The organism is Micromonospora sp. NPDC047644 (assembly GCF_040704315.1).
GTDB lineage: Bacteria > Actinomycetota > Actinomycetes > Mycobacteriales > Micromonosporaceae > Micromonospora.
In genome coordinates, this window is the sequence record NZ_JBEYSY010000021.1 from 56,802 (window position 1) to 100,998 (window position 44,197).

The window sequence follows — 44,197 nt, forward strand, 5'->3', positions numbered from 1 at the left end:
CGCCCGCGCCGTTCCTCACCGACGCCCAGCGCGCCCAGATTCACGACAGCGCCAAGGCGATCTGTCGCGAAGCCGGCTACCACGGCGCCGGCACCGTGGAATACCTGGTCGGCGTCGACGGCACCATCTCCTTCCTGGAGGTCAACACCCGACTCCAGGTCGAGCACCCGGTCACCGAGGAGACCGCCGGCATCGACCTGGTCCGCGAACAGTTCCGGATCGCCGACGGCGAGAAGCTGCGGATCACCGAGGACCCGACGCCGCGCGGGCACGCCATCGAGTTCCGGATCAACGGCGAGGACCCGGGCCGTAACTTCCTCCCCGCGCCCGGCACGGTCACCGCGCTGCGCCTGCCCAGCGGGCCAGGTGTGCGGGTCGACACCGGCATCTCGGCCGGCGACGTGATCGGCGGCAACTTCGACTCATTGCTCGCCAAGGTGATCATCGTCGGTGAGACGCGGACCGAGGCGCTGGAGCGCGCCCGCCGCGCGCTGGACGAGATGGTCCTCGACGGGATGGCCACCGCGCTGCCGTTCCACCGGCTCGTCGTGCGGGACGAGGCGTTCACCGCCGAGCCCTTCACCGTGCACACCCGGTGGATCGAGACCGAGTTCCACAACACGGTCCCGCCGTTCACCGCCGCCGCCGGCAGCGCCGAGGCGCCGGCCGAGCGCGACACCGTCGTGGTCGAGGTGGGCGGCAAGCGCATCGAGGTCAGCCTCCCCGCCGGCTTCGGCGGGAGTACGACCACCGCGGCACCCGCCGCTCGTAAGCCGACCCGGCGCGGTGGCGGTGCCAAGGCCGGCGCCCCGGCCGGCGGCGACTCGCTCACCTCGCCGATGCAGGGCACCATCGTCAAGATCGCGGTGGCGGACGGCGACACGGTGGCCGAGGGTGACCTGGTCGTGGTGCTGGAGGCGATGAAGATGGAGCAGCCGCTGCACGCGCACAAGGCGGGTACGGTCAGCGGCCTCAACGCCGAGGTCGGGGCCGTGATCACCGCCGGCGCGCCCATCTGCACCATCGCCTGAGCCGTCCGGCGGACGATCAGCGCAGGGTTTCGGCGGCGACCTCGCGGACGGCGAGGGTCAGGGCGTTCAGCACGTCCGACTCCAGCCGCCAGTGCTGCCAGTACAGCGGAACGTCGAGGTGTCGGCCCGGCGCGAGGTCGACACAGCGACCCGCGGTCAGGTCGGCCTGGGCGATCTGTTCCGGCACCAGACCCCATCCCAACCCGAGCCGGATCGCCTCGCTGAACGCCGGCACCGACGGTACGTAGTTCACCGGCGGGTCGAGCGGTCGACCGACCACCGCCCGGATGAACCGATGTTGCACCCGGTCCTTCCGGTCGAAGACCAACAACGGGGTGCTCGCCAGCGCGGCGGCGGCGAGTCCTTCGGGGAAGTGGGACGCCGCGAATTCCGCTGTGGCCAACGCGCGGTAGCGCACGGCCCCGAGTCGCAGCACGCGGCAACCCTGCACGGCCTCCCGCTGGGCGGTGACCGCTGCCGTCACCGAGCCGTCGCGCAGCAGCTCGGCAGTGTGGTCCTGATCGTCCTGCCGCAGGTCGAACGAGAGCCCGGCCCGCTGCGGCAACCGGGCCAACGCGGCGGGGAACCAGGTGGCCAGGGAGTCCGCGTTGACCACCACGGCGACCCGGATCCGGCCACCGCCGGCCAACGGGCCGCGGGCATCGGCCAGCGCCTCCCGTTCGAGCAGCGCGAGCTGGCCGGCCAGGCGCAGCAGCGGGCGGCCGGCGTCGGTTGCCACGCACGGACGGGCACGGCGGACCAGCACCTGACCGACTGTCTCCTCCAGCGCCTTGATCCGTTGGCTCACCGCCGACGGCGTGACGTGCAGCAGCCGGGCCGCCGCGTCGAAGCTGCCCTCCGCCACCACCGCCGCGAGTGTCCGCAGCTGCGCCGAGTCGAGACCATCCATTAGCCGAGCTTAAGATGCCTGAGAATCTTTAGTTGGACTGGTGGCTGTCGACGGTCCTAGCGTCGACTCCGTGCTCACCTCCGCCCTCGCCGGCTTCTCGGTCTCCATCGCTCTCATCGTCGCCATCGGCGCCCAGAACGCCTTCGTCCTGCGTCAGGGCCTGCGACGCGAGCACGTCGTACCCGTGGTGCTGACCTGCGCCGCTTCGGACGCGCTGCTGATCATGGCGGGAGTGGCCGGGGTCGGCTCGCTGGTGACCGGTCGACCGGGCCTGCTGACGGCGATCCGGTGGGGCGGAGCAGCCTTCCTGCTCTGCTACGCGGGGCTCGCCGCCCGCCGCGCCCTGCGTCCCGGCGCCCTGCTGCCCACCGAACGGCCGCCGGCCACGTTGGGGGCGACCCTGCTGGCCTGTGCCGCCTTCACCTACCTGAACCCGCACGTCTACCTGGACACCGTGCTGCTCCTTGGCAGCGTGGCCCAGCAACATCCGCACCGGTGGGTCTTCGGCACCGGCGCCGTTCTGGCCAGCGTGGTCTGGTTCACCGCGCTCGGCGTCGGTGCGCAGCGCCTCGCGCCGCTGCTCGCCCGCGCCGTCGCCTGGCGGGTGCTGGACGCGCTCATCGCCGTCGTCATGGCCGGGCTCGCCGTGACACTCCTGCTGGGCTGACCGGTTTCTACCCGGACTCGCCGTGCACCTCGGCTCCTCCGGCGAGCAGTGGCGCGGCACCGGGACCGACGGCGATGCGAGTGTTTTCCGCGACCACCGGCGGTGGAACGGGCCACCAGCGGGAATGATTGTCGGGTGCGGTTCCTTCACGGCGCGGCTCCCGCGCACGACCTGACCTATACCGACGTCTTCATGGCGCCGGCCCGCTCCGACCTGGGCTCCCGACTCGACGTCGACCTCTCCACCGGCGACGGCACCGGCACCACGATTCCCTTGGTGGTGTCGAACATGACGGCGGTCGCCGGACGGCGGATGGCCGAGACGGTCGCCCGCCGGGGTGCCATCACGGTGATCCCGCAGGACATTCCGATCGAGGTGGTGGCGAACGTCGTCGCCTGGGTCAAGCAGCGCCACCTGGTCTACGACACCCCCATCACGCTGGGCCCGACCGAGACCGTGGGCGACGCCATCCACCTGCTGCCCAAGCGCTCGCACGGAGCGGTGATCGTCGTCGACGACGCCGGCCGGCCGATGGGCGTGGTCACCGAGGCGGACACCACTGGCGTGGACCGCTTCGCGCAACTGCGTCACGTGATGTCCACCGAGCTGCACACCGTCCCGGCGGACGCGGATCCTCGTACCGGTTTCGATCTGCTCTCCGCGGGCCGTCGCCGACTCGCCCCGGTGGTGGACGCCGAAGGTCGACTGGTCGGGGTGCTGACCCGACAGGGCGCGTTGCGCGCCACGCTCTACACACCGGCGGTGGACGACCGGGGCCGGCTACGGATCGCGGCGGCCGTCGGGATCAACGGGGACGTGACCGGCAAGGCGGCGGCGCTACTGGAGGCGGGGGTGGACACGTTGGTCGTGGACACCGCGCACGGCCACCAGGCACGGATGATCTCGGCACTTCAGGCGGTCCGGAAGCTGGACCCGGGGGTGCCGGTGGCGGCCGGCAACGTGGTCACCGCCGAGGGCGTCCGCGACCTGGTGGAGGCGGGGGCGGACATCATCAAGGTCGGCGTCGGCCCGGGGGCGATGTGCACCACCCGGATGATGACCGGCGTGGGTCGACCGCAGTTCTCCGCCGTGCTCGACTGCGCGGCCGCCGCCCGCCAACTGGGCCGGCACGTGTGGGCCGACGGCGGGGTGCGGCACCCCCGGGACGTGGCGCTGGCGCTCGCCGCCGGCGCGTCGAACGTGATGATCGGCTCCTGGTTCGCCGGCACCTACGAGTCCCCCGGTGACCTCTACACCGAGCCGGACGGCCGGCGGTACAAGGAGAGCTTCGGAATGGCCTCGGCTCGGGCGGTCAGCGCCCGGACCGCCGACGACAGCCCGTACGACCGGGCCCGCAAGGCGGTGTTCGAGGAGGGCATCTCCTCGGCCCGGATGCACCTGGACCCGGCCCGCCCCGGTGTCGAGGACCTGATCGACGAGATCATCGCCGGGGTACGCAGCGCGTTCACGTACGCCGGCGCGCGGGACCTGACCCAGTTCCACGAGCGGGCCATCGTCGGCGTGCAGAGTGCCGCCGGCTTCACCGAAGGAATGCCCCTCCCCACGAGTTGGTAGGACACCCTCCAGCGCGTCGATCATGGAGTTGTGGTGCCCCGCAGAAGGGGCAGTGAGGGGCGAATTGCCCACCACAACTCCATGATCGACGCGTTTCTGCCCTCCCGCCGCGATCAGCTCGCGTCGACGGGCCGGGTTGGGCCACCGCTGCGGCAAATTCGTTTGGCCCCTGACTATCAGGGGGCTAATCTGCTAGCCGTGGAACTCGTGACCCTCCAGGACGTGCCGCTCGGCCGGCTGCTGGTGGTGGCCGGGCACCTGGTGGGGCAGCGGTGGAACCGCTACCTCGCCGAGGAGCACGGCCTCACCCAGGCCGGCATGATCACCCTGATGACGCTCGCCCGGCACGGCGAGTTGCCGCACCGGACGGTCGCCGAGAAGGGGTTCGTCCGCCCGGCGACCCTCACCGGAATCGTCGACACGCTGGAGCGCGACGGTCTGGTCGAGCGGCAGCGCGACGACAACGACCGGCGCAGCATCCGACTCGCCATCACCCCGGCCGGGCGGGAGCGGGTGGCCGCGCTCGACGCGCTCATGCACTCCGGACGGCCCCTCACCTCGGTCGACGCCGACCCGGCGAAGGCCCAGGTGATCCGGGAGTTCCTGCTTGAGGTCATCGGCAGCGGAGACGACCCGCGGATGACCGGACGCCCTACCGAAACGAAGGACCCGGCGTGCTGATCCGACTCCTGCGCGGCCAACTGCGCACCTATCAGAGACCGTTGCTGGCGGTCGTGCTGCTCCAGTTCGTGGGCACCATGGCCTCGCTCTACCTGCCCAGCCTCAACGCGGACATCATCGACCAGGGTGTGGCCCGGGGCGACACCGACTACATCGTGCGCACCGGCGGCTGGATGCTGCTGGTCAGCCTGATCCAGATCGTCTGCTCCATCGCGGCTGTCTACCTGGGCGCCCGGGTCGCGATGGGCTTCGGCCGGGACGTACGCGCCGAACTGTTCGGGCACGTCAACCGCTTCTCCGCCCGCGAGGTGGCCCGGTTCGGGGCGCCGTCGCTGATCACCCGCAACACCAACGACGTGCAGCAGGTGCAGATGCTCGTGCTGATGAGCTGCACGATGCTCGTCGCCGCACCGATCATGAGCGTCGGCGGTGTGTTCATGGCGTTGCGTGAGGACGTCGGGCTCTCCTGGCTGCTGCTGGTCAGCGTGCCGGTGCTGGCCATCGCCCTCGGCGCGATCATCCGTCGGATGGTGCCGGGCTTCCGGCTGATGCAGACCCGCATCGACACGGTCAACCGGGTGCTGCGCGAGCAGATCACCGGCATCCGGGTGGTCCGTGCGTTCGTCCGAGAGCCGTACGAGACGGAACGCTTCGGCGTCGCCAACGCCGACCTGACCGCGACCGCGCTGCGTACCGGTCGATTGCTGGCGTTGATCTTTCCGGTGGTCATGCTGGTGCTGAACGTCTCCAGCGTGGCCGTGCTCTGGTTCGGCGCGCAGCGGGTGGACGCCGGCGCGATCCAGGTCGGCGCGCTCACCGCGTTCCTCCAGTACCTGATGCAGATCCTGATGGCGGTCATGATGGCCACCTTCATGCTGATGATGGTGCCGAGGGCGGCGGTCTGCGCCGAGCGGATCGTCGAGGTGCTGGACACCGACTCCTCGGTGGTCCCGGCCACCGTGCCGGTCACCGAGCTGCCCAGCCGGGCCGAGTTGGAGCTGCGCGGGGTGCGCTTCCAGTACCCGGGTGCGGTGGAGCCGGTGCTGCGCGACATCTCCTTCCGGGCGACCCCGGGCACCACCACGGCGATCATCGGCAGCACCGGCGCGGGCAAGACGACGCTGCTGTCCCTGATCCCCCGCCTGGTCGACGTCACCGACGGCGCGGTGCTGGTCGACGGGGTGGACGTGCGGGAGTTGGCGCCGGACGAGCTGTGGCGCCGCATCGGCCTGGTGCCGCAGCGGCCGTACCTGTTCACCGGTTCGGTCGCCAGCAACCTGCGCTACGGCAACCCGGACGCCACCGACGAGGAGCTGTGGTCGGCGCTGGAGATCGCCCAGGCCCGGGACTTCGTGGCCCAGATGCCCGGCGGGTTGGACGCCCCGATCGCGCAGGGCGGCACCACCGTCTCCGGTGGGCAACGGCAGCGCCTGGCCATCGCCCGCGCCCTGGTCCGGCAACCGGAGATCTACCTCTTCGACGACTCGTTCTCCGCGCTCGACCTGGGCACCGACGCGCGGCTGCGAGCGGCCCTGCGGCCGGTCACCGCGCACGCGGCGGTGGTGATCGTCGCCCAGCGGGTCTCCACGATCATCGACGCCGATCAGATCATCGTTCTCGAGAACGGAGGGGTCGTCGGAGTGGGACGACACGCGGAGTTGTTGGACACCTGCCCGACGTACGCCGAGATCGTGGCCTCGCAGCAGACCACGGAGGTGGCGGCATGAGCGAGCGCGACGAGCCGCGCACCGCGGCCGTACCCAGTCAGAAGCCGGCCGGCGACCCGCCAACGCCGGGAGGCGACGGGCAGCAGGCCGGCGGCGACGCGCGGACACCCAAGCGGCTGCCACCGGGCCGTCCGGGCGGCGGCCCGGGATGGATGAGCGCCGGAATGCCCGCCGAGAAGTCGATGAACTTCGGCCCGTCGGCCCGACGGTTGCTCGGCCGGCTGCGCTCGCACCGACTGCACCTGGCCGCGATCATCACCCTCGCCGTGGTGAGCGTCGGGTTCAGCGTGGCCGGGCCGAAGATCCTCGGCCACGCCACCGACCTGATCTTCACTGGGGTGATCGGCCGGCAACTGCCCGCCGGCACCACCGCCGACCAGGCAGTCGCGGCGGCCCGGGCCAGCGGCAACGACAGCTTCGCCGACATGCTGGCCAGGATGGACGTGGTGCCCGGGGTGGGCATCGACTTCCACGCACTGAGTCGGGTGCTGCTGCTGGCGCTCGGGCTCTACCTGGCGGCGAGCCTGCTGTCCTGGTGGCAGGGTTGGCTGCTCAACGGGGTGGTCCAGCGCACCGTGCTGCGTTTGCGCGCCGAGGTGGAAGAGAAGCTCAACCGGCTGCCGCTGCCCTACTTCGACAGGCAGCCGCGCGGCGAGCTGCTCAGCCGGGTCACCAACGACATCGACAACATCTCCACCAGCCTCCAGCAGACCCTCAGCCAGCTGCTCACCTCGCTGCTGACCGTCGTCGGCGTGCTGGCCGTGATGTTCTGGATCTCGCCGGTGCTGGCCCTGGTGGCCCTGGTCGCGGTGCCGCTGTCGGTGCTGGTGACCCAGCGCATCGCCAAGCGCTCGCAGAAGCAGTTCATCGCCCAGTGGACGCACACCGGCGAGTTGAACGGTCAGATCGAGGAGGCGTACACCGGCCATGAGCTGGTGAAGGTCTTCGGCCGGCAGCGTGAGGTCGAGGCCGCGTTCCACGCGAAGAACGAGGAGTTGTTCCGGGCCAGCTTCGGGGCGCAGTTCATCTCCGGGATCATCATGCCGTCGATGATGTTCATCGGAAACCTGAGCTACGTGGCGATCGCCGTCGTCGGTGGGCTGCGGGTCGCCTCCGGCACGATGAGCCTCGGGGACGTGCAGGCGTTCATCCAGTACTCCCGCCAGTTCACCCAGCCGCTCACCCAACTCGCCTCGATGGCCAACCTGCTCCAGTCCGGCGTGGCGTCGGCCGAGCGGGTCTTCGCGGTGCTCGACGCGGACGAGCAGACCCCCGACCCGGTCGCGCCGGCCCGGGTCACCGACCCGCACGGCCGGGTCGAGTTCGAGCACGTCTCGTTCCGCTACGAGCCGGACAAGCCGCTGATCGACGACCTTTCGCTGGTCGCCGAGCCCGGCCACACAGTGGCCATCGTCGGCCCGACCGGCGCCGGCAAGACCACCCTGGTCAACCTGGTGATGCGGTTCTACGAGCTGGACGCGGGCCGGATCACGCTCGACGGGGTGGACATCACCACGATGCGCCGCGACGACCTGCGCGGCCGGATCGGCATGGTGCTCCAGGACACCTGGCTGTTCGGCGGCACCATCCGGGACAACATCGCCTACGGGCGGCCGGACGCCACCGATGAGGAGATCCTCGCCGCCGCCCGGGCCACCTTCGTGGACCGGTTCGTGCGCAGCCTTCCCGACGGTTACGACACCGTCATCGACGAGGAGGGCAGCAACGTCAGCGCCGGCGAGAAGCAGCTCATCACCATCGCGCGGGCGTTCCTCGCCGAGCCGTCGCTGCTGATCCTCGACGAGGCCACCAGCTCGGTGGACACCCGTACCGAGGTGCTGCTGCAACGGGCGATGGCCGCGCTGCGCTCGGACCGGACCAGCTTCGTCATCGCGCACCGGCTGTCCACCATCCGCGACGCCGACCTGATCCTGATGATGGAGGACGGCCGGATCGTCGAGCAGGGCACCCACGAGCAGTTGCTGGCCGTCCAGGGCGCGTACCACCGGCTCTACCGCTCACAGTTCACCGGCGCTGTGGTCGACGAGGAACCGGCCGCCCAACCGGCATCGGTCTGAGGTCGGGCGGCCGTGCGCGCGAGACGATCGGTGAGCGGGTCAGTCCGAGGGCAGCAGGTCGCTGGCGCGGGCGTCGACCTGCCCACGGATCAGGGCGAGAGCCGCGTCGGCGGGCATCGGAGCCAGGGCGCGGCCGCCGCGCAGACGCAACGCGAGGTGCCCGTCGGCCACCTCCCGGGCCCCCAGCACCCCGAGGTACGGGACGCGGCGGCGGGCCGCGTCCCGTACCCGGGCGCCCAGCGAGCCGGCGGCGTCGACCTCGACCCGCAGGCCGGCGTCGCGAGCCCGTCGGGCCAGGTCGGCCGCCGCGCCGGCCTGGCCGTCGTCGACGGGCAGCAGCACCACCTGGACGGGCGCGTACCAGGCGGGAAAGGCACCCTCGTGCACCTCGATGAGGTACGCGAACAGCCGCTCCATGCTGCCGACCAGACTGCGGTGCACCATCACCGGGCGACGCCGGCTGCCGTCCGAGTCGGTGTACGACAGGTCGAACCGTTCCGGCTTGTCGAAGTCCAGTTGAACGGTGGAGATGGTCGACTCCCGGCCGGCGGCGTCGACGATCTGGATGTCGATCTTCGGACCGTAGAAGGCAGCCTCCCCCGGCGCCTCGACGTACTCCATCCCGGCCAGCGCCTCCCGGAGCAAGTCCTCGGCGCGGGCCCACTGGGCGTCGTCGCCGACGTACCTCCCGCCCGGCCCGCGCAGCGACAGCCGGAACCCGGCCGGCCGGACACCGAGCGCGGCGTGCGCGGCACGGATCAGTCCGAGGATCTCGACGACCTCCGCGCCGACCTGCTCGGGTGCGCAGAAGGTGTGCGCGTCGTTGAGCGAGATGGCACGTACCCGGGACAGTCCGCCGAGCACACCGGATCGCTCCGCGCGGTACATCCCGCCCAGTTCCGCGATCCGCAACGGCAACTCCCGGTAGGAACGGCCCCGCGCCCGGAAGACCAGCGCGTGGTGCGGGCAGAGCGCCGGCCGGAGCACGAACTCGTCGTCGGCGCTCAGCCGCATCGGCGGGAACATGTCGTCGGCGAAGTAGCCGAGATGGCCGGAGAGTTCGAAGAGTTCCCGCTTGCCCAGCGGCGGCGAGTAGACGTGCTGGTGGCCGGAGCGGCGCTCCAACTCCCGGACGTACTCCTCGACGGCGTGCCGGGCGGCGGCACCGGCCGGCAACCAGATCGGCAGGCCGGCGCCGGCCAGCGGGTCGGAGACGAAGAGGTCCAGCTCACGGCCGAGCCTACGGTGGTCGATCATGTCGGGCTCCTGGATCGGGTACGACCCGGAGGCGACCTGAGCTCCGTTCGGCGCGCTGCCCCCGGGGCGGATCGCCCCGGGGCCTGGTCGACTGTGGTTACGTCAGAGCGGCGCGCCGGGGACACCCGGCGTCGTGATCATCACTACCGCGCTGCGCATGGGGCGACCGTACCCGCGCGGCGATCGGGGGCGCACCCGGATTTCGCGGCGGAGGGGTGGGCCGCCGGCGCGGGACCCGCCGGCGGCCCTGGCGGCCGAATCGTCAGGAACGGGGGACCCGACGGGCGTGGCCGCGCCGACAACGGTACGCCGACGAACGGCGTTCCGCCGCCCGCCTCAAATGGGTGCAACGCCCTTCTAAAGCGTCACCCGGCACCGATCGGGCTCGTTGTAGCTGGGTGGCTCAGTCGTGTCGACGGTCACGACGGGCCGGGGCCGTCCACGGTGACGCCGGACACGGCGTCAGGCTCAAGACACCCAATCGGCCGCATTCGGCGAGGTGGCAGGCGTGCCCGAACTTCTGACTGACGTCGCGTCGCCGACGTGGGCTTACCTGGTGCTGCTCGCGCTGCTGATCGCGGACGCCTTCGTGCCGGTGATCCCCACCCAGATCGTCATGATCACCAGTGGTGCGCTCACCGTCTACGGCGGGCTCAGCCTGCCGGTCACCATCGCCGTCGGCGCGCTCGGCGTGTTCGCCGGCGACCTGGCCTGCTACCTGCTGGGCCGCAGCGCACCGGATCGGCGGCCACCCCGGCACGCCGAGCTGAGCCGCGCCCGCCGGGTGGCCAGCCGAGTCACCCAGGGGCTGCGACAACCTGGGCCGCTGGTCATCCTGCTCTGCCGGTTCGTGCCCGGCGGGCGGATGGCGGCCTGCTTCTCGGCCGGGCGCAGCCGCTACCCGTACCGCCTGTTCGTCATCTACGAGGCCGTCGCGGCGTTGGGCTGGGCCACCTACGGAGCGCTCGTCGGGCACCTGGGCGGCACCGCGCTGACCGAGTCGGCCTGGCGGCTGGCCATCATCGCCACCGCCGCAGCCGCCGGCTTCGCCGCCGCGGGATGGGCGATGACAGTGGTCAGCGCCCGCCACGCCCGCGCCGCCGCCGCAGTAGCCGCGGTCAAGGTCCCCATCGACTGAAAGTTTCGACCCCAGCCTACGCGATCTTGCAGTTACTGTCCGGGCAAACAGGCCCTAACACGCATACGGACAACCGAAAACGCAAGATCGCCGCAGGGCTGCCGGAAGGCCTCTAGGGGTGGTCCCGGGGGGCTATTTCGGTGGCTGTCCCGGATTCGGCTGGGGTGGGTACGGCGACAGGCTGAGAGACATGCCTGTTACCCGGAGTACCGGCCTGCTGGCCCTGGGCGGGATCGCCCTGGCGGCGCTGCTGGCAGTGATCGGCCACCTCGAAGTCAACGACGACCTCAACCCGTGGGCGTTGACCATCAGCGACTTCGCGGTCTCCGACCGCGGCGGTGTCATCGACGTCGCCATGGTGGTGCTCGCGCTCGCCACAGTGGCGTTGCTGTACGGACTGCGCCATGCCAGCCCATCCCGACCGCGCTCCGGTCGAACGGCAGAGCTGCTGCTCGGCGCGTGGGTGGGTGGGCTGCTGCTGGCCGCCGCCGTGCCGACGAACGAGCCGGGCACCGCCATGACCACCGCCGCCTACCTGCACCGGTACGCGTCGGTGATCGCCTTCCTGGCGCTGCCGGTGGCCGGTTGGTTGCTCGCCCGCCGACCCGACCTGACGCCCGCCGCCCGGACGCTACGCGCCCTGGTCCTGTTGAGCCTGGCCCTGGCGGCGGCGATGATCTGGTCCGCCTACCCCGGCGACCGGATGCTCATCGGCCTGGCCGAACGCCTCCTGATCCTCGCCGAGGTGGCGGTCCTGGTGACGGTGGCGACTAGCCTGACCCGGCCCGCACGCGGTCGGGTCACTCCAACTCGTGCAGCATGAGCTGACGGGCCGCCTCGGTGATGGAGCCGGACAGGCTCGGGTAGATGGTGATGGTCTGGGCCAGCTCGTTGACAGTGAGGTTGTTCTCGACCGCCATCGTGATGGGCAGGATCAGCTCGCTGGCCTTCGGCGCGACCACCACACCGCCGATCACCTGACCGCTGGCGGGACGGCAGAACAGCTTCACGAAACCGTCGGAGAGGTCGTCCATCTTGGCCCGGGCATTGCCGGACAACGGCAGCATCACCTGCCGGGCCGGCACCTTGCCCGCGTCGACCTCGTCCTGCGAGACACCCACGGTGGCCAGCTCGGGATCGGTGAAGACGTTCGCCGCGACGGTACGCAACCGCAGCGGGCGGACCGCCTCACCGAGCGCGTGCCACATGGCGATCCGGCCCTGCATGGCGGCGACACTGGCCAGCAACAACACGCCAGTGCAGTCGCCGGCGGCGTAGATCCCGGGCACGTTGGTCCGGGAAGCCCGGTCGACGGTCAGGTAACCGCCCCGGCCCAGCTCCACCCCGTACTCGGTCAGCCCCAGGTTCGCGGTGTTCGGGATCGAACCGACGGTGATCAGCGCGTGTGAGCCGGTCACCTTGCGGCCGTCGGAGAGCTCCACCTCGACGCCGTCGGCGGTGCGCCGCACCGCGTCGGCCCGGGAGTTGTTGAGGATCTCCATGCCCCGGTTGCGGAACACCCGCTCGATGGCGGACGCGGCGTCGGCGTCCTCGTGCGGCATCACCCGGTCCCGGCTGGAGACCAGGGTCACCTCGACCCCCATCGCCAGGTACGCGCTGGCGAACTCCGCGCCGGTCACGCCGGAACCGACCACGATCAGGTGCTCGGGCAGCTCCGGCAGGTCGTACACCTGTCGCCAGGTCAGGATGCGCTCACCGTCCGGTACGGCGGTGGGCAGCTGACGGGGCGTCGAGCCGGTGGCCACCAACACGGTGGACGCGTCGATCGAGTATTCCTCCGCGCCGTCGGCGGGGGTGACGACGACCCGGTGGGTGTGCCCGAGGGAGTCCTCGCCGAGCCGGGCGGTGCCGGCCACGAAGGTGACCCCCGCCTTCAGCAGCTTGGCGTGGATGTCCGCGGACTGCGCCAGGGCCAGCCGCTTGACCCGCTCGTGCACCGCGCGCGCGTCGACGGTGACCGCCTCCAGGCCGTCCGAGTGCACCCCGAACTCCTCGGTGTCGCGGTAGCCGGTGACCACCCCCGAGCTGGCGATGAAGGTCTTCGACGGTACGCAGTCGGAGAGCACGCAGGCACCGCCCGCACCGTCGGCCTCCACCACTGTGACATCGGCGTCCAGCTGGGCGGCGACCAGTGCCGCCTCGTACCCGGCCGGCCCTCCGCCGATGATCACGATCCGGCTCACAGCGTTCGCCCTTCGTTGATGCTCACAGTGACTTTCTTCTCCCGAGCGCATTCGACACGCACTGTCGTATTCTCCCCCACCCGTCGGCCGGGCTATCGTCATCGCCGTGCGTCATCACGCCGCCTACGGCTCAAATCTCGATCCCGCCCGGATGCGCGCCTACTGTCCGCATTCGCCGATGGTCGGCACCGGCTGGTTGGAGGGCTGGCGGCTGACCTTCGCCGGGGCGGACGTGATCGGCTGGGAGGGTGCGGTGAGCACCCTCGTCGAGTCTCCCGGCGACCGGGTCTTCGTGGCGCTCTACGACATCCACCCCTACGACGCGGGCCAGCTCGACGAGATCGAGGGGGTGACCGCCGGGACGTACCGCAAGCTGCACGTCCGGGTCTCCACCCTCGACGGCGACGTGACCGCCTGGATCTACGTCTTCAACGGGTACGAGGGTGGCCTGCCGACCTCCTGGTACCTGTCGGAGATCGCGAACGCCGCCGAGAAGGCGGGCGCCCCGGACGACTACGTCACCGAGCTGCGGGCCCGCCCCACCGGCACCGCCTCGGCGTAGCAGCGCGTATCGCACGCCTCCAGTGTGCTACCGCTGTCGACCGGAGCCCCGGTCGGGGAGGACCGGGGTCGTCAATCACACACCGGCCGCCGGGACGGAAAGTTCGTACATGTCGGTCCACTGGGTCTCGCGCAGGCCCACCGACCGGTACAGCGACAGCGGGGCGGTCGGGTTGGTCAGGTCGACGCCCAGGCCGACCGCGCGCCGCCCCTTCTCGGCGTAGCGGGCGAAGGCGCGGCGCAGCAACGCCGCACCCACACCCCGGCGACGGTACGCGGACCGCACCGACAAACTCTTCACCCAGCCCGACTGCTGGTCGAGCGCCTGGTCCGAGGACTGCAACGCGCCGACCGGCACCCCGTCCACCTCGGCGACGAACCACTCGTCCCAGGCGGTCAGATCGCCGATCCGGGCCCGCCACCGCTCGTAGGACAGCGGCTCGTGGTCCGGGGTGTCGCCGAAGGCAGCCTCGTAGATCCGGTGGAACTCCACCAGATCGGTCTCGTCGTCCGGGCGAACCGGCCGCACCGTCACGGCCGACGGCCCGGCCGGCTCGTCGGGCAGGTCGTCCAGCGGCCGGCTCATCCGGACGTACCGCTTGACGAGGGCGAACCCGAGCCCGCGCAGGGCATGTTCCCAGTCACGTTCCGGCGCGAAGACCGCGCAGCGGACGGTGAGTGACGGCAGCCCCCGTTCCGCGGCGCGCTCGGCGACGCGGTCCAGTTGGCGCAGCAGCAGCGGCGCGCGGACGGTGGCAGCCCGTACCGGATCGACGTAGACCTCCACGAACTCCCGGCCCACCCCGGTCGGGTTGTCCACCGTCGCCCAGCCGACAACGGCGTCGTCGGGGTCGATGGCCAGCCAGGAGTCCCGGGTCGGGTCGAAGTGGGGGGCGGTCAGCGACGCGGCCACGTCCTCGGCGTCGAAGTCGGGATGACCGATGGCGAAGGTGTCGGCGGCGTGCACCACCGCGAGGATCGCCGGCACGTCGTCGAGGGTGGGTCGGCGCGTCGTCCAACCAGCGGGAAGGGTCACGGCAGGACATCCTGGCAGCCGATTCGCTGCGGCGCCGCCCATTTTTCGGCCGGCCGGAGGGAGGCTCAGCCGAGGTCGACCCGGGTGCGGTGCAGCAACTCCACCAACTCCGCGCCGTCGGCGGGCCCGAGGGCCGTGAACGCCGGCGCGGCCAGTCGGTTGGTCACCGCCTCCGCCCAGAGCCGGCGGCGCACCAACGGCCCGATCGGCGGGTACGGCGGCGGCCAGCCACAGGCCACCGCCCCGGCCTCGCCCTCCGGCCCGGACAGCACGGCCTCCAGCGGGGTCATCCCGGCCGCGCGTACCGCCAGCAGGTAGGCGCCGGTGAAGTGTTCCCGGAGCAGCCGCAGCCCGGCGGCGCTGCGAGCCCCGGGTGAGAGATCCGGAAGCGGCATGGCCCGCCACGCGGCGAAGAGCGGCATTCCACTGGCCTCCGCCGCCACCACCGCCCGCTCGACGAGCGCCGACAGGCGCTCGGTGCCGGGCAGCGGGCCGAGCTGCTGTGCCCCCCACCGGCAGCATTCGGCGAGACTCGCGGCGGCCACCTCGAACGGCGGCACGACCCGGCCGGCGGCGTCCCAACCGTCGGCGACCGCGTCCGGGGCGATGAACCCGAGGGCGGCGGCGGCCGTCTCGGCCCGCACACCGCCGAGCGCGCCGGCCCGGCCGCTGATGTAGAACGCCCAGCCGGAGATGCCGAGCAGTCGGGCCCGGCGCAACGTGGTCGGGTCCCGACTGAAGGCGTCGCCCAGGTCGAGCACGACGGGCTTACTGGCGGCGGCGACCTGCTCCGGGGTCACCGCGCCGCCCCGCTCGGGCAACCCGGCCCGGCGACCCCGCCCCGACCCGGGGCCACTCGCTGTGTACGGCCCGCACACTCGTCGTCGTCCATCGATGCTCAGTCTGCCGCGCCACCGCCCGCGTCCGCATCCCCCTCTTCGGCCGCCAGTGCCTCAAGGGCCGCCTCGACCTCACCGGCGCGCCGCCGGGCCACCGTTACCGCCCGCTCGGCGGCACGCCGCGCGAGCCTGCCCCGGCTGAGGTCCTGCTCGGCGACCGCGCGCCGCCGCTCCAGCTCGGCCAACTCGGCCTCAAGGCGATCGAGTACGGCCACACCGTCGCGCTCCTGCCCGGTCGCCTCGGTCAGCTCGGTCTCGGCCCGCTCCTGATCGGCCTGGGCCTTCGCCAACTCCCGGTCCAGGGCGCGGCGCTGCCGGGCCCGCTCGGCTCGGGCCGCCCGCTGTGCGGCCCGTTCGGCCTGCTCGGCACGCTCGGCCGCCCGGTCCGTACCGGATGCCGCCTCGGGACGGCCCCGTTGGGGGCCGGGTCGGCGGGCCGGGCGTTCCTCCTCGTGCTCCTCGTCATCGTCGGTGACCAGTCGCAGTTGCGGCCGGGGCACCTCGCCGAAGCCGGCGTAGCTGGCCGCCCGCAGCAGGCGACCCGCCCGCACCTGCTCGGCGACCTCGACGTCGGAGAACGCCGCGTTCAGCGTCGCCTCCACCTCGGCCAGGGGCAGCCGGCTCGCCGGTGGCGCGTCCGGCTCGGCCGCGGCGAGCTTGCGAACCTCGGCGACCAGGGCACCGACCACCGCCCGGCGTTGCGCTGACAGCTCCCGCAGCCGGGGCCCCCGCAACTCCCGCTGGGCGACTCGCAGGGCGTCGGCGAGCTGCACCAGATCGGCGACCAGCTCCGGGCGTCCGATGGCCAGCAGGTTCACCAACCAGGCGGCCACCGTCGGGCGACGCAGCCGGGCCAGTTGCCGGGCGGTGGCCGGGTCGCCGGCCCGGCGGGCCTCGGCCACAGCGGCGTCCCGGGCGGCCACGAACCGGTCCGGTGGAGTGCGGTAGAGCTGCTGCACCAGCTCCGCGGAGAGGCCGGGCATCGGGTCAGACGTCCACCCGGCTACCGGGCTCCAGTCGCTGGTACTCGGTGCCGGACAGCGCTGTGTACTGCCGGTCGAGCACGCCCAGCCCGTTGTCGTTGAGCAACGCGTCGTGCAGGGCGTACGCGCGCCGCGGCGCGACCGCGCGGATGAAGTCGACTACCTCGGAGAACTTCGACCAGGGGGCGTGGATCGGCGCGAAGAGCGTGTCGACGGGGGTCTCGTCGGGCACGACCAGGGAGTCGCCCGGGTGGTAGACCACGTCGTTGATCAGGTAACCGAGGTTGTCGATCACCGGGATGTCGGGGTGGATCACGGCGTGCCGCCCCCCGTACGCGCGCACCGCGACCCCGGCGGCGGTGAACGACTCGCCGACGCTGACCGGGCGCAACACGTCGGCCGCGTCGCCCAGGGCTTCGCCGAGCGAGGCGGGCCCGTGGATCGGGAACGGCTGTCGGTCGAGTTGGAGGCGCACCGCTGCCAGATCGAGGTGGTCGGGGTGTTCGTGGGTGATCAGCACCGCGTCCGCACCGTCCAGCGCCGCCGCTGCGTCGCTGAAAACCCCCGGATCGACGACGAGCACTCCCCCGTCGTGTTCCACCCGAAGGCAGGAGTGGGCGTACTTGGTGAGCCGCATCGTGACTCCTCGATTATCGAATCGTGACGTCCTCAGCGCAGTCTGCCGGAACCAGCCGGCGTGCGCGTCGCGTCCGAGCTATCGCCACACCGGTTGACGACGATGGGAGCGGGGATGGACGGACAGGCGGGACGACGCCGCGGTGCGCTGCTGGCGGCGACAGCACTGGCGGCGGCCCTGGCGCTGACGGGGTGCGGTGCCGGCGACAGCGGGTCGCAGGACACCGCGGGTACGGCGGCCGAGGCGCCAGCCGCCAAGGGCGGCGAGATGAACCGGGACGCCGCCGCAGGCGCACCGGAGGGGGCCGGCGCGGGCGCACCCGACCTTCGGGTCGACCAGCGGGCGATCATCTACACCGGAAAGATGCGGGTGCAGGTGGACGATGTGGACTCTGCCGCCCGCGAGGCCACCGCCGTGGCCGGTCGGGCCGGCGGCTTCGTCGGCGGCGACCAGCGGCACAGCGCTGACGCCGACGCGGTGGCGGAGTTGGAGTTGCGGGTGCCGGCGGGGAAGTTCACCGGAGTGGTGGAGGAGATCGCCAAGCTCGGTCGGCAGCAGAGCCGGGAGATCAACACTCAGGACGTCACCGAGGAGACGGTCGACCTGGAGGCCCGGATCACCAGTCAGCGGGCCCGGGTGGAGAGCGCCCGCCGGTTGCTGTCCCGAGCCACCTCGATCACCGACCTGGTGTCACTGGAGAACGAGTTGGGTCGACGGGAGGCCGACCTGGCCTCGCTGGAGGCCAAGAAGCGACGCCTGGCCGACCTGACCGCCCTCTCCACGATCACCGTGTCGCTGGCCGGGCCGGCGGCGAAGGACACCGAGGAGAAGGCCGAGACCGGCTTCCTGGTCGGGCTCAGGGGCGGCTGGAAGGCGTTCGTCGTCTCGATGACCGTCCTGCTCACGGTGCTGGGCGCACTGCTGCCGTGGCTGGTGGCGCTTGGCGTACCGCTGGTGGCGCTGTTGGTGGTGCTGCGCCGACGGCGCAAGCCCCCGGCTCCGGTCGCGCCGGTCAGCGCGCCGCCGCCAGTGCCCGCAACGCGGTCTGCACCATGACGCGGACGCCGACGGCGATGGACCGCTCGTCCACGTCGAAGCTCGCCCGGTGCAGGTCGACGTTGGGGCCGGTGCGACCCACGCCGAGCCGGGCGAGGGCACCGGGGACGTACTCCAGGTACCAGGAGAAGTCCTCGCCGCCCATGCTCTGCGGTGTCTCGGCGATCCCGTCCGGCCCGAGGGCGGCGGCGGTGGCGGCGGTCAGCACCTGGATGGCACGGGCGTCGTTGCACACCGGCGGCCGGCCGCGCAGGTATTCGAGGTCGACGGTGGCACCGGTCGGCGCGATCACGTCCCGCACCACCTGAGCAACGATCTTGGGGGCCTTCTCCCAGGTGTCGCGGTCCATCACCCGCAGGGTGCCGGACGCGCTCGCCTCGGACGGGATGACGTTGTAGCGGGTGCCGGCCGAGGCGTGGCCGAAGACCAGCAGCAGGCCGCTGTTGGCCGGCACCCGGCGACTGACCAGGGCCGGCACCTCGGTGATCAGCCGACCGAGCGCGTCGACCATGTCGACGGTCAGGTGCGGGCGGGCGGTGTGCCCACCCGGGCCGGAGAGTCGGACGGTCACGTTGTCGGCGGCCGCGGTGATCGGGCCGACCCGCAGGCCGACCTGGCCCACCGGCAGGTTCGGGTCGCAGTGCAGCGCGAAGATCTGCACCACGTCGTCCAGGCCGCCGGCCTCGATGACCTCCAGCGAACCGCAGGGCAGGATCTCCTCGGCCGGCTGGAAGATGAGCCGGACCCGACCGTCCAGCTCACCGAGGTCGGCGAGTTGGGCCAGCAGCATGCCGACGCCGAGCAGGATCGAGGTGTGCACGTCGTGCCCGCAGGCGTGGCAGACGCCCTCCACGGTCGACCGGTACGGGACGTCCTTGGGGTCGTCCAGCGGCAGCGCGTCGATGTCGGCGCGCAGCGCCACGACCGGGCCGTCCGGCCGACCGTCGACGTCGCAGATCACGCCGTTGCCCTTGGGCAGCAGGCGCGGGCTCAGCCCGGCCAGCGACAGCTCCCGGGCGATCAGCGCGGCCGTCTCGAACTCGTTGCCGGAAAGCTCAGGGTGCGAGTGGAGGTGACGGCGCGTAGCGATCAGCCCCGGCACCCGGAGCGCGAGAAGGTGGTCCAACTCGCGGGGCAGGGGCTCGGATCCCGGTGGCGTCTCCGGCCAGGACGACGCCAGCTGGCCACTCGTGGGCAGCGTCAACGCACTCGTCACGTCGAATTCTCGATCACTAGGAATGGATGGATCATCGGGGACAGCAGACAGCCTAGACCTCCGACGGTGACGCTGCGCAACCTCGTTACGGTAATGATCGGACCGCGCAGAGTCACGTATGCCCTGCTGGGGCCGCTCGTCAAGGTGTGGGACAGCAGGTAGATCACGGTCGAATGCCGTCATCAGCCCCTCACCTCCTACAACGCGTAACCGATCGCGGGGGTCCCGAATCGCGGTCGACAGTCGGAGACCCGTTGCCAAATTGTCGCATTAGTCGGGGTGATGAACTGACACTCCGACAATTAGCCGACCACACAGCGCAACGAGCCGGATAAGGACGCTCACACGCACCCACCCGCCGTGGGCGCACAGGGTGTGCGTCCCGGCTCAACCGACCGGATACCCGCTGAGAGCGCCGGACACACCGCGCCCCGGGGTCGCACTCGCGGCGCGCCCCGGGGCCGCAGTCGCGGCTCAGAATCGGTCGGTGGGCCGGTACAACCCCCACACCTCACGCAACGTCCCGCAGACCTCACCCACCGTCGCCCGCGCCCGCAGCGCCTCCTTCATCGGGTACAACACGTTCTCCGTACCCTCGGCGGCGGCCCGAAGATCGGCGAGCGCCCGCGCCACGGCGTCGGCGTCCCGCTCGGAGCGCAACCGGGCCAGCCGGTCGGCCTGGGCCGCCTCGATCGTCGGGTCGACCCGCAGCGGCTCGTACGGCTCCTCCTCGTCCACCGTGAACCGGTTGAGCCCGACCACCACCCGTTCGCCCGAGTCGATCTCCTGGGCGATCCGGTACGCGGACTGCTCGATCTCCCGCTTCTGGAACCCGGCCTCGATCGCGTCCACCGCCGAGCCGTGGTCGGTGACCCGCTCCATCAACTCGACGGCGGCGGCCTCGATCTCGGCGGTCATCGCCTCCACCACGTACGAGCCGGCGAACGGGTCGACGGTGGAGGTCAGGTCCGTCTCGTAGGCCAGCACCTGCTGGGTACGCAGCGCCAGCCGGGCCGCCTTCTCGGTGGGCAGCGCGATCGCCTCGTCGAAGCTGTTGGTGTGCAGCGACTGGGTGCCACCGAGCACGGCGCCCAGGCCCTGCACCGCCACCCGAACGAGGTTCACCTCCGGCTGCTGGGCGGTGAGCTGCACGCCAGCGGTCTGGGTGTGGAACCGCAGCATCATCGACTTCGGATCCTTGGCGCCGAAGTCGTCACGCATCAGCCGGGCCCAGATCCGCCGGGCGGCACGGAACTTCGCCACCTCCTCCAGCAGCGTGGTGCGGGCCACGAAGAAGAACGACAGCCGCGGCGCGAAGTCGTCGACGGCGAGCCCGGCGGCCAGCGCCGCCCGCACGTACTCCACCCCGTTGGCCAGCGTGAACGCGATCTCCTGCGCGGGCGTCGCGCCGGCCTCCGCCATGTGGTAGCCGGAGATGGAGATGGTGTTCCACTTCGGCACCTCGCTGCGGCAGTACGCGAACGTGTCGGCCACCAGGCGCAGCGACGGCTTCGGCGGGAAGATGTACGTCCCCCGGGCGATGTACTCCTTGAGGATGTCGTTCTGGATGGTGCCGTTGAGCGCGGTGCCCGGCACCCCGTTCTCCTCGGCGACGAGTTGGTAGAGCAGCAGCAGCACCGAACCGGGCGCGTTGATGGTCATCGAGGTGGACACCTTGTCCAGTGGGATGTCGGCGAAGAGCAGCCGCATGTCCTCGATGGAGTCGATCGCGACACCCACCTTGCCGACCTCGCCGTGCGCGATCGGCTCGTCCGAGTCGTACCCCATCTGGGTCGGCAGGTCGAAGGCGACCGAGAGGCCCATCGTGCCGGCCCGCAACAACTGGTGGTACCGCGCGTTGGACTCGGTGGCGGTGCCGAAGCCGGCGTACTGGCGCATCGTCCACGGGCGGGAGGTGTACATGGTGGGGTAGACACCCCGGGTGTACGGAAACTCGCCCGGGCTGCCGAGCCGGGAGTCCAGGTCCTCCGGAAGGTCGGCCTCCGTGTAGACGCCGTTGATCGGGAAACCGGACTCGCTTGACCGCCGTTGGTTCATCCCCGGATGGTAGGACGCCTGGCCATGTCGTCGGGTGAGGGATACCGCACAGCGCGTCCCGACCGGTCGACACCAGGTGAACGACACGGCACGTTCTGTCGACTTCGACAAACGTCCGCCGCGTCGGCTTTCGCATCCGGCGTCGGAACCAGCAAGATAGGGGGGTTGTGTCCCAGCCCCCCTCGATTTCCCCCGGTGGCTTTTCTGTGACTCAGATCCCGACGTGGAGCGGCGGACCAGTCAGTCCCCCCAACGGACGAGCGGCGCCCGGCACCACCATTGGTGACCGGTACTCGCTGCGATCCTCGGTGGGCAACGGCGGCATGGGCACGGTGTGGCGCGCCACAGACACCCTGCTGCGCCGTGACGTGGCGGTGAAGGAGGTCGTCCTGCCCCCGGGGCTGGCCCCCAGCGACCGCGACGCGATGTACGAACGCACCCTGCGCGAGGCCCGCGCCGCCGCCGCCATCCAGCACCCGGCCGTGGTGCAGGTGTACGACGTGGTCACCGAGGCGGGCCGGCCGTGGATCGTGATGGAGCTGCTGGACGCCCGCAGCCTCGCCGACATGGTGATCGAGGACGGGCCGGTCGCGCCCCGGGCCGTCGCCAAGATCGGCATCGCGCTGCTCGGCGCGTTGGAGGTCGCGCACGCGATCGGCGTGCTGCACCGCGACGTGAAACCCGCCAACGTGCTGATCTGCACCGACGGGCGCTGCGTGCTGACCGACTTCGGGGTTGCCCGGATGCCCACCGACGTGCAGCTCACCACCCCGGGCATGGTGCTCGGCTCGCCGCACTTCATCTCGCCCGAGCGGGCCATGGGCCAGGAGTTCGGCCCGCCGAGTGACCTCTTCTCGCTGGGTGTGACGCTCTACACGGCTGTCGAGGGGCGGCCCCCGTTCGACAAGGGCGACCCGATCGAGACCATGCACGCCGTGGTGGAGGACCCGCCCGCGCCACCGCAGCGCAGCGGCCCGCTGACCCGGGTGCTGATGGGTCTGCTCGAGAAGGACCCGGCGCGCCGACTCGACGTGCACACCTCCCGGGCCATGCTGCGCGAGCTGCTCGCCGGCCCGCTGGGCAGCACGGCGACGGCGGTGCACTCGGTCACCGACCCGTACGCCGTGGTGCCGGTGCAGCAGCGTCCGATCCCCGTCCTCCCGCCGGCCCAGCCGGAGCCGAAGCCGGACAGCCAGATCGGTGGCAAGGCGATGCTGGCCCCGGGCGAATCCCTGACCGACCGGCTGGCCTCGCTGCGCCGGGGCGAACGCCCGCCGGCGGCAGCTCGCCCGGCCGACACCGCCGGGGGTCTCGACGAGACCAGCGCCGACGCGTTGGCCGGTCCGCTGCACACGCCGACCGGCGCGATGCCGACCACGGGCCGACCGGCGGCCGGGCGCACCTACGGCGGCAACGCGGACGCCACCCAGCGGGTGGACGCCGGCGGACACCCCGACGCCACCCAGCGGGTCAGCTACGGCAGCCCGGCCGATGCCACCCAGCAGGTCGGGTACGGCGGCGCGGCACCGGAGGCCACCCAGCGCGTCGGCGGCACCTACGGCGGCGGCAACCAGTGGTCGGTGCCGGGCACCGGCCAGCCCTGGGCGACCACGCCCGCCGCTTCGGGCGGCAGCGCGCTGGACAAGGTCCGGACCACCGGTGGTCAGCTCGTCAGCACGGTCAAGGGCTGGCCGCGCAAGGTGCAGCTCGCCGCGGCCGGCGGTCTGGTCGTCGTGCTGCTGGTCACCGCGGTGGCGCTCTCCGGCGGCGACGAAGCCCCACCGAGCGCCCCGGCCGCGCAGCCCACCACGTCCGCCCCGGCGGCCCCCACTGTCGAGATGCAGGAGCACTCGGCCCGCGGAATTCAGGTCATGGTGCCCAAGGGCTGGAAGAAGGCCACCGGCGGCTCGTACACCGACTACATCGACCCGGCCGACAGCGGCCGCAAGGTCCGCATCATCACCGAGAAGTGGACCAGCAGCTCCGCCCGGTGGGCCGAGACGGCCGAGAACGGCCTCAAGACCCGGAGCACCTCCTGCGTCAAGCCGTACAACCAGATCTCCTCCACGGAGACCGAACTGGCCAGCAAGCCGGCAGCCGAATTCGAGTACACCTGCGGCGCGGGTGACACGATGCGGCACGGCGTCTGGCGGGGCGTCGCGCAGGACGGCAAGGCGTACTCGTTCTACCTCACCGCCACGGACGCCAAGTTCGCGGAGAGCAAGGCGATCTTCGACGAGATGGCACGGACGTTCCAGCTCACCGGGAACGGCTGAGCCGGAGGGAAGCCACAGGGGTGATCCGTCGCCGTGCTATCAAGGGGCATGGCGGCGGACAGCACTGACATCGACGACATTCGTGAGCAAGCCCGGCGTTGGCTGGCCGACGACCCCGACCCGGCCACCCGGGACGAGCTGACGGCGGTGCTCGACGGTCTCCCGGCGAGCGGCCCGGAGCTGGCCGACCGGTTCGCCGGCCCGCTGACCTTCGGCACGGCGGGCCTGCGGGGCCCCCTGCGCGCCGGCCCGAACGGGATGAACCTCGCCGTTGTCACCCAGGCCGCTGCCGGCCTGGTGACCTGGCTCGCGGCCCAGGGTGGCACCGGTCCGCTGGTGATCGGGTACGACGCCCGGCACGGCTCCCGGCAGTTCGCCGAGCGCACGGCGCAGGTGGCGACCGGTGCGGGCCGCCCGGCGCTGTTGCTGCCCCGCCCGCTGCCCACCCCGGTGCTGGCGTACGCCGTGCGGCACCTCGGCGGTGTCGCCGGCGTGATGGTCACGGCCAGCCACAACCCGCCGCAGGACAACGGCTACAAGGTCTACCTCGGGGCGGAGCTGGGCGGCGAGTTGGGTGCCGGCGCGCAGATCGTGCCACCCGCCGACGCCGGCATCGAGGCCGCCATCCGAGCGGTCGGGCCGCTGACCCAGGTGCCGTTGGGCGGTCCCGGCCAGGTGCTCGGCGACGATCTGGTCGCCTCGTACGTCGAACGGGCCACCGCGGTGATCGACCCGGACGGGCCACGGGACCTGACGGTGGCGTACACCCCGCTGCACGGGGTCGGCGCGGCGGTTCTCACCGCTGCCTTCGCCAGCGCTGGTTTCCCCACTCCCGGGGTGGTGCCCGACCAGGCCGAGCCGGACCCGGCGTTCCCCACCGTGTCGTTTCCCAACCCCGAGGAGCCGGGCGCTGTGGACCGGCTGATCGCCGTGGCGGACTCCACCGGCGCGGACCTCGCCATCGCCAACGACCCGGACGCCGACCGTTGCGCGGTGGTCGTCCGGGACCGCGACGGCTGGCGGATGCTGCGCGGCGACGAGGTGGGCGTCCTGCTCGCCGATCACCTGATGCGCCGGGGAGTGACCGGGCTCTACGCCACCACCATCGTGTCGTCGTCACTGCTGCGGGCCATGTGCGCGGCCCGAGGGCTGCCCTACGACGAGACGCTGACGGGCTTCAAGTGGATCGTGCGGGCCGGCGGAGGAAGCGCGCCGCTGGTCTTCGGCTACGAGGAGGCGCTCGGCTACTGCGTCGCCCCGGAACACGTCCGGGACAAGGACGGCATCACCGCCGCGCTGACCGTGGCCGAGTTGGCCGCCGGCCTGAAGACGCAGGGTCGCACGCTGACCGACCGGCTGGACGAGCTGGCTGCCGAGTTCGGCGTACACCACACGGACCAGCTCTCCGCCCGGGTGGACGACCTGCGGGTCATCGCCGACGCGATGGCCCGGATCCGGGCGGCCACCCCGGCCACCCTGCTCGGGCAGCCGGTGGACAGCGTCCGGGACCTGCTGCCCGAGTCGGACGTGGTGATCCTGCGGACCGCGATGGCCCGGGTGGTGATCCGCCCGTCCGGGACCGAGCCGAAGCTCAAGGCGTACCTCGAGGTGGTGGAGCCGGTCACGGATGGCGACGTTCCAGCGGCCCGCAGCCGGGCGGCGCAGGCGGTCGTCGGGCTGCGGGCGGAGGTCGGCGCCGCGCTCGGCATCTGACGCCGCGCAGGACCCATCCACCCGGCACGTTCCCTTTGCTCTGCACCCGCGGATGCGCCATGCGGCGTTCGCCGTCCGACAAGGTCCCTTTGCTCTGCACCCACGGATGCGCCGCGCGCCATGCGCCATGGGCCATGGGCCATGGGCCATGGGCCATGGGCCATGGGCCATGGGCCATGGGCCATGGGCCGTGCGCCCTGCGCCACCGGGGGCCGGCCTGCGGCGGACGCCGAGCGCCGGCCGCTCGTGGTGCATCAACGGGTGCAGAGCAAAGGGTGGCAGGGGCGTGCTGGGTCCGACCGTCAGGCGCGCTTGCCGAGGGCCTGGTCGACGGCCTTGGCCAGGGCGGCGACGACCAGGCCCACCGACGGGCGGACCACCGAGTCGTCGGTGCTCACCTCGCCGGAGAACCCGGCGCCGGTGGCGATCTCCGTCAGCCGGCGGCGGGCGTCGGCGGCGGCCTCGCCGCTCACCCCGAGCGCGGACTCCATCCGGAGCACCACCACCAGGGTGGCCAGCGCGGCGGTCCGCTCGTCCGGGGCTGCCGCGCCGGTCAGCGCCTCGGCCAGCCGCTGCCGGGTCTCCGCCTCGACGGAGGTGTCCACGACCGGGTAACGGTGCACGTGGATGAAACCCAGCTCGGTCTCGTCGACGTCCCGGACGACGCCCTGCCGGCACAGGTCGGCGAGGATCCGGTCGCGCAGGCCGTGCCGGAGACGCTGGACCCAGGACGCCGGGCTGTGCGGGGTGTCGGCGGCGATCCGGCTGAGGACATCGTCGCTGAACGGCTCGCCGGTCGGCGTCGGGTCGATCACCGCCAGCGACCCGTCGGCGTACGCGATCCGGCCGGTCAGGGCCAGCTCGACCAGCACCGCGGCGGCCATGCCCAGGTCCAGGCTGATCCGTGGCATCGTCGCCTTGCCGGTCGTGTCGTCGTAGGCGAGGAGCAGCAACTCCTCGGCGAGCGCAACACCAGTCATGGCCGGAGACGGTAGCGGGTCCGCGCACCCCGCGCACGGACCCCGCCGGACCCGGCACCGACCGGGTCTGGCATCAGAAGCGGGGCATGCCACCGAACTGGCGGTCGCCGGCGTCGCCGAGGCCGGGGACGATGAACATGTGGTCGTTCAGCCCCTCGTCGATCGAGGCCGTGACCAGGCGCAACGGCAGGCCGGAGCGCTCCAGCCGGTCGATGCCGACCGGGGCGGCGAGCACGCAGAGCACCGTGATGTCAGTGCAGCCTCGGTCGGCCAGCAGCTGGCAGCAGTGCTCCAGCGAACCGCCGGTGGCCAGCATCGGGTCGAGCACCAGCACCGGCAGCCCGGCCAGGTCGCGTGGCAGTGACTCCATGTACGCGCGGGGCTCGTAGGTCGCCTCGTCGCGGGCCAGGCCCACGAAACCCATCGAGGACTCGGGCAGCAGACCCAGCGCGGCGTCCGCCATGCCCAGCCCGGCGCGCAGCACCGGGACCAGCAGCGGCGGGTTGGCCAGCCGGGTGCCCTCGGTGCCGGTGACCGGCGTCTGCACCGGGTACCGCTCGACGGGGAAGGAGCGCGCCGCCTCGTACACCAGCATGGTGGTCAGTTCGTGCAGCGCCGCCCGGAACGTCGAGGAATCGGTGCGCGCGTCCCGCATGGCGGTCAACCTGGACTGGGCCAGCGGGTGGTCAATGACGTGTACGTCCACGATCGCTCAACCTACCGGTCCGTACCGCGCGACGGTGCGGGTGCGGTCGGACCAGGGACGCCGCTCACGTCCGGACGGCGGCGAGCGCTCGTGAGCAAGATCACTCGGCGGTCCGGTGCGTAGACTTCCCAGCATGACGGCGACAACGACGTCGGCCCGGTCGGAGCTCTCCGAGCTGGGACGATCCGAGACCGCTCTGCGGACCTTCCTGCACGGCCTGCCCGGCGTGGACCAGGTCGGCGCGGAGCAGCGGGCGGCACAGCTCGGCACCCGCTCCATCAAGACCACCGCCAAGGCCCAGGCGATCGACCTGGCGATCCGGATGGTCGACCTGACCACCCTGGAGGGGGCGGACACCCCGGGCAAGGTACGCGCGCTCGCCGCGAAGGCCCTGCGCCCGGACCCGGCCGACCCGTCCTGCCCGCACGTCGGCGCGGTCTGCGTCTACCCGGCCATGGTCCCCCACGTGGCCGAGGTGCTGCGCGGCTCCGCCGTGCACCTGGCCAGCGTGGCGACCGCGTTCCCCTCGGGTCAGGCGCCGCTGGAGATCAAGCTGGCCGACACCCGGGCCGCCGTCGCGGCCGGTGCCGACGAGATCGACATGGTGATCAACCGGGGTGCGTTCCTGGCCGGGCGGTACAAGGAGGTCTACGACGAGATCGTGGCCACCAAGGAGGCCTGCGGGGACGCCCACCTCAAGGTGATCCTGGAGACCGGCGAGCTGGCCACCTACGACAACGTCCGGCGGGCCTCCTGGCTGGCCATGCTGGCCGGCGGCGACTTCATCAAGACCTCCACCGGCAAGGTCCCGATCGCGGCGACGATGCCGGTGAGCCTGGTGATGCTGGAAGCGGTGCGCGACTTCCGCGAAGCGACCGGGCGGCAGGTGGGCGTGAAGCCCGCCGGTGGCATCAAGACCACCAAGGACGCGATCAAGTACCTGGTGATGGTCAACGAGACCGTCGGCCCGGACTGGCTCGACCCGGACTGGTTCCGCTTCGGCGCGTCCAGCCTGCTCAACGACCTGCTGATGCAGCGCACCAAGCTGACGACCGGCACCTACTCCGGTCCCGACTACTTCACCCTGGACTGATAGCCGATGTTCGAATACGCCCCCGCCCCCGAGTCCCGCTCGGTGGTGGACCTCAAACCCTCGTACGGGCTGTTCATCGACGGTGAGTTCGTCGACCCGACCGACGGTGGCAGCTTCAAGTCGATCAACCCCGCCTCCGAGGAGGTGCTGGCCGAGGTCGCCGAGGCCGGCGCCCAGGACGTGGAACGCGCGGTGCGCGCCGCCCGCAAGGCGTACGACAAGGTCTGGGGCCCGATGCCGGGCCGGGACCGGGCGAAGTACCTGTACCGGATCGCCCGGCTCATCCAGGAGCGCTCCCGCGAGCTGGCCGTGCTGGAGTCGCTGGACAACGGCAAGCCGATCCGCGAGTCCCGCGATGTCGACCTGCCGCTGGTCGCCGCGCACTTCTTCTACTACGCGGGCTGGGCCGACAAGCTGCCGTACGCCGGCTTCGGTGCGAATCCGCAGCCCATCGGCGTGGCCGCGCAGGTCATCCCGTGGAACTTCCCGCTGCTCATGCTGGCCTGGAAGATCGCCCCGGCGCTGGCCGCCGGCAACACGGTGGTGCTGAAGCCGGCCGAGACCACCCCGCTGACCGCGCTGCTCTTCGCCGAGATCTGCCAGCAGGCCGAACTGCCGGCCGGTGTGGTCAACATCCTCACCGGCGCCGGCGACACCGGCCGCGCGCTGGTCGAACACCCCGGCGTGGACAAGGTCGCCTTCACCGGCTCCACCGACGTGGGCCGGGCCATCGCCCGATCCGTCGCCGGCACCCGCAAGAAGCTCACCCTGGAGCTGGGCGGCAAGGCCGCCAACATCGTCTTCGACGACGCCCCCATCGACCAGGCCGTCGAGGGCATCGTCAACGGCATCTTCTTCAACCAGGGGCACGTCTGCTGCGCCGGCTCCCGACTGCTGGTTCAGGAGAACGTGGCCGACCGGGTGCTGGAGTCGCTGAAGCGGCGGATGGCCCAGCTCCGGGTCGGTGACCCACTGGACAAGAACACCGATGTCGGCGCGATCAACTCGGCCGCCCAGCTGGAGCGGATTCGCGAGCTGTCCGACGCCGGCTCCGCCGAGGGCGCCGAGCGCTGGTCGCCGCCGTGCGAGCTGCCCGACCGCGGCTTCTGGTTCGCGCCGACCATCTTCACCGGCGTCACCCAGGCACACCGCATCGCCCGGGAGGAGATCTTCGGCCCGGTGCTGTCCGTGCTGACCTTCCGCACCCCGGCCGAGGCCGTGGAAAAGGCCAACAACACGCCGTACGGACTGTCGGCCGGGATCTGGACCGACAAGGGCTCCCGCATCCTGTGGATGGCCGACCGGCTGCGCGCCGGCGTGGTCTGGGCCAACACCTTCAACAAGTTCGACCCCACCTCGCCGTTCGGTGGTTACAAGGAGTCGGGCTACGGTCGCGAGGGCGGCCGGCACGGGCTGGAGGGCTACCTCAATGTCTGAGCGGGTCGCGGTACGCAAGACGTACAAGCTCTTCATCGGCGGGAAGTTCCCGCGCAGCGAGTCGGGACGGTCGTATCTCGTGCAGTCCTCGAATGTGTCACTGGCCTCCCGCAAGGACGCCCGGGACGCGGTGGTCGCCGCCCGCGCCGCCGTCAAGGGGTGGGCCGGCGCGACCGCGTACAACCGGGGTCAGATCCTCTACCGGGCCGCCGAGATGCTGGAGGGCCGCCGCGAACAGTTCGTCGCCCTGGGCATCCCCGGCGACGAGGTGGACGCCGCTGTCGACCGCTGGGTCTGGTACGCCGGCTGGGCCGACAAGCTCGCCCAGGTGTACGGCGGCGCCAACCCGGTCGCCGGCCCGTACTTCAACATCTCCGCGCCCGAGCCGACCGGCGTGGTCGCGGTGGTCGCCCCGGAGCGCCCAGCGCTGCTCGGCCTGGTCAGCGTGATCGCTCCGGCGATCGTCACCGGCAACACGGTGGTGGTGGCGGCGTCCCCGAGCGAGCCGCTGGCGGCGGTGACGCTGGCCGAGGTGCTGGCCACCTCCGACCTGCCCGGCGGTGTGGTCAACATTCTCACCGGCGCGATCACCGAAACCGCGCCGACGCTGGCCGCGCACATGGACGTCAACGCGATCGACCTGACCGGGGTCACCGACGCCGCGCTCGCCACCGACCTGGAGGTCAGGGCGGCGGAGAACCTCAAGCGGGTGCTCCGGCCGGCCCCGGCCGACCACGACTGGACCGGTGACCCGGGGGTGGCGCCGATGACCGTGCTGCTGGAGACGAAGACGGTGTGGCATCCCAAGGGGGTGTGATCGTCTCTCTTCGGTGTGTTGGTGTCTTGCTGGGGCGGTTTTCCGGGGGGAGCCCGCCCACTCCGGGCGGTCAGGCTTGATCCCTGCGTGGGCGGGCTCCCCCCGGAAAACCTGACGTGGGCCGGGTTCGTCGGGGTGGGTCAGCTTGGGGGTTCTGCCTCGGGTGGGGTTGCCGGTCGGCGGGGCGTCGGCTGACCCCGTCGGGCGGTTCCGCCCCGCACTGCCCCACCCTGCACCGCCCGGGTCCGCCCCGCACCGCACCCCCGCCCGGGTCCGCGCCGCATCGCACCGCTCGGGTCCGCTGGCGTGCTGATCCGGGTCGGCTGGCGGCGGCCGGTCAGGATCCACGGCAACTTCAGGGGTGTTGCTGCCTCCAGCGTCTCGGAGGCAGCAACACCCCTGTTCTTGTCCTGCGCTTGTCCTGTCCCGCCGATCTCACCCTGGCGATCATGAGGCTGGCGGGGGCTTTGATCTCTTTCGGCCCGGTCAACCTCATGATCGCTGGTGGTGAGGGTGGGTGCGTTGATTGCCGGTGGGTTGGTGCTGGGTGGGGACAGGCCGGTGGGGACAGGCGGATGGGGACGGGCGGGTGGGGGTCTACTACCGGGGGTAGGATTGGTTCGTGACTCGGTTGGGCGATCTTGAGCGTGCGGTGATGGACGTGCTGTGGGACGTGGTTCCCGGCACGTCGGACGGGGTGACCGTGCGCGAGGTGGCCGACGCGCTCGACGGCCGTGAGCTGGCGTACACGACTGTGATGACAGTGCTGGACCGGCTCGCCGGCAAGGGCATGGTGCAACGGGAGCGGGAGGGTCGGGCCTGGCGGTACCGTCCGGCGGCCAGCCGCGAGGCGCACATCGCTCAACTCATGCTCGACGCCCTCGACCTGGGTGGCAGCCGGGACGCCGCGCTGGTGCGCTTCGCCCGCTCGGTGACCGGCACCGAGGCCGAGGTGCTGCGGGCGGCCCTGGGCAACGAAGCCGGCCTGACCGGGCCGGGCTCCACCGGCGGTGACGCGGGCAGGGCCGACGCCCTGACCGACCGGGTGGACGGGCCGGCGGGCCGGCGAGCCGCCGGCGAGACAGCGGAGCGGTAGGGCGCGCGCCATGGCCTACGCCGTGCACTTCGCCGCCACGATGCTGGCCTGCTATCTGACCGCCCAGGTGTTGGCCCGCTCCACCTGGACGTGGCGCAGCCCGCGGGTGGCGATCATCTGCTGGCAGGCCGTCGGGCTGGCGTTGGGCCTCTCGGCGATGGGTCTACCGATGGCGCTCGGGTTGAGCGCGTACGACCGGTCGACCGGTAGCGCACTGCTCGCCCTGGCCGACGACCTCGCCCACGGCGCCCTGCCGATCGGGGTGGGCACGTTCCACCTGGCCGGCGTCGGTGTGGGCTTCGGCATCGGAGCGGTGCTGGTCACGACGACCGTTCGCAGCATCCACGGCACCGTACGCGCCCAGCGTCGCCACCGGGACCTGCTCTCCCTGGTCGCCCGGAACGACCCGGCCGCCCCGGGCGCGCTGGTGTTGGATCATCCGAGCGCCGCCGCGTACTGCCTGCCGGGCGTGAAGCCGCAGGTGGTGATCAGCGCCGGCACCCTGAGCCTGTTGGACCGCGCCGAGCTGGCCGCAGTCCTCAGTCACGAGCGTGCGCACGCCCACGAGCGGCACGACCTGGTGCTGCTGCCGTTCACCGCGCTGTGCCGGGCGCTGCCGTGGTTCGGCTGGGTGCGCGACGCGCACGAGCGGGTCGCCCTGCTGGTCGAGATGCGCGCCGACGACAAGGCCCGCGAGCTGCACGCCGAGGCGCCGCTGGCGGGTGCGCTGCGCCGGTTCGCCGCCGCCGGGCACCGGATCACCCCGGCCGGCGCGCTGGGCATGGGCGACCGGGATCTCGACGTACGGGTGCAGCGCCTGCTGGTCACCGACCGGCCGCCCCGGGTGCTCGGCGCCACCGCCCTGGCGGTTGCCACCACGCTGGTCGCCCTCCCGGTCACCCTCTTCCTGAGCTGACGCCACCGGGCACACCCAAGACGGCAAGACACGGCGGAGGGCAGGCACGCACTCGATCCCGTCGGCAAGCCCCGCGCCCGCCTGCGCCTGCGCCTGCGCCGATCTTGCGGTTTCGGTCGCCGAAAAGCGTTGAATACCCCTTATGCCTGGACAGCAAATGCAAGATCGCGACTCCAGCAAGTCGATCATGGAGTGGTGGTGCCTGTTTTAGGTTTGTAAGACGCTTTTATACCCACCACAACTCCATGATCGATGAGGCAGGCCGGGCCGAGGCAGGCCGGGCCGAGGCGGAGCTGGCGCGGGCGGGACCGGGCCTCGACGGACCTGGGCAGGACTGGCGCGAGCGGACGGGGCGGGCTTCGACGGGTCGGGGTGGGGTGGGACAGGCCGGCGCGGGCGGGCGGAGCGGGCTTCGACCCGTCGAGCTGGGGTGCGAGAGGCCGGCGCGGGCGGGAGGGGTGCCGCGACGGGGCGGGGCGGGGCGGCGCACGGGCCAGTCGCCGGATGCGGCGCCTTGAGGTCGGGGCCGAGCGCGACCCCCCTTAGCACTACATAGCGTAGTAGCATTTCCTACGACGGGACGTAGTAGGTCCTACGTGTAGGCAAACTACGTGTAGGGTGGCTACGAAAAGGGAGCCAACGCTATGGAGGGTTGGTCATGGACACCCTGCTCCTCGCCCGCCTGCAGTTCGCCACCACCACCTCGATCCACTTCCTGTTCGTGGTGGTCACGCTCGGGCTGGTCACCCTGCTCGTCGGCATGCAGACCGCGTGGGTGATCACCGGCAACCCGAAGTGGGAGCGGCTGACCCGCTACTGGGGTCAGCTCTACGTGATCAACTATGTGCTCGGCATCGCTACCGGCATCGTGATGGAGTTCCAGTTCGGGCTGAACTGGAGCGGCCTGTCGCGCTACGTCGGCAACGTGTTCGGCGCACCTCTGGCCATCGAGACGCTGGTGGCGTTCTTCCTGGAGTCCACCTTCCTCGGAATGTGGATCTTCGGCTGGCACCGGCTCGGCAAGGGCGTCCACCTCGCGCTGCTCTGGGGCGTGGCGATCACCGCGTACGCCTCGGCGTTCTGGATCATGGTGGCCAACTCGTGGCTGCAGAACCCGGTCGGCTACGAGGTCCGCGACGGGATCGCCCACCTCACCGACTTCGGCGCGCTGCTCGGCAACCCCAGCCTCGGCATGGCCTTCGGTCACGTGGTCTCGGCGGCGGTGCTGGTCGGCGGGATGCTGATGGCGGCGGTCAGCGCTTGGCACCTGATCCGGCGTACCCCGGACTTCGCGTTCTTCCGCACCTCGCTGCGGGTCGGCCTGGTCACCGCGGCACTGGCCGTCACGATGGTGCAGGGCTTCGGGTTCGCCCAGTTCGGCCCGGTGGGCTCGGTGCAGCCGACCAAGTTCGGCGTCGACAGCCCGGAGAGCCAGGCGCTGATCGCCGAGTGGACCACGCGGTTCGGCCCCGGCGACTACACCCCGCCGGTGCTGGCCAGCGTCGGGTTGGGCTTCATGATCCTGATCGGCTTCACCCTCGGCTGCCTGTGGTTGCTGCTGCCCCTGCTCTTCCGGGACTGGGTCATCCGACTGCGCTTCCCGCTCTGGCTGATCCTGCTCGCCCTGCCGCTGCCGTTCATCGCGGTGATCCTCGGCTGGATCTCCCGGGAGGTCGGCCGTCAACCCTGGGTGGCGTACGGGCTGCTCCCCACCGAGCAGGCCGTCTCCCCGGTCAGCGCCCCGCTGATGCTCATCTCGCTGGTCGGGTTCAGCCTGCTGCTGGGCACCCTCGCCGTCACCAACTGGGTGCTGCTGGCCCGGCACGCCCGACGCGGCGCGGCCGACCCGGCGCTCGGCCGCCCACCGGCACCGCCCAGCGAGCCGGCCCACCCCGAACCCGCCCTGCTGTAGAGGAGAAGACAGTGGACCTCGCCTGGTACGCCCTGCTCGGCTTCTTCTTCGCCAGCTACCTGGTGCTCGCCGGCTACGACTACGGCGTCGGGCTGCTGCTCGCCCGCGGTGTCGGTCCGGCCGGCCGCCGGGAGGCGCTCACCGCGCTCGGCCCCTTCTTCCTCGGCAACGAGGTCTGGCTGGTGGCGGCCATGGGCATTCTGTTCGGCGCGTTCCCCCTCCTGGAGGGCGAACTGCTGGCCGGCTGCTATCCGGCCGTCGCGGGCGCCCTGGTCGGCGTCATCCTGGTCACCGTCGGGGTCCAGTTGCGCAGCCGGCCCGGTGACGAGCGGGTCCGCGCCCGTTGGGACCGCGTGGTGGTGATCGGCAGCGCCCTCGCCGCGCTGGGCTGGGGTGTGCTGCTGGCCGCCCTGTTGCAGGGCGTACCCCTGAAGGCCGACGGGCACGTCGCCGGGGTGACACACCTGGCCACCCCGTTCGCGGCCGCCGCCGGTCTGGCCATGGTCACCCTGGTCGCGGTGCACGGGGCGACCTTCCTCACCCTGCGGCTGTCGGCGGAGGCCGCCGCCGTGGTCGGCCGTACGGCCCGCCGGCTGGTGCCGGTGGCGCTCACCGCGGTCGCCCTGGCCACCGTCGTGGGCCTGCTCTCCGCCCGGGTACGTGACACAGTGCAGCGACCGGCGGTGGCCGTACTCCTGCCCGTGCTGCTCGTGGCGGCGTTGCTGGCGGCCCGCGCGGCGCTGGCCCGGCGGCGGCCGGGGTGGGCTCTGGTCGCCACCGGCACGGCCCTGGCGCTGCCGGTGCTGCTGGTCGGAGCAGCTCTCTGGCCCTACGTGCTGGTGTCCACGACCGATCCGGACGCCTCGCTGCTGGTGGCTGACGCGGCCGCCAGCGCGCCGACTCTGCGGCTGCTGGGCTGGGTGGCGCTGCCGCTACTTCCGGCCCTACTAGGCTTCCAGGCGATGTGCTGGTGGGTTTTCCGAGGACGGACCGACGGTAGGGCACCGGTGTACTGGTGAGACGCCGTCCGTTCGACCCGCGTCTGCTGCGCCGGGTCCCTGCGGCCCGGGGCGATCTTGCCGTGCTCGCGCTCCTGGGGGTGCTGGCCGCCGGGTTGATCGTGGCCCAGGCCACCGCGCTCGCGTCGCTGCTGGCCACCGCGATCGACGGTCGGCTGGATCGACCGGCGCTGGCCGGCTTCGTGGTCGCGGTCGCCGCCCGCTCGGCCCTGGTGTGGGCGCAGGGCACGGTTTCGGCCCGGGTCACCGCCACGGTCAAGGCCACGCTGCGGGCCGACCTGCTCGGCGCGGTGGGCCGGCACGGGCCCGGTTGGGTGGCCGGGCAGCGGGCCGGTGAGATCGCCACCCTGGCCGGGCGTGGGTTGGACGCGCTGGACGCGTACTTCACCGGGTACCTGCCGCAACTGGTGCTCAGCGTGACGGTGCCCCTCGCGGTGCTGGCCCGGGTCGTCTTCGCCGACTGGAGTTCGGCGGTGATCATCGCGCTGACCCTGCCGCTGATCCCGGTCTTCGGCGCGCTGCTCGGCTGGCAGGCGCAGGCTGCCACCGAGCGGCAGTGGCGACGCCTCGCGCTGCTCGGCGGGCACTTCCTGGACATGGTCGCCGGGCTGCCCACGCTGCGCGCGTTCGGGCGGGCCCGGGCGCAGACCGATGTGGTACGCCGGATGGCCGACGGGCACCGCGTCGCCACCATGAAGACACTGCGGATCGCGTTCCTCTCCGCGCTGGTCCTCGAACTGGTCGCCACCCTCTCGGTGGCGCTGGTCGCGGTGCCGGTCGGCATCCGGTTGCTCGGCGGCGGGCTGGCCCTGCAGACCGCGCTGCTGGTGCTGCTCCTGACCCCGGAGGCATACCTGCCGCTGCGGGCCGCCGGCAGCCGCTTCCACGCCAGCATGGAAGGGCTGGCCGCGCTGGACGAGGCGTTGACCGTCTCCGCCGCACCCACCGCGCCCCGGGCCGCCGAGGGCGCCTCCGTGCCGGACGCGCGGGCCGAGATCCGGTTCGAGGGGGTGACGGTGGCGTACGAGCGGACCACGGCGCTGCGCGACGTGACCCTGACCATCCGACCCGGCGAGCGGATCGCCATCATCGGGCCCAGCGGCGCCGGCAAGAGCACCCTGCTCGGCCTGCTGCTGGGTTTCGTGACACCGACCAGCGGCCGGCTCACCGTGGACGGGGTCGACCTCGCCACCGCCGACCCGGACGCCTGGCGTCGGCAGCTCGCCTGGGTGCCGCAGCGGGCGCACCTCTTCGCCGCCTCGCTGGCCGACAACATCCGCCTCGGCGCGCCGGACACCCCGGCCGACGTACTCACCGCCGCGGTGCACGACGCCGCCCTGGACGACGTGGTTGCCGGTCTGCCCGACGGTCTGGACACCCTGCTCGGCGAACGCGGTCACGGGCTGTCCAGTGGTCAGCGGCAGCGGGTGGCACTGGCCCGGGCGTTCCTGCGCTCCGCCCCGGTGGTGCTGCTCGACGAACCCACCGCCCGACTCGACACGGCGGCCGAGGCGGTGGTGCTCGACGCCACCCGTCGCCTGGTCGCCGGGCGGACGGCGCTGCTCGTCGCACACCGTCCCGCGTTGCTGGCCGACGCCGACCGGATCCTGCGCGTCGAGGACGGCCGGGTCACCGAGTTGACGCCCGAGCCGACCGGAAGGGCCACCCGATGAACGCGGCACCCGTGCCGGGCCCGGCAGGCGGGGTCACCGACCCGGCGCCGCCCGGGCGGGCCGCCACCGACGCCGCACCGCGCGGGCGGGCCGCCGCCGAGCGGGCGGTGCTGCGACTGGCCCGGCCGTACCTGGGCCGCCTGGTCGGCGCGGGGCTGCTGGCGGCCGCCACCGAGTTCGCCGGCCTGGCCCTGATGGCCACCGCCACCTGGCTGCTGATGAGCGCCGCCGGTCAGCCTCCGCTGGACCGCCTCACCGTGGCGATCGTCGCGGTCCGGGCGCTGGCGATCAGCCGTGGCGTGTTCCGCTACACCGAACGACTCGCCGGGCACGACGCGGTGCTCCGCATGATCACCGACGTCCGGGCCCGGGTCTTCGCCACCCTGGCGGCCCGCCGTGGCACGGCGCACCGCTCGGGGGACGTGCTGAGCCGCCTGGTCTCCGACGTGGAGGCCGTCCAGGACCTGCTGCTGCGGGTGCTGGTGCCCGCCTCGGCGGCGGCCGTGGTCGGCGTGACGGCGGTCGCCGTGGCGGCGCTGATCTCACCACCGGCCGCCGGGGCGCTCGCCGTCGGGCTGCTGGTCGCCGGGGTGGCGCTGCCCGCGTTGGCCACCGCGGTCACCCGCCGCAGCGCGGCCGAGGTGGCCCCCCTGCGGGGCGCGCTGGCCACCGATGCGATCGACCTCACCCACGGTGCCGCCGACCTGGCCGCGTTCGGGGCGACCGACGTCGCGTTGCGCGCCGCCGAGCAGCGCGCCCACCGGCTGGCCCGGCTGGAACGTCGGCTGGCCGCCACCGGGTTCGCCGTGGACGCGGCCGGCGTGCTGGTCGCCGGCGTGACCGCCGCGGCGGTGGTGCTGGTCGCGCTCGCCGCCGACGTGCGGGGGGTGCTGGTGGGCGTCCTGGCCGTCGGCACCCTGGCCGCCGTCGAGGTGACGCTGGCGTTGGTGGCGGCGGCCCGGCAGTGGACGCAACTGCGGCCCGGCCTGACCCGGGTGGCGGACCTGCTCGACGCCGACCCGCCCACCGCTCCGACGGCGACCGGCGCGACGGACCTGACCGGCCCGCACGACCTGCGCTTCGTCGACGTGACAGTGCGGTACCGGGCCGGTGCGGCGCCCGCCCTGGACAGGGTCAGCCTGGACCTGCCGGCCGGACGCCGGATCGCGGTCGTCGGCCCGAGCGGCGCCGGCAAGAGCACGCTGGCCGCCGTGCTGACCGGTGCCGTCCGGCCCGCGTCCGGCCGGGTCACCCTGGACGGTCAAGATCTTTCGGCGTACGCCGAGGAGGCGCTGCCGCGCGCTGTCGGCGGGTTGCTGGCCGAGGCGTACGTCTTTCATGCCACTGTGCGGGAGAACCTGCTGCTCGGGCGGGCCGCGGCGGGCGAGGAGGAGCTGACCGCTGCCACCGCCGCCGCCGGTCTGCTGGACTGGGTCCGCGCCCAGCCGGCGGGCTGGGACACGCTGGTCGGCGAGGAGGGCGGGCAGCTCTCCGGCGGGCAGCGGCAGCGGCTGGCGCTCGCCCGGGCACTGCTCGCCGCGCCGCCGGTGCTGGTGCTCGACGAGCCCACCGAAGGTCTGGACCCGGCCGCCGCGGACGCGGTGCTCGCGTCCGCCCTCGCCGCCAGCCCCGCCGGGCACTCGGTGCTGCTGATCAGCCACCGGCTCAGCGGGCTGGCCGAGCTGGACGAGATAGTGGTCCTGGACGGCGGTCGGGTGATCCAGCGCGGTCGGCACGCCGAGTTGGTGGCGGCCCCGGGCTGGTACCGGGACCAGTGGCTGCTCCAGGCCGCGGCCGAACGGGGTTACCTGGCGCTCGCCCCCTGACCCGCCTCCGGGGCGGACCAGGGTTCTCCCCGACGTCGACCGGCCGGAGTCCGTGGCAGGGTGGTGCCATGTTGCGCGGTGAGGACGTGATGGTCGACGAGCACCTGCGGGAGCTGGCCGCCCGGTTGCAGGGGCCGGCGCGACTCAAGTCCGACCTGCTGACCGAGGCCCGGCACGGGTTGCTGGACGCCGTCGAGGCGTACCGCGAGAGCGGGGTGCCACCCACCGAGGCGCAGCGCAGGGCGGTGGCCGAGTTCGGCTCCCCGGCACAGGTGCTCCCGTCCTGGCAGGCCGAGCTGGCGGTGGGCGCCCTGCGTGGCCTCTCCCTGCGGATGCTGGCGATCGCCGGGGTGGGGGTGGCCGCCGGTGATCTGACCTGGCGGGGGTCGAGCTGGAGTGGTGGCCCCCGCCCGCCAGCCGGTTATCTGCTGCTCTCCAACTCGGTCGACTGGATCTGGTTGAGCGCGCTGGCGCTCTCGGCGACCGGCCTGCTGGTGGTCTGGGCGAGCGCGCGGGCGCCCCGGCCGGGCCTGGCTCTGGCCCAGCGTGCCGTGGGCACCGGCCTGACCGGTGTCCTGATCCTCGGCATAGTGGCCGGCAGCGCCCTGTTCACCTGGTCGCTCAACCTCTGGGACGCGGCGTTGCACTGGCCCCCGATGATCATCGGGGTGATCTTGGTGGGCGGCGCCTACTTCTCGCTCACCCGCGCGGCGCGGGGCTGGCTGCTGGCCACCACCCGCTGACCACCAGCCGGCGCGAGCGGGCCCGGCCGGAAGGGTCGCGTCGGGCCGGAGCGGTCGCGTCAGCCGGGGCGCGTCAGGCCCGGGTGGGCGGGGTGCCGGGATCGAGGAACCGGCCGACTGTCAGTTGGAACTCACGCCAACCGGCCCGTTCCCCGGCCAGCGCCCGCCGGCCGGAGTCGGTGAGTTGGTACGTCCGCCGTTCCCGGCCGCTGACAGTGCTCCAGGTGCTCGCCACGTGACCGGCGCGTTCCAGGCGACGCAGCGCCGGATAGATGGTGCCGGTGGGCAGATCCAGACTGCCGTCACTGCGGGCGCGCAACGCCTCGATGATCGCGTAGCCGTGCAGCGCGCCCTGTTCGAGCACGGCGAGCAGCAGAGCATCGAGATGGCCGTGCAGCGCCTGGGCCTTCATGCGTAGCTACGCTACTTGTCGAACCGTCTCTTCGCCAGCGACGACGACCAGCAGGTCGAACCCGTGCGCCGACCGGCGACCGGGGTGCGGGCATCGGTCACCCAGGGCCGCCGACTAGGGTATGTGCCCAGAGTCACTCGCCGGTCAGAGACCCCGGTGGGTGGGCAACCCGAAGCACACGGAGGTCAGCGTGGCCCGCCAGTCGCCCCAACGGCCCGACGCCGACGAGCCCGAGCTCGACGACACCACCGGCGCGGCCGAGCCAGACGAGGTCGAGACCGACCGCCCGTCGGCGTCGATCGACCGCTCACTCTGGGACGAGCTGCGCATCGACCCAGTGGAGATCGCCCTGCCCGCCGGTACCGGCTTCACGCTCCGGGCGTACCGACCGGCCAGCTCGCTGACTCCGACCGACGTGACCGAGCGCGACCAGGACGACCCGTTCCTCGCCCGCCGTCAGGCGATCGAAGAGGAGGACGAGGACGACGAGACCGTCGTCATCCTCGACGAGGAGCTGGCCCAGGAGTTCGCCGACGAGGACGACGAGTCGACGCGCCGCCGGGACGGCGCCGCCACCGACACCGAGACCGACGACGAGTCGGACGAGGCCGTCACGGACGAGTCGGACGACGAGGAGGTGCCGGTCTTCCTCAGCAACCAGGGCAAGCTGCTGCTGTTCAAGACCCCCGAGTCGCTTGTCAGTTTCATCCGATCCGGTGCGCCCAACGATCTGTCCCAACTGGACAGCTGGAATGAATTGTCCGAACGGGTGGAGCCGGCAGACATCGCTCCGCTGGACGAGGACACCTACGAGCTCGACCTGGTCGTGGAGAACCTGCGCGGCGGTCACGACACGTGGGATTCGACCCTGCTGATCGAGGCGGGCGAGGCCGCGCGTGACCTCTCGTACGCATTGCGGCTGCCTGCGGTACTCGACATGCTCTCCGCCGGTTCCAGCCTCGACGACCTGGACGAGGCTCTGCGCGGCACCGCCAACGGTGGGATCGGCGCGTTCATGGCTCGGCGACGGCTGAAGAAGATCGGGGCGCAGACCGCAAGTTTGGGTTGGCGCACCATTGTCGGCAAGATCTCTGCGGTGGTGGACTGGCGCGACTGACCCGTACCGGGGAGCATCAGTTGCTGGCAGAGGAAAGACCTGTCCCGGGAGGAGGACGACGCCGTGGCGCTCGTGCGCGTTTACTGCGGTCTGGCCTCGGCGGATCCGGCTGACCGACCGGCCTCCGCCGGTTCGACGCTGACGTCCGCTGTGGTCGACGACGCAGGCCGTCTGCTGCATGTCTGCGAGATCAGCGATGACGCCGCTGGCTACGCCCAGCTCGTCGCGCTGCTCGTGGAGCGGTCGGGCGGGCCGAGCGGTGCGGCCATCGCCGCCGACAGCGACGACCACACGGTCACGTCGCTGCTGAGCGCGGCGGGGCGACCCCTGGCGATCGCTGACGACGACTCGGTGGACGACTTCGCCGAACGGTTCGCCGACGACGACTCCCTTGAGGAGATGCAGTCGCCTCCGGCCGAACGACGCGCGGTCGGCCTCGCCCGCGCGTTGCAGGCGGGGGCGCTCTCCGCCGTCACCCTGCCGGCGCCCCGGGACCTCGCCGGATACAAGCAGGTGCTCTCCGCGCACGCCGCGCTGGCCAGTGGCCGGCACTCCGCCGCCGTGGCGCTACGCGAGGTTCTGCGTGAGCTCTACCCGGCGGCCCTGCGCGCCTACCCCGACCCGGCCGAGCCGGTCTCTCTGGCCGTGCTGGACGCGCTGCCCGAGCCGGGAATGCTCGGCGGCACCGTGGCCCGGGGCCGCGAGGTGTCGGTCGCGGCGGATGCCATCGCCGCGCACCTCGCCGCGGACGGGGTCGCCGACGCCGAGGAGATCAACGAGGCGGTCACCGCCCTGCGGGTCGCCATCTCCGAGACACCCCGACGGGCCGCGGTCAACCGGGCGCTCACGTCCGCGGTGGCCGAGACGGTCCGTCAGGCCGTCGCCTCCGTACGGGCCTGCGACGCCGGGTGTGAGGCGTTGGTCAGCGCGCTCAGCTCGCGGGTCAGCACGCCGGCCCAGGCACCCGGCCGCCGGGCCGCCGCCCGCCGCGGCGAGTCCGTCGGCGAGTTGACCGGTCTCGCCGGCACCACCGGGTTGACCGGCCTCGCCGGCACCAACGCCGGGTTGCGGTCGGTCCGATCCGCTCCGCCCGCCGCCGACCCGGCGCCCGCTGTCGGGCGTCGCAGCCGTCCCGAGCCGGTCCCCGGCAACGCGCCGTTGGCGTCGCCCCGCCCGCTCGGGCCGCCGCCGGTCGCACCCGCGCCGGTCACGCCGCCGCCGGTCGCACCCGCGCCGATGACTCCGGCGGCGATGGCTGGTCCGCCGCCGTCCACGCTGCCCAGTCGCAGCGAGCCGCTTCCGAGCCGGATCGACGGCCCGACCAACCGGCCCGTCTCCGCACCGCCGCCTCCGCCGCCCGGGATCACCCCGATCGCGCCGACGCAGCGGGGCATGGTGCCGCCGGCCGAGGCCGGTGAGCCGTTCCGGCCGACGCTGACCACCGCGGCCATCAACAGCGCGCGGGCCGAGCGGCAGCGCACGGTCATTCCGCCCCGCCCCAAGACCAACGGGGAGCCTCGGCCGAGCCACCTGCAACGCCCGGTCGACGAGCCACCCACCGGCGGGTTCAGCGCCACCGACCTCAGCATTCCGGTGCCGACGCCCCGACCGGGGCAGGAGACCGCAGCGCCCGGCTCCCGTGCGAACTGGCCGCTGGTCAACAACCCGGAGGACCCGTCCGACAGCTCACCGAACAACCCGGTGGCCTACTCGTACGGCGGCAGCCGCGGTGTCGACGCCCCGACCGACCCAGGTCGGGCCGACGGTCGGGTCACCCCGCCGTGGTTGGCGGACGACCTGCCGCCGGAGCCGCCGATGCTGCGGCTGGTGGAGCCGCCGCCGCTGGCCGACCGGGCGCTGCGCGAGGGGCTCAATCCTCCCGCGGACCAGCACCTGGAGACGCCGCCGTTGCGCCTGGTCGACCGCGAGCAGGCCGCTCGCAACGGTCGGGCGGCCGCCCGCACCGAGCGCGCGGCCGAGCACCGGCCGCCGCCTCCGGTCGAGCACCGGCCCCCGCCCATGGAGCACCGGCCGCCGCCGGTCGCCGACGAGGGCGACGGCGATCTGCTGATCTTCGCGCAGGCCAAGTCGGCCTGGTTCGTCGGGCAGGCCGAGGAGTCCGACCTGGACTGGTCGACCACCGCCGACACCGGCTGGCAGGCCGCGGAGCAGGCTGCCCGCCCGGCGGTGGGTGCCGAGACCAACGCCGGGCTGCCGAAGCGCGTGCCGCAGGCCAACCTGGTGCCGGGTTCGCCGCTGCGCGAGGAGCGTCCTTTGCGCATAGTGCGTGATGCGGCAAGCCTCGCGGAGAACACGACCGGCTACTTCCGTGGCTGGCGTCGCGGCCAGGAGATCGGCGGTTTCGCAGTGGGCGGTCGGCCCGGTCGCGAGGCGGCCGGCGGTTGGGACTTCAGCCGCGACCACGGCGACCGCGACGACGACCGGGAGTACGAGTACCGCTCGGCGGGCTACCAGTCCTGACCTGACCCTTCACCCACGCGCGAAACGCCCCCAGCCGGCCGGCTGGGGGCGTTTCCGTGTCAGCAGGACGATCCCCCCTCGGGCACGCAGAAGCCGCCTCGCGAGGACCGTGGGTGGCCTGCGCCCCAGGAAAGGGGCCGGCAGCTTCCAGATCGTCAGGAGGCGGCTCGGCGCCGACCGCCCCGACGACTACGTGGGGTTGGTCTGCGGACCGATGCTGGCCGCCGCCGCCCCGTACGCGAAGTGGATCGACGTGTTCTGCGAGC

At 72.4% G+C, this 44,197-nt stretch carries 36 protein-coding genes (1 of these 36 running past the window's edge); 24 read left to right on the plus strand and 12 right to left on the minus strand.

Annotated features, from left to right (window positions below; genetic code table 11):
* Nucleotides 1-1,031 carry the 3' portion of a biotin carboxylase N-terminal domain-containing protein gene (locus tag AB0877_RS28610; RefSeq protein WP_366612669.1) on the plus strand. 721 nt of this gene lie to the left of the window's left edge, so the window shows 1,031 of its 1,752 coding nt (coding positions 722-1,752); its start codon lies beyond the left edge, outside the window; the stop codon is at nucleotides 1,029-1,031.
* Nucleotides 1,032-1,047: 16 nt separating this feature from the next.
* Here the strand turns inward: AB0877_RS28610 and AB0877_RS28615 are convergent, their stop codons facing one another.
* A complete protein-coding gene (locus AB0877_RS28615) occupies nucleotides 1,048-1,941 on the minus strand; it encodes a LysR family transcriptional regulator ArgP (RefSeq protein WP_366612670.1) in 894 nt (297 codons plus the stop codon).
* A gap of 70 nt (nucleotides 1,942-2,011) precedes the next feature.
* Between AB0877_RS28615 and AB0877_RS28620 the strand changes: the two genes are divergently transcribed.
* From AB0877_RS28620 to AB0877_RS28640, 5 genes are all read left to right on the plus strand, one after another.
* Complete coding sequence (locus AB0877_RS28620; RefSeq protein WP_366612671.1) at nucleotides 2,012-2,608, plus strand: LysE/ArgO family amino acid transporter; 597 nt, start codon at nucleotides 2,012-2,014, stop codon at nucleotides 2,606-2,608.
* 135 nt (nucleotides 2,609-2,743) lie between these two features.
* The gene (locus AB0877_RS28625; RefSeq protein WP_366612672.1) at nucleotides 2,744-4,183 is read left to right on the plus strand and encodes a GuaB1 family IMP dehydrogenase-related protein; all 1,440 of its coding nucleotides are present in this window, start codon (nucleotides 2,744-2,746) and stop codon (nucleotides 4,181-4,183) included.
* Between the two features lie 198 nt (nucleotides 4,184-4,381).
* Entirely contained in the window at nucleotides 4,382-4,864 is a 483-nt protein-coding gene (locus AB0877_RS28630) for a MarR family transcriptional regulator (protein ID WP_366612673.1), read from the plus strand.
* Nucleotides 4,858-6,591 carry an ABC transporter ATP-binding protein gene (locus AB0877_RS28635; RefSeq protein ID WP_366612674.1) on the plus strand — a complete coding sequence of 578 codons (1,734 nt, stop codon included), beginning with the start codon at nucleotides 4,858-4,860 and terminating at the stop codon, nucleotides 6,589-6,591. Before AB0877_RS28630 ends, AB0877_RS28635 begins: the two co-directional genes overlap by 7 nt.
* A 152-nt stretch (nucleotides 6,592-6,743) precedes the next feature.
* A complete protein-coding gene (locus AB0877_RS28640) occupies nucleotides 6,744-8,669 on the plus strand; it encodes an ABC transporter ATP-binding protein (RefSeq protein WP_366612703.1) in 1,926 nt (641 codons plus the stop codon).
* A gap of 39 nt (nucleotides 8,670-8,708) precedes the next feature.
* Here the strand turns inward: AB0877_RS28640 and thrS are convergent, their stop codons facing one another.
* Nucleotides 8,709-9,926: a threonine--tRNA ligase gene (gene thrS / locus AB0877_RS28645; RefSeq protein WP_366612675.1), complete on the minus strand. Its 1,218-nt coding sequence runs from the start codon at nucleotides 9,924-9,926 to the stop codon at nucleotides 8,709-8,711.
* A gap of 508 nt (nucleotides 9,927-10,434) precedes the next feature.
* Between thrS and AB0877_RS28650 the strand changes: the two genes are divergently transcribed.
* Both AB0877_RS28650 and AB0877_RS28655 read left to right on the plus strand, forming a co-directional pair.
* The gene (locus AB0877_RS28650) at nucleotides 10,435-11,064 is read left to right on the plus strand and encodes a DedA family protein (RefSeq protein ID WP_366612676.1); all 630 of its coding nucleotides are present in this window, start codon (nucleotides 10,435-10,437) and stop codon (nucleotides 11,062-11,064) included.
* A 190-nt stretch (nucleotides 11,065-11,254) separates the two neighbouring features.
* Nucleotides 11,255-11,887 (plus strand): DUF998 domain-containing protein, encoded by a 633-nt coding sequence (locus AB0877_RS28655; RefSeq protein ID WP_366612677.1) that lies wholly within the window; start codon nucleotides 11,255-11,257, stop codon nucleotides 11,885-11,887.
* On the opposite strand, the gene AB0877_RS28660 is transcribed toward AB0877_RS28655, so the two are convergent.
* Entirely contained in the window at nucleotides 11,865-13,268 is a 1,404-nt protein-coding gene (locus AB0877_RS28660; RefSeq protein ID WP_366612678.1) for an NAD(P)H-quinone dehydrogenase, read from the minus strand. The two genes, AB0877_RS28655 and AB0877_RS28660, sit on opposite strands and share 23 nt — an antisense overlap.
* A gap of 106 nt (nucleotides 13,269-13,374) precedes the next feature.
* On the opposite strand from AB0877_RS28660, the gene AB0877_RS28665 reads away from it, so the two are divergent.
* Nucleotides 13,375-13,830 carry a gamma-glutamylcyclotransferase gene (locus tag AB0877_RS28665; RefSeq protein ID WP_112588201.1) on the plus strand — a complete coding sequence of 152 codons (456 nt, stop codon included), beginning with the start codon at nucleotides 13,375-13,377 and terminating at the stop codon, nucleotides 13,828-13,830.
* Nucleotides 13,831-13,905: 75 nt separating this feature from the next.
* Here the strand turns inward: AB0877_RS28665 and AB0877_RS28670 are convergent, their stop codons facing one another.
* From AB0877_RS28670 to AB0877_RS28685, 4 genes are all read right to left on the minus strand, one after another.
* On the minus strand, nucleotides 13,906-14,865 hold the full coding sequence (locus tag AB0877_RS28670) for a GNAT family N-acetyltransferase (RefSeq protein WP_366612679.1): 960 nt from the start codon (nucleotides 14,863-14,865) through the stop codon (nucleotides 13,906-13,908).
* Between the two features lie 65 nt (nucleotides 14,866-14,930).
* Nucleotides 14,931-15,665, minus strand: a complete 735-nt coding sequence (locus AB0877_RS28675; RefSeq protein ID WP_366612680.1) for a hypothetical protein — start codon at nucleotides 15,663-15,665, stop codon at nucleotides 14,931-14,933.
* 98 nt (nucleotides 15,666-15,763) lie between these two features.
* Nucleotides 15,764-16,747 carry a hypothetical protein gene (locus AB0877_RS28680; protein WP_366612681.1) on the minus strand — a complete coding sequence of 328 codons (984 nt, stop codon included), beginning with the start codon at nucleotides 16,745-16,747 and terminating at the stop codon, nucleotides 15,764-15,766.
* Nucleotides 16,748-16,751: 4 nt separating this feature from the next.
* Nucleotides 16,752-17,384 (minus strand): MBL fold metallo-hydrolase, encoded by a 633-nt coding sequence (locus AB0877_RS28685; RefSeq protein ID WP_366612682.1) that lies wholly within the window; start codon nucleotides 17,382-17,384, stop codon nucleotides 16,752-16,754.
* A gap of 93 nt (nucleotides 17,385-17,477) precedes the next feature.
* Between AB0877_RS28685 and AB0877_RS28690 the strand changes: the two genes are divergently transcribed.
* A complete protein-coding gene (locus AB0877_RS28690; protein WP_366612683.1) occupies nucleotides 17,478-18,440 on the plus strand; it encodes a DUF4349 domain-containing protein in 963 nt (320 codons plus the stop codon).
* Here AB0877_RS28690 and AB0877_RS28695 read toward each other — a convergent pair.
* A complete protein-coding gene (locus tag AB0877_RS28695) occupies nucleotides 18,397-19,656 on the minus strand; it encodes an amidohydrolase (RefSeq protein ID WP_366612684.1) in 1,260 nt (419 codons plus the stop codon). The genes AB0877_RS28690 and AB0877_RS28695 overlap by 44 nt on opposite strands.
* A gap of 474 nt (nucleotides 19,657-20,130) precedes the next feature.
* Nucleotides 20,131-21,714: a methylmalonyl-CoA mutase family protein gene (locus AB0877_RS28700; RefSeq protein ID WP_366612685.1), complete on the minus strand. Its 1,584-nt coding sequence runs from the start codon at nucleotides 21,712-21,714 to the stop codon at nucleotides 20,131-20,133.
* Between the two features lie 206 nt (nucleotides 21,715-21,920).
* Between AB0877_RS28700 and AB0877_RS28705 the strand changes: the two genes are divergently transcribed.
* Together AB0877_RS28705 and AB0877_RS28710 are read left to right on the plus strand one after the other, a co-directional pair.
* On the plus strand, nucleotides 21,921-23,990 hold the full coding sequence (locus AB0877_RS28705) for a protein kinase (RefSeq protein WP_366612686.1): 2,070 nt from the start codon (nucleotides 21,921-21,923) through the stop codon (nucleotides 23,988-23,990).
* A 48-nt stretch (nucleotides 23,991-24,038) separates the two neighbouring features.
* Nucleotides 24,039-25,703, plus strand: coding sequence for a phospho-sugar mutase (locus tag AB0877_RS28710; protein WP_366612687.1), 1,665 nt, complete (start codon nucleotides 24,039-24,041; stop codon nucleotides 25,701-25,703).
* Nucleotides 25,704-26,005: 302 nt separating this feature from the next.
* Here the strand turns inward: AB0877_RS28710 and AB0877_RS28715 are convergent, their stop codons facing one another.
* Both AB0877_RS28715 and upp read right to left on the minus strand, forming a co-directional pair.
* Nucleotides 26,006-26,683: a GPP34 family phosphoprotein gene (locus AB0877_RS28715; RefSeq protein ID WP_366612688.1), complete on the minus strand. Its 678-nt coding sequence runs from the start codon at nucleotides 26,681-26,683 to the stop codon at nucleotides 26,006-26,008.
* Nucleotides 26,684-26,756: 73 nt separating this feature from the next.
* Nucleotides 26,757-27,389, minus strand: coding sequence for a uracil phosphoribosyltransferase (upp, locus tag AB0877_RS28720; RefSeq protein WP_355009488.1), 633 nt, complete (start codon nucleotides 27,387-27,389; stop codon nucleotides 26,757-26,759).
* Nucleotides 27,390-27,522: 133 nt separating this feature from the next.
* Here upp and deoC point away from each other — a divergent pair, with 133 nt between their 5' ends.
* The 10 genes from deoC to AB0877_RS28770 all read left to right on the plus strand — a co-directional run bounded on the left by deoC (nucleotide 27,523) and on the right by AB0877_RS28770 (nucleotide 39,921).
* Nucleotides 27,523-28,482, plus strand: a complete 960-nt coding sequence (gene deoC, locus AB0877_RS28725; protein WP_366612689.1) for a deoxyribose-phosphate aldolase — start codon at nucleotides 27,523-27,525, stop codon at nucleotides 28,480-28,482.
* Between the two features lie 6 nt (nucleotides 28,483-28,488).
* Nucleotides 28,489-29,919 (plus strand): aldehyde dehydrogenase family protein, encoded by a 1,431-nt coding sequence (locus AB0877_RS28730; protein WP_366612690.1) that lies wholly within the window; start codon nucleotides 28,489-28,491, stop codon nucleotides 29,917-29,919.
* Complete coding sequence (locus AB0877_RS28735; protein ID WP_366612691.1) at nucleotides 29,912-30,736, plus strand: aldehyde dehydrogenase family protein; 825 nt, start codon at nucleotides 29,912-29,914, stop codon at nucleotides 30,734-30,736. Before AB0877_RS28730 ends, AB0877_RS28735 begins: the two co-directional genes overlap by 8 nt.
* Nucleotides 30,737-31,358: 622 nt before the next feature.
* A complete protein-coding gene (locus AB0877_RS28740) occupies nucleotides 31,359-31,832 on the plus strand; it encodes a BlaI/MecI/CopY family transcriptional regulator (protein WP_355009492.1) in 474 nt (157 codons plus the stop codon).
* A 10-nt stretch (nucleotides 31,833-31,842) separates the two neighbouring features.
* Nucleotides 31,843-32,748 (plus strand): M56 family metallopeptidase, encoded by a 906-nt coding sequence (locus AB0877_RS28745; RefSeq protein ID WP_366612692.1) that lies wholly within the window; start codon nucleotides 31,843-31,845, stop codon nucleotides 32,746-32,748.
* A 658-nt stretch (nucleotides 32,749-33,406) separates the two neighbouring features.
* Nucleotides 33,407-34,660, plus strand: a complete 1,254-nt coding sequence (locus tag AB0877_RS28750; protein ID WP_366612693.1) for a cytochrome ubiquinol oxidase subunit I — start codon at nucleotides 33,407-33,409, stop codon at nucleotides 34,658-34,660.
* 11 nt (nucleotides 34,661-34,671) lie between these two features.
* Entirely contained in the window at nucleotides 34,672-35,679 is a 1,008-nt protein-coding gene (locus AB0877_RS28755) for a cytochrome d ubiquinol oxidase subunit II (RefSeq protein ID WP_366612694.1), read from the plus strand.
* Complete coding sequence (gene cydD / locus AB0877_RS28760; protein WP_366612695.1) at nucleotides 35,676-37,352, plus strand: thiol reductant ABC exporter subunit CydD; 1,677 nt, start codon at nucleotides 35,676-35,678, stop codon at nucleotides 37,350-37,352. Before AB0877_RS28755 ends, cydD begins: the two co-directional genes overlap by 4 nt.
* Complete coding sequence (gene cydC / locus AB0877_RS28765) at nucleotides 37,349-39,178, plus strand: thiol reductant ABC exporter subunit CydC (RefSeq protein WP_366612696.1); 1,830 nt, start codon at nucleotides 37,349-37,351, stop codon at nucleotides 39,176-39,178. Before cydD ends, cydC begins: the two co-directional genes overlap by 4 nt.
* Before the next feature lie 68 nt (nucleotides 39,179-39,246).
* Entirely contained in the window at nucleotides 39,247-39,921 is a 675-nt protein-coding gene (locus AB0877_RS28770; RefSeq protein WP_366612697.1) for a permease prefix domain 1-containing protein, read from the plus strand.
* A gap of 73 nt (nucleotides 39,922-39,994) precedes the next feature.
* Here AB0877_RS28770 and AB0877_RS28775 read toward each other — a convergent pair whose 3' ends face one another.
* Nucleotides 39,995-40,333 (minus strand): helix-turn-helix transcriptional regulator, encoded by a 339-nt coding sequence (locus tag AB0877_RS28775; protein WP_366612698.1) that lies wholly within the window; start codon nucleotides 40,331-40,333, stop codon nucleotides 39,995-39,997.
* Between the two features lie 160 nt (nucleotides 40,334-40,493).
* Here AB0877_RS28775 and AB0877_RS28780 point away from each other — a divergent pair, with 160 nt between their 5' ends.
* Nucleotides 40,494-41,450 carry a DNA primase gene (locus AB0877_RS28780; protein WP_366612699.1) on the plus strand — a complete coding sequence of 319 codons (957 nt, stop codon included), beginning with the start codon at nucleotides 40,494-40,496 and terminating at the stop codon, nucleotides 41,448-41,450.
* A gap of 39 nt (nucleotides 41,451-41,489) precedes the next feature.
* Nucleotides 41,490-43,931 (plus strand): transposase, encoded by a 2,442-nt coding sequence (locus tag AB0877_RS28785; protein WP_366612704.1) that lies wholly within the window; start codon nucleotides 41,490-41,492, stop codon nucleotides 43,929-43,931.
* Nucleotides 43,932-44,197 lie beyond the last annotated feature (266 nt).

Excerpts from the sequence above, each read along its gene's own strand:
- AB0877_RS28615 (WP_366612670.1), bottom strand. The coding sequence starts at position 1,941 with ATGGATGGTCTCGACTCGGCGCAGCTGCGGACACTCGCGGCGGTGGTG.
- AB0877_RS28640 (WP_366612703.1), top strand. The coding sequence starts at position 6,744 with ATGAGCGCCGGAATGCCCGCCGAGAAGTCGATGAACTTCGGCCCGTCG.
- thrS (WP_366612675.1), bottom strand. The coding sequence starts at position 9,926 with ATGATCGACCACCGTAGGCTCGGCCGTGAGCTGGACCTCTTCGTCTCC.
- AB0877_RS28655 (WP_366612677.1), top strand. The coding sequence starts at position 11,255 with ATGCCTGTTACCCGGAGTACCGGCCTGCTGGCCCTGGGCGGGATCGCC.
- AB0877_RS28680 (WP_366612681.1), bottom strand. The coding sequence starts at position 16,747 with ATGCCCGGCCTCTCCGCGGAGCTGGTGCAGCAGCTCTACCGCACTCCA.
- AB0877_RS28685 (WP_366612682.1), bottom strand. The coding sequence starts at position 17,384 with ATGCGGCTCACCAAGTACGCCCACTCCTGCCTTCGGGTGGAACACGAC.
- AB0877_RS28700 (WP_366612685.1), bottom strand. The coding sequence starts at position 21,714 with ATGAACCAACGGCGGTCAAGCGAGTCCGGTTTCCCGATCAACGGCGTC.
- AB0877_RS28710 (WP_366612687.1), top strand. The coding sequence starts at position 24,039 with ATGGCGGCGGACAGCACTGACATCGACGACATTCGTGAGCAAGCCCGG.
- AB0877_RS28715 (WP_366612688.1), bottom strand. The coding sequence starts at position 26,683 with ATGACTGGTGTTGCGCTCGCCGAGGAGTTGCTGCTCCTCGCCTACGAC.
- deoC (WP_366612689.1), top strand. The coding sequence starts at position 27,523 with ATGACGGCGACAACGACGTCGGCCCGGTCGGAGCTCTCCGAGCTGGGA.
- AB0877_RS28730 (WP_366612690.1), top strand. The coding sequence starts at position 28,489 with ATGTTCGAATACGCCCCCGCCCCCGAGTCCCGCTCGGTGGTGGACCTC.
- AB0877_RS28735 (WP_366612691.1), top strand. The coding sequence starts at position 29,912 with ATGTCTGAGCGGGTCGCGGTACGCAAGACGTACAAGCTCTTCATCGGC.
- AB0877_RS28745 (WP_366612692.1), top strand. The coding sequence starts at position 31,843 with ATGGCCTACGCCGTGCACTTCGCCGCCACGATGCTGGCCTGCTATCTG.
- AB0877_RS28750 (WP_366612693.1), top strand. The coding sequence starts at position 33,407 with ATGGACACCCTGCTCCTCGCCCGCCTGCAGTTCGCCACCACCACCTCG.
- cydC (WP_366612696.1), top strand. The coding sequence starts at position 37,349 with ATGAACGCGGCACCCGTGCCGGGCCCGGCAGGCGGGGTCACCGACCCG.
- AB0877_RS28770 (WP_366612697.1), top strand. The coding sequence starts at position 39,247 with ATGTTGCGCGGTGAGGACGTGATGGTCGACGAGCACCTGCGGGAGCTG.
- AB0877_RS28775 (WP_366612698.1), bottom strand. The coding sequence starts at position 40,333 with ATGAAGGCCCAGGCGCTGCACGGCCATCTCGATGCTCTGCTGCTCGCC.